This window comes from Haloferax sp. Atlit-109R (assembly GCF_003665865.1).
Taxonomy (GTDB): Archaea; Halobacteriota; Halobacteria; order Halobacteriales; family Haloferacaceae; genus Haloferax; species Haloferax volcanii.
The window spans coordinates 54905-112575 of sequence record NZ_QPLO01000004.1 but is presented as its reverse complement, the minus strand read 5'-3'; the positions used below and the strand labels follow the sequence as shown (position 1 = coordinate 112575).

The window sequence follows — 57671 nt, the reverse complement described above, 5'->3', positions numbered from 1 at the left end:
ATTCTCGATACCGAACAGGGCGAGGAAGTTATTCTCCACCGGCAGTGTTGGACGTGTGGGTGGAGCGAGGACCGCCACATCGAGGTGGCCGCAATCGAGACGGAGCACGGCGACCCAGAAATCGTCGATCGTCAGCAACGGCTAAGCGAACTCGTGGGGTTGCTTGAGGGAACTGAGGATACTGAGACACTCGAATCGGTCCTCCAGTACGTCCGTCAGCAACAGTCTGAGGGCGGTTCGGTACCACCGTCACTGGAGTAGGACCCGTGACGGAGACCACAAAATGTCCGGACGCAACACCGACAGCTCCTGTCCAACCACCGGAGTGACTGAGGCTTTATATGACACAGGCACGTGGCTCATGATGATGAGAACCGTTGAGTCAGCAGACATCGACGATTCCCTTCCGCTCGAGACACTTCGAGCGATTTTTCAGGAGCATTCGGTGCAGTGTGCACTCCTCTTCGGTTCCCACGCCACGGAAACGACACATCCAACGAGTGATATCGATATCGCAGTGGAACTTGAGACGGTCGACCGTGAGGACCCCGCGTACAACGATGCGTTTTTCGGCCTCAGTGCGGATCTGAGCGACGCACTCGGAACGGACGACGTAGACCTCGTCGACATCCACACACTCTCACCACGCGTTGCTACGTCAGTCTTCGAAGAGAGAGTTCTGCTTGTCGGCGATGTGGCCCATGCCGAGGACCGCCAGCGGCGAGTGACTGACACATCATCGACCGACAAATCTCCACGTGAGCGCTTCGACAGTGCACTCGCAAAGATTGATGACCATCTCGGTGGTTCTGCCGTCACAGCAACCGATGGGCATGACGATGAGCGATGACTGACGACGTGTTCCCAGCAGACCGCCTTAATCGTATTCTCGTTGCTGTTGAGACAATTGACGAGAGTCTTGGGACACTCGCTCGCAAGCAACAGCTCACTCGAGAGGAGTACAAACACGACCCGGATACGCAAGATATCGTCGAACGTCGGTTCGTGAAAATGACAGAGGCAGCGATCGATATTGGTGAAGAGATTCTTCAAGCGCTCCGGCCCCTCGTCCACGAGCACTACGATTTCGAGGAGGCTGGGGTAGGGCTCGGTGAGTTGGACATCGGCAACGGCACTGACGAAACGTGAGCCGGCTCCACATCGCCGACACCGGCCTGTTCGTCGCGATGGGCCAGCCCTCGAACAGCCGCTACCAGGCTGTTCGGCAATTCGCCCGCCGAAACGACATCACCTTCGTCCTGCCGGAACGGGTGTACGAGGAGCTGACCGTCGACGACCCCGACATTGAAGCCCTGCCTGTCGACGACGCAATCGACGAGGGGTGGGCGACGGTTGCGGCGCCACTCGAGTTCTCCGAGCCGATCGTCAGGGAGTCCGTTGACCTCGACCGCGTGCCGGACGGCTACGAAGCGATGGATGAGCGAGAGGCAGTGAAGACTATAGTGCAAGTCGATCTACAACACCCTGTTAAGCGATAACAATGAGTTCATGGCCAGAAGACGAACTGACCGAGATTGCTGAGTCCGATGACCTGCACGTTGCACCGTTCCGTGAGGACGGCGAAACCTACGGCACACCGACGCGGATCTGGAGCGTCGCTGTAGATGGCAATCTCTATGTGCGCGCCTACAACGGTCAGGATTCGAGTTGGTACCAGGCTGCCGTTCGGGAAAACGCTGGGCTAATCGAGGTGGCCGGCATGACGAAGGACGTCTCGTTTGAGTCGGTAACAGACGAGGCGCTGAACGACCGTATTGACGAATCCTACCGCGCGAAGTACCAGGGAAGCCAGTACCTCGACTCGATGATCAGCGAGCGTGCCCGGTCCTCGACGATCCGAGTCCTCCCGAGAGATATCTTCGATCGGCTGAAAGCCGGTGAGCCGGTCCCGATGGACGACCCAGGGTATCAGAAGATCTCCGAGGAAGTAAATAGAACAATAGGCTTGAAGAGGAAGCTGAATACAGCGACAGACGTAGACGAGATACGGCACTATGTAGGAGAGATAATTGGCGAAGAAGTCGACGAGAGCACGACGATTTTCCCGCCGTTTCACATCAACGTTGGAAAGCATACCAGCGTGGGACGCAACGTTTTCATCAATCACGCCTGCTCATTTCTGGACCTGGGAGGCATCACCATCGAAGATGAGGTCATGATCAGTTCGATGGTAACGATTACGTCCGAAGGTCACCCGGTGGATGTGGATCGTCGAAAGACGCTGGTGCCGGGGGAGGTCGTTGTCGAACGCAACGCGTGGATCGGTGCCGGTGCGACGATACTGCCCGACGTAACGATCGGTGAAAATTCGGTCGTAGCCGCCGGTGCCGTAGTAACGAAAGACGTGCCTGCCAACACCGTCGTCGCGGGAGTGCCGGCAGAAGTCGTTCGGGAACTGTAGAAGGAACCTGATAGTGATTTCGTGAAGAAGGGGAGCATGAGTTCAAATACCATAACGAGGGAAGCCATTCACAAGAGAGGACGGACCACTACTCTGATTTTGAGGAACACGACCACTTGGCGAATTAGCCCACGTTCCTGATGACGAGCTTTATCCACGGGGGAACGCTGGACGAGCAGAGCGAAAGGAAGAGCTCGGATCGTATCCTGATCGAGTGAGATCGACGCGAAGCGAATGTTCCTCGTACAGTACGTCGATTCCTGCGAACCGTACCAAGTGTCGGTTCTGCCTCACAAACCATCTCGGTGGAACCCGCGACGATAGTCGCACTCCGAATACAGAGGGGACGCGACTCCACGTCGTCCATCTGCTCGTCGAAACGTCGGCGACGTCAAGGCCGTCGCGTCGGGCCGTTTCAGTCGTCTTCGTCGGCTGTCGTCTCGGTCTCTAAGTCGGCTGAAACGGGGGACAGACCGTGGGCGAGTGCCTCGCCCGACGCCGTCTCAAAGAGGTGGACGTTCCCCCGGTCTATCACGACTTCGACGTCCGTGTCTTCTCGAATCGTCGAGTCGGGGTCAACACTCATCAGCAGCTGGTCATCGGCTCTCGACTGGTCCATCGATGTGCGGCGTTCACCCAACAGCATGTACGCGAATATCTCGTCGCCCATCGGTTCGAGAATATCGACACGCGTGGAGATGAGCGAAGAGGGGTCTTCCACTTCGACGCGCGTTCCGCCGGGATAGATATCTTCGGGACGAATCCCGACAGTCACCTCGTCGCCCACGTCCACAGCCTCGACAGACGCCGGATCGAACGCGAGCGAGAAGTACGCCGTCGAAAGTGAGTTTTCTGTGACCGTCGCCTCGGCGAAGTTCATCGACGGCGAGCCGATGAAGCCCGCGACGAACAGGTTCGCCGGCTCGTTGTAACAGACGAGCGGCGGGTCGATCTGCTGGAGTTGTCCGGAGTCGAGGACGGCGATACGGTCCGAAAGCGTCATCGCTTCCTCTTGGTCGTGGGTGACGTAGATGATGGTCGTGTCCAGTTCCTTGTGGAGGCGCTGGAGTTCGGTCCGCATGTGGACCTTGAGCTTCGCGTCGAGGTTCGCGAGCGGCTCGTCCATGAGAAAGACATCGGGCTCACGGACGATGGCGCGGGCGATGGCGACGCGCTGTCGCTGCCCGCCGGACATCTCGTCGGGCATGCGTTCGAGCATTCCCTGCAACTGGACGATTTCGGCGGCGCGTTCGACGCGGCGCTCGATTTCCTCCTTGTCGTAGTTGCGGAGGCGGAGCCCGAAGGAGATGTTGTCGTACACGTCCATGTGGGGAAACAGCGCGATGTTCTGGAACACCATCGCCACCCCACGGTCCTTCGGTGGGAGGTTCGTTACCTTGCGGTCGCCGATGTGGATTTCGCCCTCACTCGGCTTCGTAAGTCCAGCGATGCTTTCCATCGTCGTCGACTTCCCACAACCCGACGGGCCGACAAAGCAGATGAATTCGCCGTGGTCGATGTCGAGGTTCATGTCATCGACCGCCGTTACGTCGTCGTAGTGCTTGCTTACGTGTTCGAGTCGTAGTCGTGCCATTGTTATTCTTTAAGTGCTCCTGCGGTTAGTCCGCTGACAATGCGTTCCTGTGCGATGATGACGAGGGCGACGACCGGGATGACCCCGACAACACTCGCTGCGGCCATGAGGTTGTACTGCGTCGTGTACTGGGTCTGGTAGCTGAGAATCCCGCCGACGATTGGCGACCACTTGGACGCTTCGGGCGAAGTCGCCATAATCGAGCTGAAAAAGTACTCGTTGTAGACGCTGATGAACGTGAGGACGCCCGCGGTCGCCACGCCGGGTGCTGAAAGCGGCACGATGACGCGGAATAGCGCGCCCAGTCGGGTCGTTCCCTCCACCCGTGCCGCGTCCTCCAACCCGTCGGGAATCTGTCCGTAGAAGGTCGTGAGGATGAATATCGACAGCGGCAGGAACAGCGCGCTAAATGGCATGACCATCGACCCCGGGGTGTTCAGCAGTCGGGGCGGTGTGAATAGCGGGATCCCTACGAACGGAATCGTTATCGGAGCGTTCCCGGCGAACGCCTGAAACAGCGGGATGACGAACGCTGCCGGCGGGAAGTAACTGATGGCGAGGATACCGAGCATCAACAGCGCGCGCCCGGGGAACTCAATCCGTCCGAACACGTAACCTGCGAGGCTTGCGACGACGAGGACGATAACCGTCGTCGTGGCAGCTAGCACGAAGCTATTCAGCACGTACAGATGGAACGGAACCTGCTCGAAGACGGTAACGAACGCTGTCGGATTGAATCCCTTCGGAACGGGGAGCGGAAACGTACCGCTGACGCCGAACAGCTCGACAGTTGGGAGGAAACTCCCGGAAAGAAGATTCTCTTGAGGTGTCACCGCGAGGACGAGTAACCAGTAGAATGGGAATACTGTCGTGACCATGAAAAACGCCATCGCGACGTAGAACAACGCTCGGTACACGCGTCGTGGGTTATGGATCGCATTCCGCGCCCACCGTGCGAGCGGCCCGGTGTCGTCTGACGTATCCTCGGTTTCGCTGGACATTATATCGCGTCCTCCCCCTGCCACAGGATGATTCCCATCACGACGACGCCGATGATGGCCGCTGTCACGAACGCGATGGCGGCCGACGTCCCCTCGTGCGTGTTGAACGTCGAGACGACCATACAGGAGAGCGAGGGGACTACGGTGCAGCTCGAGACAGTATCGATGATACCGTACACGCGCATCGCCTGCACCGAGCGGAATAACACCGCAACCCCGATGGTCGGCAGGATGAGCGGGAGCGTGATGTATCTGAACTGCTGCCACTTGCTCGCACCGGCGACGCGGGCCACGTCGTACAGGCTGCGATTGATGCTCTGGAGTCCGGCAAGGATGAGTAGTGCCATGAACGCGGAGGTCTTCCAGATGTCGGCGACGATAATGATGAACGTCGCGCTGACCGTGTCGTTCAGTGTGTTGGTCGGCGCCACTACCCCGAGGTCGGCGAGCATCGGCGTCGCGAACCCGACGTTCGAGTCGAACATTAAGAAGAACATCATCCCCTGGATGACGATTGGGACGGCCCACGGAATGATAATCGCCGCACGGACCCACCGTCGGCCGTAGAAGTCTTGGTCTAAGACGAGCGCTTGCCCCAGTCCGATGAGGGTCTCGAACAATACGCTGGCCACGGCGAAGATGAGGGTGATTACGAGGGCGCTATCGAGGAGACTCGCGGCGTCGAACCCGGTCGGGAGGAACGTCGTCCCGCCGGGGAGGAACCGGTTTTTCTCCCCGGTGAAGAGCGCGACGTAGTTGTCGAGACCGACGAAGCGGACACTAGAGAGGTCGGTCGAGACGGCGTACAGTGACAGCTCGAACGTCCGTAAGAGCGGGTAGATGGCTACGATACCGAGCAGGACGAATACCGGGGTCAACAGCAGGTACGCGTACTGCGTGTCGCTCAGGTTCTCCAGCCACCGCAAGAAGCCGACGACTGGTCCCGCCCGTCGTGACTCACGTGCCGGTTCCGCAGCCGTATCGGCGCTCATACTATCCCTCCGAGAGGTGTGGAACTCATGGTTTGATCTGTTGAGTGTGGAACTCTCAGCTCGTTAGTTGCTACTCTCAGTCTCTTCGAGGCTGGACTGGAGCGTTGCCATCGCCTCGGACGAAGCCACCTCTTGTCCGACCGCGCGATTAGCCTGCTCCGCGATCTTGCTCGATTGGTTGTTCCAGACCGACGTAACTGGTCGAGCCATCGTGTTCTCACCGGCGACGCGGAGCGTGTCCATGTAGTCGCCGGCCGGTTCGAGCTCCGCAGCCGTCTCGGAGTTAAACAGGCTCGCCCGCGGCGGTAGCCACCCCTCGATCTCCAGAAGGAACAGCTGGAACTCCTCGCGCATCGACGCTTGGATGACCTGTGTGACAGCGTCGAGCTTCTGGCTGTTCGGGTTGACAGTGATGTGCCAGCCACCGAGTGCGGAGGTGGACCCACCGGTTCCGGGGAACTGCGCCTCGCTTTCGGGGACGCCATAGGGAAGCGGCATCGTCCCGAGGTCGTCACCGAACTCCGACGCTGCTTGATTAATCGCGTACGGCCAGTTTCGGTGGAACACGGCATTCCCGTCGACGAACGGTGCGAGCGAACTGTCTTCGATCCACCCGAGGATGTTCGTCGGCGTAAAGCCGCCGCCGTAGTCGCTGAATTGCCCGTCGAAGCTCTCGTCGTGGACGAACTTTCGCATCATGTTTAACGAGTTGACGACCGGGTCCGAGTCGACGGTGACGGGTCGTTCGCCGACGGGGCCGAATAGGTTCTCGCGACCACCGAAGTAGGCGCCGCCCCACGAAGACAGCACCTCGTTGAAAGTACAACACGCGGTGCCAACGTAGATATCCCACTGGGTAGTAAAGCCGTAATCGACGCCCGAGACATCCTGTGTCTCGGCGGCGATGTTCGACCACCGCTTCCACGTCATCGGCTCGGTGGCCCAGTTCTCTTCGGTCGGATTGTAACCCGCCTCTTCGACGAGGTCTTTCCGGTACAACATCGTCGGGTAGTCGGGGTACAGCGGAACACCGAACAGATCCCCGCTGGCGGGGTCGATGGCCGTCTCGGTGAACCCGCCGAAGTACTCGCTTTCGATGGTCGAAAGCGCACTCTCGGGGAGCACCTCCGAGAGGTTAGCGAGTTGTCCTCGCTGGATGAAGATGTTCACCCAGCCGTTGTCCATCATGAACATATCCGGCGTCGTCTCCTGAGAGCTCAAGAGCCGGTTGTACGTCGCCCGACGCTTCCCGCTGTCCGGCTGGCCCGGCTGAAACTCGACGCGGATGTCGTCCGACAGCCCTCCTTTCTCGTGTAGCGCCGTGCGGAGCTGGTCCGCGTGGTCCTGTGCGACAGTCGCGTCAAAGCCCCAGACGACGGTTGTTCCGCCGCTTTCAGACTCACCGACCTGTGCACCGGTGTCGGAGCCGTTGCCAAACATACTCGCACAGCCGGAGAGGCCCGCTGTGGCCCCCGTCGCACCAGCAGCGGTGATAAACCGCCGTCGTGAGACGCTCTTCGTCGTCTTGCTCGTCTCTGGGTTCGTTGTCATCGTCCGAATTGTTCATCAAAATAGGGCCACTTATACTTTAGGGATTAGCTTTGAGATATCACAAGAACTTTATCTGAACTCTGTGGCCAGTAGGTGTATGGGACTCCGACGGTCACTCGACGATTACAAGCAGAACGAAGACGCGACCGACGTATTTCCGGGCGAACGGCGCACGCGGCGAGGCAGATTCAGCGGGTCGGACCAACGCCTCGTTCACGTTTCACCAGCCGGGTCGCTCCGAGACTACTCGTACCCACTTTCGGGACTCGGCGGCATCGTGTCCTCTCGATTCGGCATCTGTGTCGGCGACGCCGTCGAGTGGTTCGATGCGCTCGACACGGGGAGCCAGACGTACCGAGCGGGTCGCTCGCTCGTCGAGACGACGCACCGTCTCGACGGATTCGACGTGGTACAACGCGACGTTACTGACGGCCTCGCCCACACGACGGCGTTTGAGCTTGGCGACGGTGCACCCGAAGATATCGAACTGGCCGGGTTCGTCGAGATCAGCCCGGAGGGGCGAGATGGGCGCGTTGGGCAGCTCGTCCACGACGACGCCGTTGAGGTGTATCACAACCGAGAGCACGACTATCTCGGCACCTCGACTGAGTTCGTGGAGTGTACGCCCCAAGTACTCGAGCGGTTCGACGAGATACTCGCCGCGGAATCGCGGTCGTTTCCGGAGTTCGGTGCGTCCGAAGAGTACGAGGAGAGTCGCCTCACCGGCGGTGTTGGAGTCCGCGTCGCTTTCGAGGATGGTGAGACCAGTCTCGTCACCCTGCTGTCGGACATCGAAACGCAGTCGCGCTCGGATGCGCTCTCTGCGGTCGCGACCCGGACGCGACGACCCAACAGCGATTCAGCCGCACTCCTCGCGACGGCCCGGCAGGACGGACAGTACCCCACGGTCACGGACCGGCTCGTCGCGACTGACCTTTCAGTCCTTGAGTTACTCTCCGCACCGACTGGGGCTCGAATTGCGGGACCGGACTTCGACCCGTTCTACCAGTACTCCGGCGGCTATGGTTACACGTGGTTTCGAGACGACGGAGAAGTTTCGACGTTTCTCTTGGAAGCCGACGAATCACTCGGGTTCGACGCGGCCGAGGCACACCGACAGAGCGCCGAGTTCTACTTGCGGACGCAGTTACCTGACGGCCGGTGGCCCCACCGAGTATGGCCGATGAACGGCCGGCTCGCGCCGGGTTGGGCGAACGGCCACATCGAGGGCACGGAAACGCAGTATCAAGCCGACCAGACTGCGAGCGTCCTCGTTTTCCTCGCCGAGTACCTCTCGGCACACCGACAGTCGCTCCGAAACGTCACCGTCGAGGCCATCGAGAGCGCATTACAGTCGGGAGTCGATGGGCTCGACAGCTCGCTGGAAGACGATTGCTTTCCGACGGTATGCGAAAACGCGTGGGAGAATACGAATGGCCGTTTCACGCACACCGCCGCGAAGTTCGTTCAGGCCTACAGTACGATTGCGGCCGTCACGTGCGATGCAACCACCAGAGAGCGTGCAGCTACGCGGGCAACGCAGGTCTTCGACGCACTCGATATGGCGTGGGTCCCCGACGAGGGTATCTACGCGCTCCGATTAGACGACGGGGACGGTGACTTGGACGACCGAGTCGACAGCACTACCTTCTCACTCGTCGACGCCTATCTCGCCTATCGGGACATCGAGGACATCGGCGACACGCGATTGCGGCGGCTCGAACGCCATCTCCACACCGCGTTCTCCAGGCTCTGGAAAGAGACCGACGACATCTCCGGACTCACGCGATTCGAGGACGATACGTGGCGGCGGCGGGGGCAGGGAAGCGAGAAGGTTTGGACCGTCTCGACTGGCTGGGGCGCGTACGCGGCCGAGAAGTCGATTCGACTCTTCTCGTCGACCGACGAATACGACCCCGAGAAGTGGGCGGACCGATTGTTCGACGAGATTGACCTTGATGGCAGTCTGTGCCTTCCATCGGGGTATCTCCCAGAGCAGTTCTTCGACACCGGCGCGCCAGACAGCGCGACGCCGTTGGGTTGGTCCCACGCTATTCGATTAGCCACGCACGCGTCCCGTGTCACCCGAGGTACTTGCACCGAGTAGGGTTGTTACATTCAAACAGCGGAGTCCGAGGCGGTCATGCGTCGGACAACTCCCTACCTGTACTCTCATCTTTACTAAGATTTATCCCCCGCGTTGGCCGAACACTTGGGTATGGTTGAAGACGAGGTGGTGGACAGCCTCATGAGAATTGGGCTCTCGGACAAGGAGTCGCGAGCATACGTGACAATACTCCGTAACGGGGCGACGACAATCCGAGTCGTCTCTGAAGAGGCTGACATCTCTAAGAGTTACGCGTACGATATCGTCGGAAAACTCGAAGAGCGCAACCTCATCGAAATCGACGATCACGTCCAACCGACGCAGTTGCGAGCGATTCCGCCCGCAGAGGGCATTGACAACCTCGTTTCCCAACTACAGACCGTCGAGTCCCAGTTAGAGGATCTGTTTGACTCCGAGAGCTACGAACAGCAGAAGTTCAGTATCATCAAATCTCGACGGACGATACTCGCTCAGCTCAACAAGCTGATCGATGCCGCTGAATCGGAACTCGTTCTCGCACTTCCCGCATCGGTGCTTCATCGGGTCGAAGACTCGCTCAGAGAGGCGCGGAGTCGGGGAGTATTTTGTATGCTTCTCGTCACGGAGTATGACGGCACGAGTTCGATCGACGATGCGACCGCGAGTATCATTCAGACGTGGAGCGCCCCGGCCCCGGTGACGCTTACTGTTGACCGGAGTGACGGTATCATCGCCTCGGCAGATGCGATACTGAATTCGAACTCCGATGAATATGCCATCTACCACGCTGAGGAGCACATCGTCTCTTCGTTGTTCGACTCGTTTATCGCGAACTACTGGCCGATGGGCGAGCAGGTGCACGTCGGGTCGAAAAGCCAACTGCCGGCGACGTTCACGAGTTTCCGCCACGCGGTGTTCGACGCGACGCTACATCTGATGGACGGAGCTGTCGTCACGGCCGAGATGGATATCCGTCCCACCCAGAGTAACGCGGTGTTCGAGACGACGACTGGGACGATCGTGGCGGTGAAACAGAGTCTCGTTCGGCCCTTCTCGAACGACTTCCCGACCCAGGAGTCGTTCGTCGTTGAGACGCCTGACGACACGTTTACCGTCGGCGGCTCGAAGGCGTTTTTGGAGGATTTCGAGGCCCGGCGCGTCGTCTTTCGTTCGGTCAGCGACGCAAAACAGGGCTAGATTCCTGCTCTTTCTCACCGACTAGTCGGAATAGACGGCCCCGCGTGGGACTCCTCTACGTTCCTCTCGGTTGGGTTGACCCGACCGCCTTCGATGTCACTCGATTAGCGGAACGTCCATTTTGTTCATCCGCGAACGGGGTGCGGACACGTTGATAGTCAAATTCCTTCGTGAGGACGCTGACGACGTCGTCGACACACGCCGACCAATCACGAGCCATAGATGCATACATGATCTCTCAATTTGGAACGTAAGCACCCTACTCAGTCGGTTTACTCGAGCGAGTTCATCCCGCGCTCGCATCAGCACTCGACTGAGACGACACGATTGCTCGGACCGCTCAGTAGTGACTGACGACTTCAACAGAGTCGCACATCTGTACGATTAAGTCTCTCGAACGGACACAGTGGATATGGATTTCTTCAGTACAGAAACCCCAATTATTGGAATGGTCCACTTGCCGCCCCTCCCAGGTTCTCCCGGGTTCGATGGAGATCGAGACGCACTTCGAACCCGACTCCTCGAAGATGCGGCAGCACTCGAGGCGGGTGGTGTCGACGGCATTATGCTCGAAAACTTCGGTGATGCGCCGTTTTATCCAGACCGAGTCCCCCGTCACGTCGTCGCTGACGTCGCAGCACTCGCGAGCACACTTCGCGAGCATGTCACCGTCCCATTTGGCGTGAACATCCTCCGGAACGACGTTCAAAGTGCCCTCGGCATTGCCGCTGCGACCGATGGTGCCTTCGTTCGCGTGAACGTCCATACCGGTGCCCGACTGACTGATCAGGGCGTCATCGAGGGGATGGCACACGAAACGGTCCGGCTGCGTGATCAACTCGACACCGATGTTGCCATTCTTGCAGATATCGACGTGAAACACTCTGCACCACTCGCTGACCGGTCACACGCAGAGGTCGTTGGTGAACTCATCGAACGTGGCGGTGCCGACGGACTCATTGTGAGTGGGACCGGCACGGGCGAGGCAGTCGATACGACGGTTCTCGAAGACGTGGTCACCGCTCGCGATGCACGTGGCCTCGATGCCCCTGTGTTGATCGGCAGCGGAGTCACCCCCGAGACGGCACCTGAACTGCTTTCGGTCGCCGATGGTGCAATCGTTGGAACCGCGCTCAAAGAAGGTGACAAGACGACGAATCCTGTCGACGAAGCAGCAGTCGAACGGCTTGTCGCGTCCGTCCGCTAGAGCTCGCTCACCCTTGGCGGTTCACGTCTCGAGAAACTCGTGAACGTCGGATTCGGATGGGAGATTGCCCCGTGCGCCCAGTTCAGTACAGTTGAGTGCGGCTGTGGCAGCGGCAAAGCGTCCTGCGTCGCGTGCTGGGTAGTCGTTAAGCAGCCACGTATGGATCAGGCCCGCGGTGAAGGTATCACCGGCGCCGGTCGTATCATTCACGTCCACCTCGAAGGCCGGGATGTCGGTGACTGTGTCTCCTTCGAGAAGACGAGCTCCGTCACTTCCCTGAGTAATCGCCGCACGAGAGACGTTCTGCTGCGTAAGCGTGGCAATCGATTCGTCGGCCCCACCATCAAAAAACGAGCGTGCGGCAACCTCACCGACCACGAATAGATCAACAACAGAAAGCAGACGATCAATCGTCCCGGGTGTTGTCCCTCGGCCCTCAAGTTCCGAGAGTGGTCCGGCGAGGTCGAAGACGAGTGTCGAAATCTCACCACGCTTGCGGGCAGTCACCAGTCTCGAGACGACCGCATCAGGTGCATAGGCGCTCGTGAACACTACACTGGCGTTACCTGCATACTCGATATCGTGAGCATCAAGTCGGAGGTTCGGAACGCTCTGGCCACCGGCAACGATCATTCGTTCACCGTCTGGTCCACGGAGAATCAGCGTGTACGACGATTCTTCAGAGCCGGCTTGAAGCCGAGAACAGTCGATCTCGCGTGCGTGGAGGTCAGCTTTGATTTCGGTGGCATCGTCGGCCCCGACGCGGGTGATAACCCCCGTCTTGTTCCCAAACTCTGCAAGCCCAGAAGCGACATTTGCAGCGACGCCGCCCACGTTGGTTGTGTGGTCGCGAGCGAATGCCCCACCGTCAGGTTCCGGGAGATTCGACAGAGAATAGATGTGGTCGAGAACGGCGCTCCCGACCGTCACGACATCAAACGATGACATACGCCTACTCCACGGTGGTGCGTCTTGAACATACAGGGATTGCAGTTTACTGGTCTGTATCGAGTCCGTGGTCTCGCTGTTGCATCCATTCCCGTCGATAGTTATCACCACGAGAATCGATGGCGACTATGTACCTCACAGCCTCGGATATCACCGGATGAGGGTCGAGTAGACACAGGACGCTCCAAGTGCAACGGAGTCGGCGACGAGATCCCTTGTTCAGGTCAAGTGATGGGGTGAGTACGAGCCCTCCCCGATTGTGACTGCAGACAATATGCTCACACTGTTGAAAAAATGAAAGTTGATTATATTTGATTCTGTAACTGTTAATGTTGATGAGAACCAAATGACGGTCCACTCGGAAAAAGCAAAAATGATAAATATCTAACTATAAAACTAATAGATTAGAAATGCGCAGACGAGACTTTCTGTGCGGAATTGTTGCTGCATCTCCCCTAGCCACCGCGGGATGCTCAGCGGTTACTGGGGAAAACGAGAGTGAAAGGACTACTCATCATCATGTAAAATCAAGTACCGTCAGAAATGGGGTTCCGTCCGAGGTCAAACAAACAGTATTCATACTAGACCTTTTCGAGAAGGACGGGAATGTGGAAATGTTGGTGTCTCCCCAGCTAGATCTAAATGGATACGACATACCTGGTACGAAACAAACAACGGTCCATCTGATCATCAACGATTTTGTTGACCAGTGGCAGCAAAGTTGGACTGAGCAGAAGGGTTTGGCAGGTATTCTTACGTTTGAATCGGGGAGTGATAACCCAGTCACAATTACCGCAGAGACAGAGTTCGAGGGCGGTGGTTCAATTCAAACGAGTCGCCACGAAGAAATTCGGTATGCTTCGGGTACCAAGTAGGATAGAAATATCGCTTCTTTGAGATTTAACTACTATCATAATTTGTTGACGGTACTTATGATGAAAGAACTCTTAAGTAAGATTAGAAATGAGGCAGACCAAGAGCTACAGCATCCATTGCCAGGGGTTATTCTCGTCGGACTCGCTGCTGGATTAGGTGTACTCCTCATGGGTAACTTGGCCAAATCGGTTCTGGGTGGTTCGAGTATTATTGCTGATTTTGCAGCGATTCTTGGAGCAGGTTTCTATGCCGCAGTTGCGTACTACGCTCTCGCAAAGATTGGGCTTTGACTGTGCAGGTAAGTCTCTTCAGAGGTACAATAGTTCCCTTGAGAGAGCTTTAACCAACAAAATGGGTTGTTGACATTTGCTGTTGGTTAACACGATCTGAGCGATCATACTATGAGCCACCGACACCCCCAGAACTTCCTCTGACATCATCGATACCCTCAACGACTACTCGCCCGAACCCTTCGACACGTTGCAAGATACGCCGAAAAACTCGCAGAATCCATGACCGAGAAGTACGGCTAGCGGAAACCGAAGGGAGCAACCGGGTCAGAGCACGGCCAGCGGACCGTCCGGACATCGTCCCCTCGAAGGCAACAACACGGTAAAAGAGATCAACGATAATCGCTACTACTGGCAATGGAGAGAAGGCGATAGGGTGCTTTCTAAGTACAAAGGACCGGCCGATTCGGATAACTAGTCCTCGTTTGTCGGTGAGACGGAGAGACGGTGTTTTACTGGAAATAGTGGGGAGGGGGTGTTCCGTCATTCTCGTCAGCTGTCACCCTCCGCGGTCTACCGGTTCGTGTTCTGACCCAGTATACTGGAAACGGTGGTGTCTCCCAAGTGTATAAAGAAACATTTACTGGAAATACTGGAGCCCCGTGGTCTGTCTCATTCGTGAACAACCACTTGGAGTCCTCGCGAATTACTGGAAACGACGGGGTCAATACCGAATAGTGGAACTCTCGCTCCAAGGCGGTTATACTGGAAATAGCGGAAACGGTGGAAGGCGAAGCAATCGATGAGTCAGAACAGTGACGCGCCGGTTCTGTTCAAGGATCAAATACAGCAGAAGGTGTGAGTGGCCTGTCCCAAACTTTGTTTGGACAGGCAGCGGGACTTCCGCAGCCATGGGTGCAAGAGCGACCACAGCCACTCTGCCTAATTAATGTGAACGCCATTCGGCGGAAGTATATAAAAAATATAGTCTTAAAAACATTTTATATTGAAAGGTATTTTATCCTAACAACTTCACGTTAGATTCATGGGTGAGAAGAAAGACCCATCCGGTAGTGGTGTCGCCCGACGAACCTTCATCAGAGCCCTCTCTGCAGGCGCCCTCACTGGAACCTCCGTCATCGGCCTCAGCGGAAACACCCGTGCTACCTCCCAACCCCAACCAGGAGCCTCGCTTGAAGGGAAAACCGTCTTCCAAGGTCCAAACGTCAACCTCCCACTAAACGACACAGCCGCAACCACTTACGAAGCAACCCAAGCCGAAGGCGAAGTTGCAAAGCACAGTTCGTTCGACGTGGGTATCTTCTCCTCCGATACCCCCGTCACCAAGCAAGAACGCCGAGTCTTTGTCGATAGTAACGTCCCCGTCTTTCACGTAGGCGGTGGCGCCGAAGAAGCCGCGGCAAGCGTCCTCTACGACCTTCCCATGAGCCAAGTGACGACTGCAAACATCCATCAGGCGACCCCGAACGTGGATCGCTCTGTTGGGATGGAGTACAATCCCAGCATGCCGAGTTACAACTCGGCAATTCTCCCTGTTGATGGAAAGTCAAAATCGGACGGTTCAACCATCATCCGGAAAGCGCGTCAAGTCCGCCGTGGGCCAGGAGTTACGGGCAAGCTCCGGAAGCAACCAGTCGTGGCATCAGACGGGAAAAGTACTGGGCAGCGACAGTTAAAACAGATCGACAAGGCTCTCGCCCGTAGCTCTGATGTCTCGACCCAAGATGACGTTTCGACTCAGAGCAACGAAAAGGACAACGACGGCGATGGCTGGGAGGACAAAGACTACGACGGGTCGCTTGAGACGATGGGCGACGACTGGATCGACCTCGGCATGGACGATGACGAGCTGGAATTTCAGTGGGTCGTCGCCAGTCACACCACAACAATCGGAACCTCAGTGAAGAAAGTCGTCGGTGGAAAGCTCTCACCGGATGCCGACGAGACTGAGCCCTACGACTACTGGGGATGGCAGGTTCAACTCGACATGGACGCCAACGACGAGGTTTGGGTTGAGTCTCGGAACATGTGGCGTGATTTCCAGATCAACGACCCGAGTTCAGAGGTCGATACTGACATCGAGCGGTACGGTCCCCACCAGACATCGAACACGACCTCGAAGAGTGTCTCTATCGGCTTCGGCGTTGACTCAGAGAAGAGCATCGGTGCAAACGCATCTTGGGGGTGGAGCACTACCTCTAAAGATGTCGACGTCACGCCGAACTACTACGACGGCCGCGACGGAATGGAACACCACTGGGAAATCAAGACCGGTGCGCGAGACGGCGTTATCAATGCCGGACCGGGATACACGGTCCAGGTCGAACCGGGGACGGACTCTGTCGGCTACGACGCAGAGACCGAGTGGGAGTTCCTACACGGTACCGAAGACTTCAGAAAATACACCCAGAGCGCGTATGGTTCCTGGGACACGGCAGACCAGTACTGACCGAACCAACATCTGAATCTGAAAGGGAAACGGACGACAGAACGAGCAGGCCGACACCCACGGCTTCTCTTTTTGACGCGAGAAATCCAACAACGGTCTTATGCTAGCTTCCACAGGGTGCTGTCAGTACCCGTCCCGAAGATTGCGTTGTCAGTAACCGCAAAGTGGACGATATGGTGGTGTGAAACGAGTTGGTCGAAATCGCCTGTTTTGAGGTCAAACGCGCATAATCCAGACGTTACCTGTTCGTCTGAGCTCCCGTCGGTCGTACTAGACTGAGTCGTTGAGGTGATTTGTGTTGAAATATTCGAGGGGAGATTGTCGACTGGCACGAGCAGGGTCTCGTTGACGATCGCTGGGGATTCGACAGCTCGTCCGAATGATGTTTCCCAGGAGATCTTTCCTGAGTCTGTATCCACCGCACGACAGATACTCTGTGATGCGGACCAAAACACGACCATTGAGTCATCTACCGCGACGTCGAGACACTTGCCGATGTTGGCCTCCAGTTGCCAACGCTCGTTGCCGGACTGGAGGTCTCGTTTATGGAGGCCAGCATCCGTGGCGAAGTAGACCGCGCCATCGTCGATTGCGGGGCGGGTCATATACCGTGTATCGTAGCGTTCCTCCCAGCGTTTTGTCCCATCTGATTCATAGCAGACGACCGAGTACGGACCTTCGCTAAACCCGAATGTGACGAGGACTTCCTCGTCAGTTGCCGCAAGGCCTCGAGGAACATCTTGGTCTGGGGGACTCTGATGCCATTGTGTTTCACTGCTGTGTATGTCGATGGCGTAGAGCCTATCGCTACAGAGATAGAGTGTGGACTCGACAGTAGTCGGTGGGACCGGTATGATGTTGCTGGCGAATCTCTGAGCGGGTTTCCCCCAGGATTCTGTTCCGTCGGCTTGATTGAGCGCAACCACGCCTTTAGATGTCTGAACGAAGACGTAATTACAGGTTACAGTCGGGCTCACAGAGATTGTTGAATCGGATTGAGACCGCCAGGTCCAATCGTGTTCGCCTCGGGCGATGACGATTCCAGCATTTCCGGCGGCGAAGACGGTGTCACCGGCGATTACTGGTTCAGTTTTCACCGTTCCGGCTAATTGGTCAGGTTGAGGGATTCGTTGTAATGTTGGCTGATTTGGGAGGGGGGTCTCTTTTATCGTATTCGTGCGGGTATGAGATTGGCCGACTGACGGCCACGAGGCACCTGAGAAGTCACACGAGTCTGTGGGATTGGTCGCGGGTTCAGAGCGGGTTGGGAGGGACGCACACCCAGGGACTGTACTGAGGGCAGCTGCCGATAGTAAGACATCGCGTCTCGTCTTACCCATACTTATTTTATATTGTTGATCTGAAGAAAGTTTTTCGCCGAGTTGCAATCCATGAACGTTCTTCTTGACATCCTCCCGCGCCTGAAGACGCAGGAATCCCACGGCACCGCACCGCTGAGTTGGGATATTAAGGTTCGCGGTTAGCAACCTGTTCTCGTGGGGCGAAACAGCCCTCACTACGTTCGAACAGGTGAACCGCTGGCTGTGCCAACCAGCCATTATCCCTATCACCGCCATCCGTGGCGAGACTCGGGAGTACCTTTTGCCGAATGTTCTCCGCTCCGTTCACGTCCGCGTTCGCAACCGTGTCGCACTTCTCACACACGTACAGGCCACGTTCAACTCGCTGATTGTCATCTGTGTGGCCGCACGCCGAACACTCCTTCGACGTATCGCGTTCCGACACCAACTCCACGTTGATACCTTCCGCTTCCGCCTTGTAGTCGAGTAGCGTCGTGAATCGATCGAACGCCCACCCATGCAAGTCAAGATTGCCGTGGTCGCCCCAATTCCGAGGGTCGCCGTTCTCGTTGTCTTCACGGATGCCGCCAAGGTCGCCAACGACAAGCGTTCTGACGCCTCGTTCGACACACTGTTCCACGATTGCTTTCGAGAGGGAGTGTAAGAAGTGTGTCCGGCGACCAGTCCGCTTCCGGTCAAGACGAGTCGCCTCACGGGACGAGGAATCGTCGCACTTGGCCTTCTTTTTCGTGAAGTAGTATTCGTCCTCTTTGAGTGCGCCACCGGGATACAACACCGACTCGCCACCGAACGAGACGGCGGCAAAGTTGCAAACCCCAAGGTCAACACCGGCCACCCCGTCACCCGGCGGTTCCGGGTCGATAGTGGTGCGACAGACGAATTGCAGTCGCCATCTGTCGCGTTTGTGGACGGCGCGAACCTGTTGAATCTCCCACTCGGTCAGGTCAACATCCGGGCGCGTCTGGTACTCGCACAGGATGAAGTCTGAACGGTGTTCTTTGAGGTTGCGACCTTTTGAGAGGCGAACGCGGTTGAACTGTGCGTCGTGCTTGAAGCCAGCCGCTTTGAACGACACGGTTGAACGTGGGTGGGCGTCTCCGTTTTTGCGGTAGCCGGGCGGTCGGGCACGGTTGTCGCCGTTCCGACGCTTGCCGAACCAGCCGTTGAACGCTTCAGCGAGTTCTTCGAGAACGCGCTGACTGGATTGAGAATGTAAGTCCGTGTAGCGTTCGTGGCCTTTGAGTTCGGCTTTGAGTTCCCCGTCATCGGGAATCTCGCCCGTTTCGTCCCACTGTTCTTGTGCGTAGTAGCGACCGACGTTCCAGAGTTTTGAGGCGGCCCATCCGAGTTGGTCGAGGTCGTCACGAACCTGTCGCTGGTTCGTAATCGTGACCTCGAAGGTTCGGATGGTTCGACTCATTTTCTGGCTTCATAACTAGTTATGAATGCCGTTTTGTTGATAGTGGGGTTGGCGTGGAATATCCGGCTTACCATCGAACGGTGGTTGGTGTAGGGTATTGTCGGATTCATCCTGCGCCTAAAGGCGCAGGTATTCTCCTTGATTCTGTATATAACTAGTCCTCGATTGTCGGTGAGATGGAAAGAGGGTGTTTTACTGGAAATAGTGGTGTGGTGGCTGGCAATCTCGTCTCATCAGCTCGTCGAACACGAGTAGAAGTCGATACTACTCACGGTTGGCCATTAACCAACGAGTGAACAGTATACCCCTCCACGTTGGTTAACTTATCCAGATTGTCTGACGAGTGTCAGACCCCACCATTTCCACTAATACACTTACACGGTGAGGGCTAGCGGCTCTAGTCACCCACTCTCCCCCCACTATTTCCAGTAAAGCTAGTGACGAAGGTCCCCCGAACTCTCGAGTTGCTTTCTTTCACTAGAACAAACCGCAACAGTAACCGCGCTCTAGCTCTCCTACGGACTAGCTCAAACGCTATTAATATAAACTTTTCTCTAGTTTAGAGTTGCTTCTCACTAGGTGGCTCTCTTTCGTGGTGGTTTACTGGAAATAGTGGGGAGGGGGTGTTCCGTCATTCTCGTCAGCTGTTACCCTCCGCAGTCTATCGGTTCGTGTTCTGACCGAGTATACTGGAAACAGTGGGGGGTCTATCGAGTATATAAAGAAACGCTTACTGGAAATACTGGAACCCTGTGGTCTGTCTCAGTCGTGACTCACTACCTGGAGTTACCGCAAATTACTGGAAACGACGGGGCCGATATCGAATAGTGGAACTCACGCCCCATGGCGGTTATACTGGAAATAGCGGAAACGGTGGTCGAAACAGTTATGATTCTAGCCTGAATCAGTCGAGGACAATATGACTCCCCGATTTCAGCCAGACGATACGCTGTACAAACGGCGGAATACACTCAAAGTCGAGTACGTTCCAGACGACATCGTCGGGCGGGACAACGAGATCGAGGAGTACGAAGCGGCCCTGCAGCCGATCATCAACGGTGAGTACCCCGACAACATCTTCATCTACGGCAAGACTGGCGTCGGCAAGACCGCTGTAACGAACTTCCTCCTGAACGAGCTCTTGGATTCGGCGGAACATTTCGAAGTTGACCTCTCTGTCATCTCGCTCAACTGCGACGGTCTCAGCACGAGCTACCAGGCGGCGATTAGTCTGGTGAACAACCTCCGAGAGCCCGAACACCACATCGCCGAAACCGGCCATCCCCAATCCAAGGTCTATCGTCTTCTCTGGGATGAACTCAACAAGCTCTCGGGGACCGTGATCATCGTTCTCGACGAGATCGACCACATCACGGACGACACGTTCCTCTACCAGATCACCCGTGCCGACAACAACGGATACATCGACAACATCCAGCTCGGCCTCATCGGGATCAGTAACGACTCGACGTTCCGAGAGCAGCTCGATGCGAAGGTTCAGTCGTCGCTGTGTGAAACCGAGATTTCGTTCCCCCCGTACGGTACAGAAGAGCTCCAGAAGGTCCTCGAACAGCGGGCAGACATCGCGTTCCACCAGAGCGCGCTCGAAGAGGGCGTGATTCCGCTGTGTGCTGCCCTCGGTCGCCAGGATGGTGGTGACGCCCGACGAGCGATAACCCTTCTTCGGAAGGCGGGTGATCTGGCACGCACCGAGAACGCGGAGTCGGTGACGACTGACCACGTCGAACGCGCCCAGGAGAAACTCGAGGCACAGCAGAGCATGGACATTATGCGCGACCTCACCGAACACGAGCAACTCACACTCTACGCGCTGACCACGCTCGCTGCCGAGGAGTCTACGCCGGCGCGGTCCCGGGTCGTCTACCAGCGCTACAAAGAGCTCTGTGAGTATCGTGGCCGAGACCCCCGTACGGCTCGCCGAATGCGTAGCTTCTTGTCTGACTTCGAGATTCTCAATCTCACGCTCTCGCAGATGGAACACCGTGGTCAGGATGGGGGTACATATCGTGAGCATGAACTCAATCGCGATACCGCGACCGTCGTCGACGCCCTACAGACGATTATTAGCGACTTCGGAGCCCACCGGAGCATTCTCGAGTATCTTCCCGACTCTGGCGAAGAGTTCACTACGATCTGAACCTCCCCACCTAGTTTAGTGGTGTTTAGTGATTCATCCGCTCGTGACCATACTTTGAACTACTGCACGTACTGCAGACAGCGCACGGAGAGTCGGTTATTCACGACTTGCCGGCACGTGTCTGTTCGACTGGTGGTGTTTAGCAAGAGGAGATAACCCACGATGTTGTTCTGATTTTATGTTCACTAGTTGTGGTCATTAGTTGTGTTCACTACTGAAGAAGCGATCGGGCCCCATGAATCGGTCTTGGATGGGGCGTGGACGGGGCAACCGATCTGGGAGTGTCGGGTGTGTGGCTCGGCTCGCTACGGATCCAGTCTCGAGTAGCGCCAGTGCTGAGCGTCGATTAACCAACAACTTGTGAGTAGCGTCGAGGTTCGTTTGGTTAAGACCGCGAACTCCTGCAAGCCCGACGCCAGTCTCGATGGGGCGTCTTTCCGCACCGGCGAGCGGTGAGGCGCTTCCGATGGAGCAAGAGTTCAAGCAAGGCTACCGGATGCATATGCTTTCTGCACAGGTGAGAGATGCAGAGCTTCGCTCTTCATCTCCGTATGGCGTCTAGTCGATTGGTCATGAAGACATAACCCGGATGATAGAGCACTGTCTGTGCAACCTCCGCATTCTGTGCATCATTCACTAAGTGGTGTAAAGACGGTTCGGTAACAGGGATGTACTGGACGCAAGTCTGTTAATCGACCGTAAGAAGTCATCTATGCCCCATTCACAAAAGAACTACATTGGTCTAGGGAGGATTCGAGGGTGATGAAGCGAGCTATTCCGATATTGGTTCTTCTGGTTTTCTTTGCCGGATGTATGTCTGGCGCTGGAGCCCCGACGGGCGAACGGTGTGACATTTCGTTCGAGCAAGTCGCGTCTAGTTCGGTTGTCGAGATCACCCAGGCCGTCGAAAATGATGGAGCATTGGAGGTCTCCTACGAAGCAAATCAGATCGTGAGCACGGTTGAGTTGGTCGCAAGTGGTCAGGTAGTAGAGACGAATCAAACGGTGCCGGAGGGAACTCACGTGATCTCGGTACCTACCGAGCAACTTGAGAACGGAACTGTCACCCTACGCGCTAGCAATCCTGAAAACCAAACTATCGCCGAGTACCGGATAATTTACTGTCGAGGGGATTCCGCTCGTGTCTCACCGGACGGTGTTGACGTCATCATCGAGGACGAATCGCAGTCCGTCGGCGAATAACGACTTGTGGTTCCAAGACAGGGATTGTTCCTGAAAGCCCTCGGCCGCTCGACGCCCCGCGACCACGTGAGACTGCGTCTCGATTGCTCCCGTTCGCTTCGTCGCCGGCGCAGAGCGCCGGCTTCCAGCGGGACCGAAGGTCACACACGGCTCACGAGGACGCCGCTGCGCGCCTCACCCCTGCGGTGCCCTCCGGCTCCGCCTGAGGACTAGCGAGCGCTTCTCTCTCACGTCGCTTGCGGATCCCGGCGAGCATTTCGTTCGTGAAACCGTGTCGCAGTAACCGTTGCCCGGCCCGTTCAAACGGTGTTCCCCTACCGATGTGCAAGTTCTGCACATCCGACGAAACCGTTATGGATCTATGTGCAGAATTTGCACATAGAATGAGCGCGAGTGACAAACCCCGACGGGTCCACTTCCAGTCGCCCGAGTACCTTGTCGACCGACTCGACGCGATTGCGGCACTCTTCGACAAGGACCGGACAGACCTCCTCGTCGAAGCGATCCGCGAGTACATCGAAGACACTGCCGACAGCGAAACGTTCCAAGAACTTGTGGCAACGAAGTACTACGACGACCAGCTTGAGTTCGAGACGGTCAAGCAGTTGGTCGGCGCTGAAACCGCCCAACGGCTCCGCTTGCTCAAGGCAGACCTCGAGGGCGAGCCATTCGATCTCGCTGCGCCCACTGACGTCGACATCTACGGCGACGACGCGACGACGGTCGAGACTGGTGACGGCGACGAGCGATGAGCAGGCTGCGACTGCGGACAGTCGTCGCCGACACGAGTGCGCTGGTCAGTCTCGCCGTCCCACGAGCCGACGCTGCCTACGGCACCGACACGGCTCCGGATCCCCTCCAGTATCTGCTCACCTCGTGTGACGTGTTCGTGCCGCCAGAAGTCGTTGCAGAGCTCCGTGACATCACGCAGTATCAGGACATCCACGCCGCGGCTGCGAACAACGTCCTCGCCGCTCGCACCCACTACACAGTCGAGGATCCGTACGAACGCGACGAGACGCCGGACGCCCGGCCAACGTTCGGCCTCGACGACGGCGAAACCGACGGTATCGTTCTCGCGAACGCCCTCAACGTCGATGGATTTCTCACTGACGAGTTCGGCGGGACGAACTTTCCGCTGATTCACGCCGTGCTGCAGGGCCCGCGGATCGTCCCGACGCCGCGGCTCCTCGTAGATTACGCTCGAAACGGGCATATGAGCCACGAGGAAGCTGGAACGCTGATCACGACGATCAGCCCGCATCGGAGTTGGGAGAACAGCCCCTACGTCACGCAGTTGCTCCAACACCTCGACGCGTAACCGGTCTCCAAATGGGGACGCCGAAGTCCAGCGTCGGCGACGGTTCTTGAAAGCTCTCGGCCGTTCACGGGCGGCGTCGCCGCCCGTTAGCTCGGGAGAGCTTCGCTCTCCCGCTGCTCGGCATCCCGCGACCACGCGAGGCTGCGCCTCGCTTGCACCCGTTCGCTCCTGAAGACTCACTTCGCTCGTCTTCCGGCTCCCGCTCGCTACACTCGCGGGAACTCCGCCCACGAGAACCCCGCTGCACTCCTCGTGCCTGCGCTGCGGTACTTGCGGGGCCGGGAGACGTTCACGGCGCGAAGCGCCGTGTGCTCGGGAGACGTAGTCTCCCGGTGACCGAAGCGGCCGTTTCGACCCGAAACCGGTCGTGTTCCCGTTCGAGGAACGTCGCCGTCAGTTCGGTGAAGTCCTCGTCGTCGTCGACGTACAGGACGACCACCTCGTTCACTAACTCGCTCATATCTACTTCGCCTGAATGTTCGATAAGTAGATACTTAAGAATGGGCGCGGCCGGAGGGGAACGGCTCATCTCAACACCACGCGAGTGACATCCTCCTCGCCTAAAGCAGACCACGAGTGTACCAGACACGCGCTATTCAACAATCTTGAACGGTGCAGCGAGTGCGATACCTGCATCGTGTTCGGAGAAACCCCAGTAGATGAATCAGTACGTGGCTGGTTCGTGTGTTGTACACCGTTGGTACGGGCCTGAAAATTCGTTGGCGCGGAGTCTCATTTCCCACTGGAGTTCTTCACCAGGCGCTAGAATCCGTTGGGACGACGACCACTCGTGTTCTTCGGCTACACCGATGGAACTCCGCCACGTACCGTCCGGTCCTAACTGCTGAATCATATACCTAGATTTTCCGAGTGTGGTGAGTGAGTCAGCGGACTCGTTTGTGAGTCTCGCTATCAGTGTTCCACCAAGTGAAACCGATTGCGGGACCGTCAACGACGCATACCTCAGATAGTTCACTATTGACCGCTTTGTGAACGCGTCTCCGACATCACGATACCCCGGAGCACAGACTTGATCCTCGTTTCCTGTAACAACGCCGAGACACCCAGTGAGGGAAACTGTTCCGACTGAACTACTGAGCAAAAGTAGCCGACGACGTGAGAGTGGAGGGCTCATAGCAGAACCATCCGAACTCATAATTATATATTTTTACCACTACGCTTGCAAATACTCATTGCGTATGACGCGCCGGGGTTCAGCTTCGAAGCAACTGACGACCCCGACCGCTTCGTGGATACCCCCGAAATACGTATTTCCTGAGAGAATTAGCTGCCGTGCCCTCCCACACGCGCCGCCAACTCCTCACAGCCCTCGGTTCGACAGGTGTTGCGCTTGCTGGCTGTCTCTCGCCGTCTCGCCCCTCGGGAGACTTCGGAGACGTCGACGGAACGTGGCCGATGAGCGGTCGAAATCCCGGTCATACTCGACGGGTGGCATCAGGTCCGAGGGCCGAAGACAGTCTGGCAAACCGACCTCAGTCAGGTACGCGCTACTGAAACACCGGCAGTCAACGCCGGACGATTATACGTCCCCGTCGATGCGATTTCCGATACGGCACGCCATCGGTACCGGCTTCACTCGTTGAGCGCAGCGACAGGCGAGGAACGGTGGCAGGTGCCACTTCGCTCGGGGCCGAATGGGCCACCCGCAGTAGCTGGTGACCACATCGTCGTGACGGCTAAACGGGGCTCGAACAGGGTCGTATCGTCGCATTTCGGAAGCGGTACGGCGAGGAGGACTGGCTCGTCGACATCGACGCCCGCCTCACGGCGGCACCCACGATTGATGGTGGAACGGTCTACGTCCCCGATTGGAGCGGCCGGGTCCACGCACTATCGGTATGGGACGGGTCCGTGCAGTGGTCACAACAGGTAGGCGCAGCGGATGGTGGACGAACGTTCACCGAACCGGTTGCCGTTCTCGGCGACACGTTCTACCTCGGTTCGCAGTCGGGGTCTACCGGCAACCGGGGAAGAGCGATGGACCACGACTCTAGGTGGCGTCAGTCGCGCCATCGTGACTCCAGCGGCGGTTTTCATGCCCGAATCGGACGGAACCGTGGTTGCACTTGGGGAGACGTAGGAGGACAGTCTAGTAGACAAGTGACAGTAGCTGAGACCGGGCTACTCAGCGCGGCAGAACAGTGCTGGTTGCGCTTTACCGGTGGCCGAAACTCGTGTCCGTTCCAAACGACGTTCGACGCTGTCTCGTCGGAACCCTTCATCATTCCATTCCAATCGAATAATAAGGTTTAATATTTAATGTCGGATTAGTTATTATATGGCTGTCGTTAGCGTCTCGATGCCGGAAGAACTACTTGAGCGAATCGACCAGTTTTCGGACGACCACGGATATACTGGCCGGAGCGAAGTGCTCCGAGAGGCGGGTCGAAACCTCCTCGGTGAGTTCGAGGACAAGAAACTCGAAGACCGCGAACTGATGGGCGTCGTAACCGTCGTCTTCGATTACGAGACAACGAGCGTCGAAGAGAAGATGATGCGACTTCGCCACGAGTACGAGGACATCGTTGCGTCGAACTTCCACAGCCATGTCGGCGGGCACCACTGTATGGAATTGTTCGTTCTCGAGGGATCGCTCGAAGATATCTCGACGTTCGTCGGGAAGATCAGAGCGACGAAAGACACGCTTACGATCGATTATTCGGTACTTCCGGTCGACGACTTCGGTCCGCTCGCGGATATGAGCTAACTTCGCTTTTCACGTTCGGATATTCCAGACTGACATCTCCGTCCGCTGTAGGCGGAGAAATAGCGACTATAGTCGGCTATCGTGGTTTGCAGCCCGATTCGTGTCTGAGAGTGGAGCCGATTCCAACCTCAGCCCTTCGAGTTTCTCGTGCCGGTGAGGTCCGAGATGAACGGTCAAACGGCCGTACACACCGGACGCGTCTCTCATACTGACTTACTTCTTCGACTCACCGTTCTCGCACTACGGACACCAGCGACTTCTTCAACGTTGACTCGACCATCGGGAACTGATATTAACGAAACATATCTAAATCACAGTTATTATTATACTCTGTTCTAAAGTTAACAACAACGATGGTCGAACTCACGCGACGAAGATTGCTCCAGAAAGCGGGTGTAAGCACGGTCGCTGCGACGGGAATCGCTGGCTGTCTCGGTCAAAGTGGTGGGTCACTCGACTCTGTGACCGTCGCGTACGTCCCGATTTACCCGAACATACAACACTACGTGATGGAACAGGAGGGCTACTACGAGGAGGTTCCGGCGGAGGTCTCAATAGAGCGGTTCAGCTCCGGCCCCAGCGTCGTCAAGGCCTTCGCCAGCGGGGATGTCGACGTCGCGCTTTTCGGTATCACCCCTGCGATGGTTCTCGCCGACAAAGGGACCGACACCGGTATCCTCGCGGCAAATTCGAGAAACGGCTTCAAGGTCATGGGGACGACCGAACTAGCCGAGCTCTACGAACAGGAGGAGACAGCCACGTTCGAGCGCTTCGAGGAAGAACACGGTCGCAAGGTCCGGTTCGGTGCTCCGCCGGATGGGAGCGTCCCTGATATCGTGCTCCGGTACTGGATCCAAGAGGACCTCAACGTCGGTGAGATAGAGTCCGTCATCAACAAATCGAAGGTCCCACCGGCGAAGGCGGTCCAAACGATCCAATCGGGTGATATCGACGCGACTATCATCCAAGAGCCGTTCGCGACGATAATCGGCCAAGAGGACGGCTTCGAGGAACTCGTCTGGTCCGGTAACATCTTGGAGAACCATCCGGTTACGGTGCTGTTTGCGAACCAGCGAGTGATTGACGACAGCGAGGTCGCCCAGTCGCTGGTCGAACAGCACACGGCGGCGACCGAGTTCACGGCAAATTCGCCTGATGTGGCCGCTACCCACGCCGCGTCGGTGATTGGGTCCGGCGTGAGCGAACAACTGGCCACGAAAGCAATGGACTCCCAGGCATCTGCGTTCATCTCGGATCCCCACGCAATCACCGAGCAAACCGCGACGATGGGTGAGTTCGTCGCGAACGTCGGCAACATCGAGACACCGGTCGCGACCGAGGACCTGTTCGCGTTCAGCCCCTACGACGCAATCCAGTAATGAGCCTCCAGACCGACTCCAAATCCAGTGCGACCACGATGCCCCGTTTCGAGGGGGACGCGCAGAGATATCTGCGCGGACTCGGCGGGCTGACCGCGTTCCTCATCGTCTGGTGGATCGGCGCGATGATGACCCAGCCGTCGTATCTGGTTCCGGGGCCGGTCGCGTCGGTGCGCGCGTTCGTGGATCTGTTCGCAACCTCGACTGCGATTGTCGTCCCCGTTTTGGGGTCGGAGATGGTGCTTCCAACGGGGCTCGCACACCTCGCGGGACTCATCGCGCTGGTCGTGAACATCTTCTCGGCGGCGCTCGGACACGGTGCGGTCGGCCTGCTCGGTGCGAACACGCTCGTCAACGCTACTGAGGCTATCGTCGCCTACTACGCGTTTAAGGCGCTGATGGGAATGGACTGGGATGTCTTCCCCGCCAGCGCTAGCGCCGCGACACTCGGCCTGTCGGCAGGAGCGGTCCTGATGGGCGCGATCATCGTCATCAGCGGCGTGAACGGGAGTGCGCTCCCCCGGGGCGACCTGACAATCGCCGTCGCCGGCCTCGTCGGACTCAACCTCGGCGTCGCTGTCATCGAAGGTATCCTGACGGGCTTCGTCGTCCAGTTCCTCGCGTCGGTCCGTCCCGATCTCGTCGGCCTCACCGACCAAGAGACTCGTGAGGAGTCAACCGGGGTGACCGCGTGATGCAGCGCTGGCAACAGTACGGGGGCCTCCTCGGTCTGCTCGCGGTCTGTTTCGCAGCCGGGCTCTGGGGGTTCACTTCGACCGGCGGCGCGCTCCCGTGGGCCAAGCGGTCCGCGAAGGCGCTCCAACGTGGAGTGCAGGAGGGCGGCGGCGCACTCGTCGACTTCGGTCGCGGCATCGTCGTCGCCGGGCCGATTCGGAAGGGCGGGATGATGCTCGAATTCGGGGGACTCGTCGCCCTGTTGTTCGTCCTCGGCATCGGACTGTACGTCTACGTCGACCGCTACGGCGGCTTCGGCGAAGAGGGACGCTCGGCACAGTAACTCGTGACGACGCTCTCGAACCACGTTCCCGACCCGCGGCTCATCACGGCGTTCGCCGAGCGGCGGGATGGGCCGCTCCACCGCGTCAATCCGTGGACCAAGGTGGGAATCGTCGGCGCACTCGTCCTCGCGGTCACTGTGTTCGACCACGTTGTACTCCTCGCTGGACTGTACGGCGTGGTCCTCGCCGTCTACGGGTTAGCGGGGCTTCCGTACCGCCGCCTAGCGGGCTGGTACACGCTTCCGCTCCTGTTTATCGTCTCGGTCGCCGGCCCGTTGGCGTTCCTCGAGCCGGGCACGCCGATTGGCGGTGCGCTCTCGACGCCGGTCGGTGAACTCTCAGTCACGTGGTCGGGTCTCGTACTCCTCTGTGAACTCAGTTTCCGGTCACTGACAGTCGTGACGTTCACGCTGGCGGCGTCGATGACGACGAAGTACACCGCGGTTGCGTACATGCTCGGACGCTTGCTCCCCCGACCAATTGACCAGGTCGCGCTCCTCACCTATCGGTTTACGTTCGTCATGGTCGAGACGCTCGAAGACCTAGTGAAAGCCGTACTCACCCGGGGCGCGAATCTCTCGGAGTTCTGGTCGAACAGGCGACTGTACGCGAGAATCCTTGGGATGACGATGCTGTCGGCCATCGAGCAGTCCGAACGGCTCGTCAAATCGATGGAAGCCCGCGGCTACGACGGCGACATCACGCTGTACGGCGACGTCTCGCGGCCGCCCCTTCGCGAGCTACTTGTCGTGGTCGGTTCGTACGCGGTTGTCGTCGGGTATGCGGCTGTCTCGGTCACCGGGGTGGGACTGTGACTCACGCTGAGACGCCACTTGTCGACCTCCGGTGTGAGGCGCATACGTATCCGGACGGAACCGTCGGCATGCACGACGTCGAGTTCAGCGTCTTCCCCGGCGAGATCGTCGCGCTCGTCGGCGGCAACGGCGCGGGGAAATCGACGCTCCTCGAACACCTGAACGCCACGCTCGTCCCCGACGATGGCGAACTGGTCGTCGGCGGCACACCAATCAGCGAAGACAACAAAGCACGCGCGCGAAAGGAAGTCGGCTTCGTCTTTCAGGACGCCGATACGCAACTCGTCGCACCCACGGTCCTCGATGACGTGATGTTCGGCCTCCAAAACTACGGCGTCCCCACTGACGAAGCGAAACAGCGCGCTCGCGAGGCGCTCGAAACGGTCGAGGCGGGTCACCTCGAAGACCGGATTCCGCACTACTTGAGCGGCGGCGAGAAACGCCTCGTCGGTCTCGCTGGCGTGCTCGTCCTCGAACCGAGCGTCGTCGTGCTGGACGAACCGCTCGCGGGCCTGGATCCGGAGCGGTCGCGACTGGTCGCCGAGCGGGTCCAGAAGATTCACGCGGATGGCATCAGCGTCGTCCTCTCGACGCACGACCTCGACTTTGCCGCCGAGGTCGCCGACCGCGTCTGCGTGATGACCGACGGCAACGTCGTTGGGGGCGGAACCCCGAGCGAAGTATTCTACGACGACGCGCTGTTGGCGGAAGCGAACCTGCACCCGCCGAGTGCGGTTCGCGTGGCCCGCGATGCGGGGCTGGCGTCGGCGCAGCCAGTAACGGAAGCGGAGCTCGTGTCTCTTCTGACGGAAGTTGACAACTTGGACGCTACACGGACTCCCGCTCCTGATGGCCGCGGGCGCGACTGAGCGCCTTCGTCGGCTCTTACCGAGTCGTACTCTTCGGCCTACCGCGTTGGTCCCGACGAACTCGACTGTTTGTCGCGCCGTCGGAACTGCTACGGCACTGAATATATTATTATATAGAATTACTTTACTAGCACTTCATATGTCTGAATAGCAGATTAATATTTGATGCGCACGAGCTTCAACGTCTCCGACGACCTCCTTTCCAACTTTGACGTGACGTGGCAAGCAGAGGGATTGGATTCGCGTTCGCGCGGCGTCCGCGAAGCGATGCAGGAGTACATCGAGCGACACACCAGGTTGGAAGACGTCGAAGGCGAGGTGGTCGTTATCATCGCCTTCGACTACGAACACGAAGCGGTTATCGAGGACATCCACAATGTACAACACCAATATCAGGATGTCATTACGGCCACGAACCATATTCACGAAGGAGAGTGGTGTCTTGAGACACTTTTCTGTCGAGGGATTGCAGGACGTGTCCGCGAACTCACGTATCGATTGCGCGATTTCGACGCGGTGAATCGGGTCAAACTGCTGCATCTCGCCAAACGCTGAGCGTCGCTCACGATCGGGGCGGGTGGTTGTGGTGTTCTTCGCCGAGCGACGTGAGCGAGTAATCCACGGCCCGCACATCCGATACCACTCGAACGGAGTTCACGAACTCAGCGAGGGCCTCCGGACTCCCTTCCAAGACGAACAGTTCCATACAGTATCGGTTCCCGAGGTGTGCGTGGGTGGTCGCGGTGACGGCGGAGCCGTTGTCGTGTCGTATCTCTGCGAGGTGCTGTTGAACCGTGGAGTGACGACATTCGAAGGCGACGATCACCGTTCCTACGTACGGCCCCCCGTCGCGCGCTCCTCCATCAAATTCTTCGAGCAACATCCGCGCTCCTTCGCGCACGACCTCGCTCCGACCGCTGTACTCGTGTTCGTCGGCGAACTCGCTGATGCGGTTGAGCAACGCCTCCGGCATAGAGATACTAACGACGCTCATATACTAAATAGGACTCAATTATTATTAATTTCTGTTATGATATTCGCAGTCAGAGAGTAATAATTAGTATTTTAGTATAGCATCTTCATAATCCACGCATGTCGGTCAACAACGACCCGATTCCGGTGACGATTCTGAGCGGCAGTCTCGGCGCTGGAAAGACGACGACGTTGAACCATCTCCTCGGTAGCGAACGGGACCTGAACGCCGCAGTTCTCGTCAACGACATGGGAGAGGTGAACATAGACGCCGAGTTCGTCGAACGTGAGTCGGCACTCACCCAGAACGACGAAGAGATCATCGAGCTATCGAACGGCTGTATCTGCTGTCGGCTCCGCGGAGACATGCTCGATGAGGTGGGACGCTTAGCCGCAGAGCGAGACTTCGACTACCTCCTCGTCGAGTCGTCCGGAATCAGCGAGCCGATTCCGGTCGCCCAGACGTTCGCTCGCGGCTTCGAAGACGCGGAGTTCGACCCCACAGGAGTCTACGAACTCGATACGATGGTGAGCGTCGTCGATGCACACAGCTTCTGGCAGGGCTTCGATTCGGGGCAGGCGCTCACGGACGACACGGTCGACCCGGAGGACAACCGCGTTCCCGAAGAAGCGCTCATGGACCAAATCGAGTTCTGTGACGTGCTTCTCCTGAACAAGTGCGACCTTGTTCCCGAAGACGAACTGGAGACGATAGAGGCTGTTCTGAAAACCCTCCAGCCGTGGGCGAAGCTCATCCGAACGGAACACGGCGCCGTCGCCCCCGAGGAAATCTTGAACACGGGGCGGTTCGACTTCAACCGCGCCAGCCAGTCCGCCGGGTGGAAGCGCGAACTACAGGAGGGCCACTATCACGATGCCGCCGCCGAGGAACACGGCGTCACCTCGTTCGTTTTCGACGCGGACCGACCGTTCCACCCCGACCGAGTCGCCGAACTCTTCGCCGACCTCCCCGACGGTGTCGTCCGCGCGAAGGGCTTTTTCTGGTCGGCGGGTCGCGAAGACATCGCTATGGGCCTCGACAAGGCGGGCCAGTCTGTCCGTGCCGGCCCGAAAGGAACGTGGATCGCCACGCTCCCGAAGGCCCAACAGCAGCGGTATTTCGCCGCCCGGCCGGGTATCAAGGCGGACTGGGACGACAAATGGGGTGACCGCGGGGTCCAACTCGTGTTCATCGGTCGGGAGTTCGATCAGGAATCACTGGTCGAACGGCTGAACGACTGTCTCCTCACGGACGCCGAAATGGACGAGGATTGGGGCACGTACCCGGACCCGTTCGGGTCTGACGAGCAGCGTGAACTGGCGTTGGCCGACGACTGATGAGCCTCGACGACCAACCCCCAGTCACGATTCTGAGCGGCGGGCTCGGTACCGGTAAGACGACCCTGCTCAACCACCTCCTCACCGTCGGTGGTGAGCAGTACGATATTGCTGTCCTCGTCAACGACGTCGGCGAGGTGAACGTCGACGCCGACCTCATCGAGAACGGTTCCGACCTCTCGATGGACGACGGCGGCGTCACGGAGCTCTCGAACGGGTGCATCTGCTGTGGGCTCCAAGACGAACTGGATCAAGAGCTCCGGCGGCTCGCTTTCGACGAGGAGTTCGATTACCTCGTCATCGAAGCCTCGGGAATCAGCGACCCGGTCCCAATTGCGCGGCGATTCGTCTCTCCCGCGCGGGCTTCTGCGCTGTATGACCTCGACACGACCGTTACCGTGGTTGACGCCCACCAGTTCCACCGGGCGTTCGTCCTCGGGGAGCCGCTCACGTCGAGCGATGACGACACCCGACCGCTTTCGGAGCTGCTCGCCGAGCAGGTCGAGTTCTGTGACGTGCTCGTCCTCAACAAGTGTGATCTCGTGTCCGACGAGGAACGTGCGGAGGTCGAACGCGTTATCCGAACACTCCACCCTGATGTAGACATCGTCCGGGCGACCGAAAGCGCTGTGGACCCGGACCGAATCCTCGGAACGGAACAGTTCGACAAGGATGAGGCGAGTAACTCTGCCCGGTGGAAACAGGATATCTCAACCGACCACGAGGACGATGCAGACGCTGAGCCGCACGAGCACGACGATAACGGGACGGACACAGACCATGGGCACGGCGAGGACCACGACCATGAGCACGGCGAGGACCACGACCATGGTGACGACCACGACCACGACCACCTCCACCCACCAGAGGAGTTCGGCGTCGATTCGTTCGTCTACGAGCGACACCGACCGTTCCATCCCGAGCGGTTCCACGAATGGCTCCGCTCGTTCCCCGATTCCGTCGTCCGGGCGAAAGGCCATATGTGGGTTGCCGGACGCGACCGCTACGCCCTCAACCTGAGCCAAGCGGGCGCACAGATCCACGTCGAGGTCAACGGACGATGGGCGGCTACGCTCTCCGAATCTCGGCAGGAGTCGTACCGCGAGTCGCATCCGGGGCTCCAGTGGGACGACCAGTGGGGTGACCGCGAAGTGAAGCTCGTCTTCATCGGTGCCGGAATGGACTCGATCGGTATCGCCGACGAACTCGACGACTGTCTCCTCACCGACGAGGAGATGGACGCAGACTGGAGCGCCTTCGAGAACCGCTTCCCGGGCCAGCGGTCGTATTCGAAGCCTCCGACCGAACAGCGGCTCGTCCTCGGAGGGGAGCAATGAACGGTGCCAGTCGTGAACTCCCACCGATAGAGTCGCGACGGACGACCGACGACGACGGCCACGACTGTATCGACCCGCTCGGCGTCGCCATCGTGACGGTGTCGTCGTCTCGGGGGACTGACGTGGAAAAGGACCTCTCAGACCCTAGTGGCGACGCCATCGCCAGTATCCTTGCCGAAGCGGGTCACGTCATCACGGCGCGTCGGACGGTCCCGGACGACTACGTCCGAATCAAGACGACCGTGGGCGAGTTTCTGGAGCGACCCGACGTCGATATCCTCATTACCACGGGCGGAACGGGGGTCACCGTCGACGACGTCACACCGGACGCAGTCGGCGACCTCTTCGACCGCGAACTGCCGGGATTCGGCGAGGCGTTCCGGTGGCTCTCGTGGGGGGAGGTTCGAACGCGCATCGTCTCAACCCGTGCGACCGCGGGTATCGCCCGCGACGTGCCCGTGTTCGTACTGCCCGGAAGTGAAAACGCCGTTCGGCTCGCAACCACCGAAATAATCTTCACGGAAGCGCCGCACCTCGCCGGACTCGCGACCCGACACACAACCGATGAGAGCTGAGTGACGTAGCGCTCCCATCCGTCACCCACTGAGAAGGGATGTTAGATGACCCTCTACGGTATCGGGCTCGGACCGAGGCGGGGCCGACCTACTCGCGGTTCGAGGGGAGTGGCCGCTCGAATCGGTTGACGTCGTCTACTCTCCCGGTCGGCTCTCGTGTCGCAGCTCAATACCTCCCAAGGCCAAAGCTGAGCGCCCTCGAACTCCAGAGGACGACCGACCTTGACGAGTTTCACGTAGAGCGGGGAGACCAGTACACGCTGGCGACGCGGAACGCTGCGTGGGGGAAGGCACCGGAGTCGGGCGTTCCTCTCCTGTGACTCTTGGCGCCACTCTTGTCTCTCGATAACCCTCTCTCGTTGACACGCCTAGAAAACAACTAAAGTTTAGAAAGAACTATTTGACTTGTATAGCGTTCGTAACACGTGCCCGAGAGACGCTCGAAACAGCAGTCGGTCGTGGCTTCACAGCGGGTGTTCTGGGACGCTTCCTCCGTGGCCAATTATGAAAAATCTATACTAGTTTGGCAAGAGTTATTATATCTACACAATAGGTTGTTATTCATGCTCGGTCGACGTTCGAGACGAAAGTCGCATACTGACCTCGCAGTCGGGGCTACAGGAGTCGTTACAGGATGTCGTAGTGGAGAAGGGACACCGCTCACGGTTGCGTCTCCCGACATCCTCACAGGGTTGGAACTGCACAACGGCGTTATCCCCTGCCCCACGGCAGCCGACTGGATGACGCGGGGTGGTCGCTCGTGAACCTCACGGAACAGACGTGGGCCGACGTGGAGGGGTCCAACGCTGACGTCTGCCTCCTCCCCGTCGGGAGCATCGAACAGCACGGCCCGCACGCCCCGCTCGGAACCGACGTGCTTGTCGCAGATGCAATCGCTGACGTCGCTGCCGACCGCGCCGAAGCGTGGAAACTCCCCCCAGTACACATCGGTGTCGCGCCGTATCACCGCCGTTTCCCGGGGACGCTTCACGTCCCTCCGGACGTGCTTCGGGAGTACGTGTTCCATCTGTTGGAATGTGTGGACGCGTGGGGCGTCGAAACTGTCCTGATAGTCAACGGACACGGTGGGAACAGAGAGCTGCTCAAGCACGTTTGCCGACGCCTCTCGGACGAGACCACGCTCGATGCACAGTACTGGGAGTGGATGATGGCTGTCGACGTGGACGTACAGCACGCGGGAGAGATCGAGACGAGTGTGCTGCAACACTTGGTTCCCGAACACGTCGGCGCGCCACAGCCGGGCGACGCCGATAGCTGGGGTGAGTGGGTCCACGGCGCGCAAGTCGCAACGTACACCGACGAGTTCAGCGAGAACGGCGTCGTCGGAGACCCGACGGCCGCGACCGCCGAAACCGGCCGGGACGTGTTCGAGACGGCCGTCGGTGAGCTACTGGAACTCATCGCATGGCTCGGAGAGCGAAACGCGGCTTCGACCGGCCGGCAGAGAGGTGAGGACCACGAAGAATGCTAACGCTACGAAACCGCAGACTCAGTCGACGAGACGCATTGAAGGGAGCGACGGCGGGCCTCATCGGACTCGCGGGTTGCAGCGGCACCTCACAGGACGGTGAGCGGACCTCCTCCTCGGAGCAGATGGAACGGGAGACGACGTTCCGCGTCGGGACGCCGTGGAATCCAGATTCCCTCGACCCGCTCGTCAAGGGGTGGATGTTCCGAAAGCTGAACGTCATCGAACCGCTCGTCATCGCGGACTACAACGCGTCAGTCAAACCGGGATTAGCCTCTGGGTGGTCCACGAGCGACGACAATTTGACGTGGAAGTTCACCCTCAGGGAGGGCGTTTCGTTCCACGACGGAACGCCGCTGACCGTCGATGCGGTCGTCGCCTCCCTCCGGCGGAGCTTCAACTCGGATTCGTTGGCGAGCCTTCCGGTTGAGTCTGTCTCCGGTAGCGGCGAGCGCGTCGTCGAAATCGAAACGAGCACCCCGTTCGCGCCGCTTCCAGCACATCTCACCCGCGGCCCGACCAGCATCATCGCGGAGAGTTCGTACGACGACGACGGCAACGTCACCGCGCCGGTCGGAACGGGACCGTTCCAGTTCGACTCGTGGAAGCCGGGCGAGCGAATCACCACCGTGTCGAACCCATCGTACCGCGGTCAGACGCCGGCCATCGACACGCTCGTCTACGAGAGTGTGCCGGACGACCAGACGCGACTCCTGAAGCTCGAAAACGCCGAACTCGACATGGCTCGAGCCCTCCCCGGGTCGGCTATTTCGACCCTGAACGACCGATCTAACGTGGAGCCGGTCACCTACGCGGTTCCTCGGTCTCGCTACCTCGTGTACGACACGACGTCGCCGCCGTTCGACGACCGAAACGTCCGCCGAGCGGTCATGCACGCGGTCGACCGGGAGAAAATCGTCGACAGCGTGCTGAACGGCCTCGGTCCGGCTGCTACCGGTCCCTTCCCGTCGGGGGTCACGAACTGGGCCCACGCCGACCTCGAACCGTATCCGTACGACCCACAGACCGCGAGGCAGTTACTCACCGACGCGGGATGGGAACCGAGCGAGGACGCGCGAGAGCGGGATGGTGAGCCGTTGGAAATTGACCTCTGGACGTACGACGCACGGGCGCTGCCCATCGTCTCCGAGGCCGTCCAAGCCCAGTTGTCGCAAGTCGGCTTCGACGTCAGCCTCCAAGTGATGGACTACGGAACCATCGAGGAGCGCGCCAACAGCGAGGCGTTCGACCTCGTCATGTGGTCGAACTCGCTTCTGTGGTATCCAGACCCGGACCGGCTCACGGACTTCGTTCACTCCGAAAACGCGACGATGTTCAGCGGCTACGCGAACGACCGCGTCGACGAACTGCTCGCGGAAGCGAGGCAGGTCACCGATGCCGAGGAACGAAAGCGCCGCTACGACGAAGTGCAGTCGATCATCCAGCGCGACGTTCCCATCGGCTGGTTGACCTACGTTACGAACGTGGTCGGGATGGACGCTGACGTTACGGGATACAAGCCGCTGCCGACGGAGACATGCTATCACCTGGAAAACCTCGATTTCGGCGGGGATGAGAACGCCAGTCAGACTGAGACGGCGAATGCGCAGCACCGCTCGCCCGACGCTCTGTTTCGGAACCGTCACCGCTCGAAGAAATGAGATACCTGCTGAAGCGACTCGTGACGACGGTTCTGGTTCTCGTCGGCGTGTCCATTCTCACGTTTAGCATGACCGCCCTCACGCCGGGAGACCCAGCCGTCGCCGCGCTTGTCGAACAGACGGGACACCAACCATCCGAGGAGACAGTGGTCGCGTTCCGAGAACAACACGGCCTGAACGAACCGTTCCCAGTCAGGTACGCTGACTGGGCGATCGACGCACTGAGTGGCGACCTCGGGCAGTCGTACAGCTCTGAGCAGACAGTGGCGTCGATGATCGGACAGCGCCTCCCCAACACGATAGAACTCGCCGCCGCGTCGATGGTCATCGCGATCGCGATCGCAGTACCCGCCGGCGTGGCGAGCGCGGTTAATCCGGGTGGCCGAGTCGACTACGCGGCCCAGTTCGGCGCACTCGTCGGCGTCTCCATGCCGAACTTCTGGCTCGGCTATCTGCTCATCATCGTCGCGGCCCTCTGGCTTGACCTGTTCCCGGTCGCGGGCTCCGGCGGTCTCGACCACCTCGTCCTTCCGGCGGTAACGCTCGGGTCGGGTATGTCCGCGGTCATCGCCCGGTTGGTCCGAACGACGATGCTGGACGTTCTCGACGCACCCTACATCCGGACCGCCCGCTCGAAGGGACTGCGCGAGCGGATCGTCGTCTACAAACACGCCTTGCGGAACGCGCTCGTCCCCGTCGTGACGATAGCCGGGCTACAACTCAGCTACGTCCTGAACGGGGCGGTCGTCGTCGAAGCCGTGTTCCAGCGACCGGGGCTGGGAACGCTGCTCGTCGACGCGATTTTCGCACGCGATTACCCGGTGATTCAGGGAGTGACCCTTCTCGTGGGCGTCATCTTCGTTCTGACCAACTTAGCGGTCGACCTGACCTACCGGTATCTCGACCCGCGAATCGACCGCAGGGGTGAGCCGGCGTGAGCGAGGACGCCGCGAACAGCGCGCCCCACCGACCGGTCGGCGCTCGCTGGCGACGGTGGTACGAGGCCCTGACGACGACACGGCTCACGAAGCTCGGTGCCGGTCTCGTGTGTGCTCTGTTCGTGCTCGCGGTGTTCGGCCCGGCCGTCTCGCCGTACGACCCGGCCGCACAGGCGCTCGCACACAGGCTGGAAGCCCCGTCGCTCGCGCACCCGCTCGGAACCGACCAACTCGGACGCGACGTGCTCACCCGGCTGCTCCACGGGGCCCGTCTCTCGCTGGGTATCGCCATCGCCGTGACGGCCGTGCGGCTCTCTCTCGGTACCGCGGTCGGACTCGTCGCCGGATACGTCGGTGGCTGGGTCGACGAGGCGTTGATGCGACTCGTCGACACGCTGTTGGCGTTCCCGGGTATCGTCCTCGCGCTCGTGATCGCCGGTATTCTCGGACCGAGCCTCACGAACGTGATGGTCGCACTCGCGGTCGTCGGCTGGGCTTCCTACGCCCGACTGGTCAGGAGCAGCGTCCTGTCGGTTCGAGACCGAGAGTTCGTGACCGCGTCGCGGCTTCTCGGCCGCTCGCGCGCTCACGTGCTCGGCCGACACCTGATTCCGAACGTCGTCGCACCGGTGGTCGTGCTGGCGACGCTCGATGTCGGCGGCGTCATCTTGGGAACGGCGGGTCTCTCCTTTCTCGGGCTGGGCGCGCAGCCGCCGACGCCCGAGTGGGGGACGATGCTCGCGTCGGGCCGGAACTATCTGCGGACCGCGTGGTGGCTGGTAAACGCCCCCGGCGTCCTGATCATGCTCACCGTCTTCGGGTTCAACCTCCTCGGTGACGGACTCAGAGACGCGCTCTCGCCGACGCAGTCGGCTCAAATCGAGCAATTATGATGAACGAACTCCTCCGCGTCGAGGACCTGCACACGCACTTCGACTCAGACCAGGGTACAGTCCACGCCGTCGACGGGGCCTCCTTCGGCGTGGACCGCGGCGAAATCGTCGGCCTCGTCGGCGAGAGCGGGTGCGGCAAATCGGTCACCGCCCGGTCGATCATCCGGTTGGAAGACCCGGGGCGAATCGTCTCGGGGCGGATCAGCTTCGACGGGCGGGACCTGACCCACGCCGATGAGGCGACGCTTCGTCGCGTTCGCGGTGAAGACATCTCCATCGTGTTCCAGGACCCCCACGAGACGCTGAACCCGGTGTTCCCCATCGGCGACCAGATTGCCGAGTCGGTCCGAATCCACGACGGCGGTTCGTCACAGGGGCTCCTCGACTTTCTGGGTGTCCCGCCGTTCCGAAACCGCACCGCGTGGAACCGGGCCGAGGACCGCGCCGTCGAGTTGATGGAACAGGTCGCGATTCCGGACCCGAACGGGAGCGCAGCCGAGTATCCCCACGAGTTCTCCGGGGGGATGCGCCAGCGTGCGATGCTTGCCGTGGCATTGGCCAGCGACCCAGACCTGCTCATCGCCGATGAGCCGACGACGGCGCTGGACACGACGACGCAGGCGGGGATACTGCGACAGATACGGACACTCCGTGACCAGCGAGACATGGGCGTCCTCCTGATCTCCCATGACATCGGCGTCGTCGCCCAGACCTGCGACAGGGTTGTGGTCATGTACGGCGGGCAGGTGATGGAATCCGGGCCGGTCGACGAGGTGTTGACCGCGCCGAAACATCCCTACACCCGCGCACTCCTCGAGTGCTCACCGCGGAACCTCGGCCGCGACGAGCGAGTCAGCACGCTCGAAGGAAGCCCGCCCGACGCCGTCGGCGGTCACGACGGGTGTCCGTTCGCGGATCGCTGTCGCCTCGCAACCTCCGATTGTCGCAGCGGAGACATCCCGGTCGTCGAAAGCGACCCTGGCCACCGCGTGGCCTGCATCGAGACGCCCACGGACTCTCGCGGGACGCCGACCGTTGCTGCCAGCGGACAGCCTCGGAACGTAGTCGCTCCCGACGGTGGTGACGAGAAGTGAGAGCGTCTCCTGCGAACGACGGCGGAAACGACGAGACGCGCCACGCGCCAGTCGCGGAGCTACGAAACGTCGAAAAGGAGTTCGAAACGAGTCGCTCGGTCCTCGACCGGCTGTTGGGCGATGCGAGGTCCGCGAAAGCCGTCTGTGGCGCCTCCCTCTCCATCAACCGCGGAGAAACCGTCGGGGTCGTCGGCGAAAGCGGGTGCGGGAAGTCGACGCTCGCGAAGCTCGTCACCGGGGAGCTGACGCCCGACGGAGGATCCGTGCTGCTCGATGGGGACACCGTTGGTGGCTACCCCACCCGAACCGGCGGGCAGCTTCGACGCATCGGCGTGGTGTTTCAGAACGTCCGCGAGAGCTTCGACTCCCGGTGGTCGGTCGGGCGGTCTATCGCCGAGTCGTTCGGGCACGAACAGCAACCCGACGAGCGGGTCGACCGCATCGACGACCTGCTGGAGCAAGTGAACCTCGACCCGCAGGTCGGGTCGCGGTATCCGAGCGAGCTCTCGGGTGGCCAGCTTCAGCGCGTCGGTATCGCTCGCGCGCTCGCCCACGACCCTGAACTCGTGGTACTCGACGAGCCAGTTTCGGGACTCGACGTAGCCACGCAGGCGACCATTCTCGACCTGCTCGCGGAGCTCCAGCGCCGGCACGAGATCGGCTATCTGTTTATCTCTCACGACCTCGGCGTCGTCCGCTATCTCGCTGATCGGCTGGCGGTTATGTACGCCGGAGAAATCGTCGAACGCGGACCGGCACGGGATGTCTTCGAGCGGCCCAGCCACCCCTATACGGAGGCGCTACTGCGTGCAGTCCCGAGCGACGACCCGACTGACCCGCCGCCGGAGCCATTACCCGGGTCTCCACCGGACCCGTCGAACCGACCGACTGGCTGCCCGTTTCACCCTCGGTGTCCACACGCGGATGGACAGTGCGAGCGCCAGCATCCGGAGTTCAAGCGGGTCCGAACTACCCAATCGCGCTGCCACTACGCCGACGAATTAGCCGACGGTACCCGGACGAACAACCACGGAACGGATGGGGAACGGCGACCGCACCGATCCGACTCGTGACTTCCCGCCCGTAATTTGAGAGCGAACGCACCATCTGTTGGTCGATTGGGTCCGGGACCACGGCATATTATTAAAAATGCAAATTTAAATAACAAGAATTATCATATAATGTTCTAAAATTAGTAAATATGCCTCAGTACACACGACGCGGGTTTCTCGAAGCGGGTCTCGGCACCGCCGCGATTGGTTCTATCGCCGGTTGTTCTTCTAATGCTGATCAGACGACGATTGTGATCGGTGGGTCGTATATCCCGGAATCGATCGACCCCGTCACTCACAGTGGTGGACCGCTAGGCCGGATCGGCGTCTACGAATCGCTGTTTCGCGTCACGCGGGACGTGGGGATTGAACCCCAGCTAGCTGACGAGTGGCACGTCTCGCCGGACGGGACAACTTGGACCATCGGCATCAGGGACGGCGTGCAGTTTCACGACGGAACGAGCCTGATGAGCGAGGCCGTCGCGTTCTCGCTCTCTAGAGCGTTCGACGAGGCGAGTCTCCTGTCTCCGCTCCCGGTCGAATCGATTAGCGCGACCGACACGCACGAGGTCGTGATAACCACCGGCGAGCGATTTGCACCGCTACCGTCCTACCTGGCGCATCGGTACGCGACCGTCATTAGTCAGAGTTCGATTTCCGATTCGGACGGCTTCGTGGAACCGGTCGGTACCGGCCCGTACATGTTCGACTCGTGGGAATCGGGCAAATCCATCACCGCTACGAAAAACTCGGACTACTACGGTTCGTCGCCGCAGGTCGACCGAGTGGTGTACGAGGGAATCCGAGACAACCAAACGAAGGTTTCCAGCCTCGATGCAGGTGAGTCGGACATCGTGGTCAATCTTCCCGTTTCCGCGATGGAACGGATATCGCGCGCCGAAGATACGAGAACTCAGACGACTCGCACGCCTCAAAGTCGATTCTTAGCATACAACGTCCGCGAACCGCCCTTTGACGACCTTCGAGTCCGACAGGCGGTTAATCACGCAATCGATACCCAAACGATAGCGAGGACGATTTTGGAGGGTATCGGTGACCCCGCGATTGGCCCGTTTTCTCCCGAATTGACCGGGTGGGCCAACGACGAGCTTGAACCGTACGAATACAGTCCCGATAGAGCCAGATCTCTACTCGCGGAGGCCGGTTGGACCTTGGAAGCCGACGGGGACGAACTCCGCCATCGCGATGGAACGCCGTTCGACGTCGTCCTGCGAACCTACACGCGGCGTCCCGAGCTTCGCATCATTGCGACGGCGATTCAGAACCAACTCAGAGCGGTCGGCATCAACGTCGAAATCAACATAACCGAGTGGAGCGCGCTGAATGAGGATATGCAGGCCGGAGAAACCGATTTCAGTTTGCTATCGTTCAATTTCTTCTGGGTTCCGGACCCAGACCGGGCGATGTCGTTTTACCACTCCGAGGACACACAAATCTACACCGGGTACGAGGATTCAGAAGTAGACGACCTGATCGAACGGGGGCGGCGGACAACGGATGACGACGAACGGAAACGGATCTACGAGAGGGTACAGGAAATCGTTCACGACGATACTCCGCTCGGGATGTTAACTTACAGCGAGACCGTCACGGGGATTCGGAACCGCATCGAGGACTTCACGCTTCATCCCACGATGTACTCTCATGGGGTACAGAACATACGACTTCACTGATAGCCGCGCGACTGCCATCAGCTCCTCCCGTACCTGGTTCGATGGGTGTTCGAAACGGCCGGCGAAATCGCCACGCCGGTCCGGTAAGGTCAGACAGACGCTTAGAACCGTGCGGCGCTCACGGAACGTCACCGGCGATGATGTACTGCTCGTACTCCGGTACTTCCCCCCAGAGCGTCCGCTCCATCAGCGGTTCATGGGTGACGTTTTCGAGTCCCCCTTGTCTCAGTATCTCCGATAGCTCCTCGGGGGGACGGCCGTCGTACAGCGGCAGGTCCTCGTGAATTCGCTCGTAGCCGTCGAACGGCTCGGAGAAATCCCAGTGTCCTTCGATGAGAACGATGCGACCGCCGGGCTCGACGACTCGACGCCACTCCCGCACCGCCCGCGAGGGGTTCGGAAGCGTCCAGATGAGATGCCGCGCCGTCACCAGGTCGTACCCGTCGTCGGGTTCGTCTAGTGATTCGGCGTCTCCGACGCGAAACTCGACAGCGTGGTCTGTCTGTTGACGCTTCTCGCGGGCTTGTTCGAGCATCTCGGTCGAGTAGTCGACTCCGGTGACGTCGTGACCGAGGTCGGCCAACAGCAGCGAGATGACGCCGGTACCGCAGCCGACGTCGAGTATCCGCTCCGACGAGTCGCCCGTCCACGCGCGCAGTACCGACAGCCACGCGTCGCGTTGCTCCTCGCTTTGGAGAGCGTGGTGACTGTCGTTGTCGTACGTATCAGCCCGCTCGTTCCAGTAGGCTTGAACCGCCTGCTTGACATCTTCTGCGGACCGGCCGGACTCTGTCACAACTGGTCACCTCCACGGTCACTCCCGTGACCATGCGGCGCTCGGGCACGGCACGTACGGGCGTCGATAGTCGAATACGTTGCCGTCGAGTTCCGTTCTCTCTCTGCCATTGTTATTAAATCTGGATAGTATATTACTTATAATTTCTCACTTTTTGGGATTCGGTTATCAAAATAATCATCTCGTTTGCCTGAATCCATCCTCGTTTACCGCGACTAGATTATTAACCACGTGGTATATAATCGCAGTATTTATTATACTAATCTCTAATTTTAATAACACATGTCTCAGTACGCGCGACGACGATTCGACGCCGTTGAACCCGTTGCCGCCTCGTTCGGCTCTCTCGCAGGGTGTCCGTCGGATGACGCCGGCCACGGTACTGGGAGCGTAGACGGGCCGGGGGCGCAGGTGTCGTCCTCTGTGTTCGCGGTCGCCGCGAGCGAGGGTGCAGGCGAGACCGCAACCGCGGAGTCGCTACGGAAGCCCTTCGAAGCATGACTGACCGAAGCTCTAGCGACACCGAACCAACGTGGAGCGGCGATGCCGACCCCGGGCCATCCCCGCGACCTCGCAGAGAACTGATGTCACTCGTCGTCGGCTCACCTGAGCGACCAGCTTGTACGCTTTATCCGCCGGATGTGGCGGTTCCGTACCGAACGACGACGTGGATAGCGGCGTACGGCGATTCGTTCGTCAACCTCGGGGACTGGCGATGACGCCGCTAACGACGCTTAAGCCGTCTCCTTCCACGCACGTCGGTGGAGACGGAGGTGAAAGATGACCTACAGTGAGTCGACTGGCGACCACAACTCACTCGACCGCCAGCCGTACGAATATGTAATCATCGGCGGTGGTGTTCACGGGACGTGCGTGGCGAACTACCTCCTCGACGAAGGCCGCTTCGACCACGAAGAACTCTGTCTGGTCGACCCTCACGAACGGTTACTGGCGTCGTTCGCGACGAAAGCACGACAGTGCGGGATGCAAACCCTCCGTTCGACGTTCGTCCACCACATCGACACCGAGCCGTTCTCGCTCGATTCGTTCGCGGAGGGCGCACACCGGGAACACGAACTCGTTCCGACCGAGGACTATCCGAACCGACCGACACTCGACCTGTTTCTCGACCACGCCCGGTACGTCATCGACCGACGCGATATCGACGCTTGCCACCGTCAGTCGACGGTAACGGGTGTCACGAGGTCCCGGACGCGTGGGTTGCTCCGCGTGGATACGTCTCGTGGGTCGCTCGACGCTCGTCGCGTTGTTCTGGCCGTCGGCCTCGGGGGTCAGCCGACAGTCCCTTCGTGGGCGGCGTCGCTCTCCGACGCCGCGCGGCTCGCGCACGTTTGGGACGACGACTTCGACCCGGCGGCGGCCGCGACCTTTGACGGCCGGACGTTCGTCGTCGGCGGCGGTATCACGGCGGCGCAGCTCGCCTGTCACCTGTCGAAACGCACAGATGTGACGCTCCTCTCGCGGCGCGGCTTGGAGGTCGAACTGACCGAGGCGGACCCACAGTGGATCAACTGGCGACACATTGAACAGGAGATTCACTCGCTCCCTCCGGGCTCGGCAGCCCGCTACGACCGGATTCGCGCCGCGCGCCACGATGCGACAATCCCACCGTACGTCGCGCGCCGACTGGCGGACGCCCGCGACTGCGGCGACCTCGACGTTCGGTGCGGCGAGATCGACCACGCGCACGCGGCGGACGGCAGACTGCAGCTCCGATTCGACGACGGCACGACCGCCACGGACGTACAGGTCGTGCTCGCAACCGGGTATGACCCCGCCCCGGAGCACCCGCTCGTGGGAACGCTCGCCGAATCGCTGTCGCTCGAACGCGGGGCGAACGGCTTTCCCGTCCTCAACGACCGGACGCTCGCGTGGCGACGGACTGATGGCGCCGATTCGGCGCTGTACGTCTCGGGCGCGCTCGCGGAGATGAGCGTTGGCCCGTTCGCCCGAAACGTCGTCGGTGGTCGCCGCGCCGCGGAACGCCTTCTCGAACCGTACGACCAAGTGAACTCGGAGGCTACCGCCTCGCTGTCGAAAGGGCGGCCCTGACATGCCGCCGAACGACCTCACGCCCGCATTCTCGCTGCGGGCGCTCGACGAACTCGCGCGACCGAGCCACGCGCTCGAAGACGCCGCGCGGTGGACGACCCACCTCGGAATCGTCTCCTCGAAGCCGTCGTTTATCGAACGGCGGCGCGTCCGCGAGGCGGGGTATGAACAGGAGTTCCTGTCGGGGCCGCGCTCGATTCCGGAGGCACTGGCGAGCGTGCGGGACCACTTCGAGACGACGCGGTACGTGTTCGTCGGCACGGAAGAGACCAGCGAGGTCGTCACCCGAGTCCCCGACTGGACGTACCAGTCGGTCTCGGACGCCGCAGCAGCCGCGGGGTGGCAGCTCGCGACGACCATCGCTGCCGACGAGGCGTGGCCCTACCAGGAATAAACGCGCTTCGAGGGACCTGCGGTCGACTCGCTAAGTCAGTGACTCTCGTGGATGTGGCTGCGGAGCGAATCGGTACTGTCGAACTGCTCGTCGCACTCGGCGCACGTGTTGTGGTGGAGGGCGACGTGCTGGGTCACACCGGCGGCGCTCTGGAACTGTGCATCGCAACTGGAGCAGGTGTACGCCATTCCGTTAATAACTCAACTGGAAGAGAACTAAAATAGTTATTAAAAATAGGCAGGTACTGCTTGCCTTAGCCTAATAACATCGCGTTCGGACTAACTAACGACGACAGATTCGGATGGGAGAGGCGGTCCCCGATCCGTTCCTAGAGCGCTTCTTGTGCCCGTTCTCGAAGCGGGGGTGCGAGGCTCGTGTCGTTCGCGAGTTTGTCGAGCGCGTCTGTCGCTCGACACCGACTAAGCGCGTTCAGGGCCTGGCGACGGTACCGCCCGTCGAGGCCGCTTGTGACCACGACAAGTCGAAGTTGCGCAGTCGCCCGTTCCTCGGCGAGCTCACCGATGGCGTCTTCCCGCGTTCCGCGCGGGACGTTCTTGTCGACGACCGTTTGAAACAGCGAGCGTGGCGAAGACATCGTCAATCGGCGAGGCCGACCTCCTCGGCGCTCTCGGCGGACTGTGCGTCCCCGTCCGCAGCCTCTTCGGCGTCTTCGGGACGTTCGAACGTCGGGAAGCGGTCCTCGAAAGCGCTCCAGTCGGCGTCCATCTCCTCGTCGGTCAACGTGGCCGCCTCGAGGTCCGCGCGGAGGTCGTCGTGGTCGATGTCGGTGCCGATGAGGACAAGTTGCGAGCCCCGGTCGCCGTACTCGGGATGCCAGCTTTCCTCCAGTTCGGGGTACGCCTCGAAGTACTGCGCCTGTTCGTCCGCCGGGAGTGTCGCGAGCCACTGCCCTGCAGGCGTGAGTCGAATCGACTGGCCCGCGACGTCGATACCCAGCGCGATGTCCTCGCGACCCGCCAGCCAGAAGTGTCCCTTCGAGCGGACGACGTTCGTCGGCAGTTCGTTCAGCAGGTCGGCGAACCGCTCCGGGTGGAACGGCCGACGGGACTCGAAGACGAACGAGGTGACTCCGTGTTCTTCCTCCGCGGAGGCGTGGGGTTCTTCGAGCTCTTGCATCCACCCGGCGGACTGGCTCGCCGCCTCGAAGTCGAATCGACCCGTGTCGAGGATTGCGTCTGGGTCGACCGCACCGTGTTCGGTTCGGAGGATTTCGGCGCGCGGCTGTAGCACCTCGACGACTGCCTCGATCTCGTCGAGCGCCGCTTCGTCGACGAGGTCGCATTTGTTCAACAGCAGGACGTCGCAGAATTCGATCTGCTCGACGAGGAGGCTCCCGAGGTCCTTCTCGGTGTCGCCGTCCATGAGCGACTCCGCCGAGCCGAACGTGGTCCAAAACTGGTGGGCGTCGACGACGGTGACCGTCGTGTCGAGTTCGTAGTAGTCCATCGGCTCGATGCCGGTCTCCTCGTAGAACTCCGTGGGGTCGAGGTCCGACTGGTCGAATCCCATCGTGAGCGTCTGTGCGACGGGGAGCGGTTCGGCGACACCGGTCGATTCGATGACGAGGTAATCGAACTCGCGAGCCTGCGCGAGCTTCGCGAGCGCGTCGAGCAGGTCGCCCCGAAGCTCACAACAGATACAGCCGTTCGACAACTCGATTAACTCCTCGTCGTCCTCCGAGATGTCGGAGTGTTCGGCGACGCGCTCGGCGTCGACGTTCACCTCGCCCATGTCGTTGACGAGGACCGCGATATCGAGGTCCGTTTGCGTGTTTAGGAGGTTGTTCAACACGGTCGCTTTCCCCGCGCCGAGGTTGCCGCTCAGCACAGTGACGGGAATCGTCTCTCGACTCATCTGTTATTAACTCTAGACCATATCTTATTTATAATTGGCTATCTAGACTATTTTGTTGTTAATCGAGCCCCCAACGACCCCCCAAACGGACGAGTCGCTCGACGCCGTTATCGTCGGCGCAGGTGCCGCTGGCGTCGGTATTGGCGTCGTTCTCGAAGCCCTCGCCCTCGACTCCTACGCGATTCTGGAGCGAGACGACGTCGGCGCGTCGTTTCGACAGTGGCCCGAGGAGATGCAGTTCATCACCCCCTCGTTTCCCAGCAACAGCTTCGGCTGTCGAGACCTGAACGCCGTCACGACGGACACGTCGCCCGCGTTCGCGCTCGACCGCGAACACCCGACCGGCGAGGAGTACGCGCAGTACCTCCGCGGAGTCGTCGAGTTTCATGACCTTCCCGTCCGGACCGGCGTAGCTGTCGAATCCCTCCAACGCCACGACGATGGGTTCGTTCTGGACACGTCCGCTGGTACCGTCCGGAGTCGCTTCGTCATCTGGGCGGCCAGACAGTTCGGCCGCCCGAACGACGAGCCGTTCCCCGGTGCGGGTCACTGCGTCCACAACTCCCAGGTCGACTCGTGGCACGCGTTCGCCGACGAGTGCGTAGACGACCCAGTCGCGGTCGTTGGCGGGTACGAAAGCGGAATCGACGCGGCGCTCACGCTCGCCGAACTGGGCCACGAGGTACTCGTCCTCGACGAGGAGGGTCCGTGGCAGTATCGCAGCCCAGACCCGAGCGAAGTCCTATCCCCGTACACCAGCCAACGCCTCCACGAGGCGCTCGAACGGGACCGACCGATCACTCTCAACGACGGCATCCGCGTCGAACGCGTCGACAGAGACGACGGCTCGTTCGAGGTCGTCTCTACGAGCGGTGAAACGTTCACAACGCGGAACCGACCCGTGCTCGCGACGGGGTTCCAGTCCGGTCTCGGCCCGGCGGACGACTATTTCGAGTTCGAGAACGGCCACCCGAGACTGACCGAGCGAGACGAGTCGACGGCGACGCCGGGACTGTTCCTCGTCGGCCCCCACGTTGCACACAACGGACAACAGTTCTGCTTCATCTACAAGTTCCGACAGCGGTTCGCGGTCGTCGCCGACGAAGTCGCTGCAAGACTCGGTATCGACCGCGCTCCCCTCGACGAGTACCGTGAGAAGAACATGTTCCTCGAGGACGCGTCCTGCTGCGAACCAGACATGTGCGACTGCTAACCGTGACACGACACTCATCACAGCCCGACAGCCGAAGCGAGCGCTCGAACGACGCGCGAGACGACGACCGACACGTGTGTCGGATGACCGGCCGCGAACAGGGCCTCGTCAGTAAGTACGACATCTGGCTCTGTCGGCAGTCGTTCCGTGAACTCGCGCCGAAGATTGGGTTCAAAAAGTATGACTGACACACGCCCTCGGTCGAACAGTCACTCCGCGACGGGGCGCGACGAGACGGGAAACGACCGGCGAGAGACCGTCGTCGTCGTCGGCAAAGAGAGCGTCGGCAAGTCGGAGCTCGTTGCCGGCTTCACCGGAACGACGCCGACGACCGGTAACTTCCGCGGAACGACCGTCAACGTCGAGCGATACGAGTCGGACGAGTTCGTCTTCGTCGACACGCCCGGAATTTTGCTCGGGACTGACACCGAGACCACCCGAACAGCGATCAGCGCCGTCGAAGACACCGAGACGGTGCTCCTCGTCGTTCGCGCAACGAACATCGACGACGACCTCGAGGACCTGCTGCCACTGGTGCAGGGAACAGTCGGCGCGATTGCCGTGACGTTCTGGGACAAAGTCGAGAACCAGACCGAAGCCCACGACGAACTGGACGCGCTCGCCGACGACCTCGGGGTGCCACTCGCTCCAGTGGACGCGCGAAACGTTTCTCGCGTCGCGACCGACGGCGGCGGGGCGGCGGTCGACGGACGCGAGCGGACGGAACTCGTCAGCGCGCTCCGCGATGCCGACGAGTTCCCGGGGCGGGTCACCCGGCAAACTGGAATTCATCTCGACCCACCGGAGACGATCATTGAGCATCCACTTCTCGGCCCGTTCGTCAGTATTGCCTTGCTTCTGTTGCCCGCCGCGGCTGCAGTCCACTTCGCGAACGCTGCTGCTGCCGAACTCTCCCCCCAAGTGAGTACACTGTTGGAGCCCGCGGTTCGGTGGACGAACGAGCTCCCGGGACCGCTGTCGGCAGTTCTGGGCGGCGACTACGGCGTGCTCTCGATGGGGCCATTCCTATTCGTCTGGGCCGGTCCGACGATCCTCATCTTCGCGGCGTTCATGGTCGTCTACAAGCAGAGCGGACTCGTCACGCGGATTACTGCGTCGCTCCATCCGCATCTTCGGCGCGTGGGCCTCACCGGTCGGGACCTCGTTCGCGTGGTCATGGGATTCGGCTGTAACGTCCCGGCGGTCACCAGCACACGTGGGTGTTCGGACTGTACACGCCGGACGGCCGTGTCGACGATTGGGTTCGGATCCGCCTGCTCGTATCAGTTTCCGGCGACGCTCGCCGTGTTCGCGGCGGTCAAGATGCCATGGCTCGTCGTTCCGTACCTCGGGATTCTCACGATCACGACACTGGTCTATGCGCGCCTGATCGCACCCGAGCGTGCGCGAACGGCATCGCTGTCTACTGAGAACCGTGCGTTCCTCCAGTGGCCGACCTGGCAGTCAGTGTGGCGCGAGACCAGAACCGTGATTCGGAGTTTCTTCGTGAAGGCCCTCCCCGTCTTCGCCGGAATCGTCCTCGTTGCATCGGTTCTCGACTATTTCGGCGTGCTGGACGTGGCGGGTAAGGCTCTCTCGCCGGTGATGGGACTGTTCAACCTCCCCGGTGAGACGGCGCTCGTCGTCGTGATGGGATCGATCCGCAAGGATGGTCTACTCTTATTACAATCAGACGGGCTCAGCGAAACGTTGTCCGCGATGACTCCCGTGCAGGTACTGACCGCCGTCTACCTAGGGGGGGGTGTTGCTTCCCTGCCTCGTGACGGCGATCACGGTCGCGAAGGAACTCTCCCCGAGATACGCCGGTCGAATGATGCTCCGACAGGCGGCAGCTGCCGTCTGCTTCTCGCTACTCATCGGATGGGGCGGTGCAATCCTCTTCTAGCCGATGACGGGCGAAACCATGACGCTCGCGTTTGAGCTTGCTGCACTCCGGCAGACCCGTGAGCCACAGGCGGTCGTCGTCGATGCGCGACGATGGGCGCAGAACGTCGGTCTCATATCGACGGATTTCGGAGCCGCTCACGCCTTCAGCGCCAAGTACCTCGTCCGTCGAGATTTTCAGGTGATGCCAACTGCATCGGACCTTCGGCACCTCGGTAGCCAATACGATACGGAAAGACACGTCCTGATAGGGACTACTTCCAATCGGCCGGAGTATCTCCCTCCTCAGCACTGGGAGTATCTCAGTCTCGCAGATGCTGCTACTGCTGCTGGCTGGTATCTCGAGAACCCGGAGACTACACTACGAGAGCAATGGACTGCGCGGTTGTACCGTGTCCTCAGGAGACGAGAATGAAAATTGGTATTCTCCAGCGACAATACAATTCAGTATGAACGACGAGCCAGTAGATATCGAACTCGACTTTGGAGATGACGGACTGGTTCCAGCGGTTGCGCAAGACGCACATACTGACGAGGTTCTGATGCTCGCGTACGCTTCACCGGAAGCGGTGGCAGCAACGCAGGAGACGGGACTCGCCCACTACTACTCTCGGAGTCGAGATGAGCTTTGGAAGAAGGGTGGGACAAGCGGACACATCCAACAAGTTCTGGAAATTCGGGTCGATTGTGACAGAGATGCGCTTCTCTATCGCGTTGAGCAAGAGGGCGGGGCCTGTCATACGGGATACCGTTCGTGTTTTTCCCGAACGATCGATGACGAAACAGTTGGAGAGAAAGTCTACGATCCAGATGAGGTCTACGGGTAGGTCAATTCGGTAGCGTGGCTGGCTATTGAGACAAGGGGAGATAGCTCCACGGCCCCTGTCGTGGGAGGCACTCCTATCCCCTGTATGGCCAATATGGCCGAACGTCTCCACGAGAAGAAGCTGATCCGAAAGGACCTGTACAACTTCGCCCGGATCGTGATGTGGCTGCCCCAGTACCAGGACAGCGACCCCGAGATGATTGTCACAGACCTCAAAGACGTCTTCTCGAGGTGGCCTTGGTACGACGAGCAGGAGACCGAGCACCAGGTCCGCTACGAGTTCTCGAACACAATCGCGACACGCCGTTGCCGATGAACTGCGATAATGACGATTTACAACGCTACTACATCGGCTAGGACTAGCGTCCCTACTCGATCTGGGGCAGCCTCCCGTTCCCTGATGAGATGTACGAGCAAGTCGATGAGCAGTCCACCGGCCCCGCAGGGCAGTTCTAAATCATAGATTTTTCTCAGATATTCGAGAGCTGTGTTGCAGACCAAAGACAGTCTCTTCAAACCCCTCGTCGAGCAATTTTCAGCGGCTAAAACAACCAGAATTGGGTGAATTGGGGTATTTCACGATCCGAAGTTCCGAGCCGGAAGACCTCAAGAGACTCAGAACAGGTGAAGCAGCGGCCCTAGTAAATCCTGATACGCACGATATTACCTCCATTACCCCTCCGTCGAGCAATTTTTGAAATCGGCGAGTCATCATCGACCCCGTCGAGGTGTTTTCTACGCCCTCAAATCGACCCGACGGGGTTCTCCTTCGATTTGAGGGCGTCATATCGTCTTGCATATCGCGAGTTTCGTCCAAAGAAAGAGGCGATATGCAGTGTGCGAAGGCCGCCGGCTCTCTCAGGCCGAGAGGCCATCACCGGGGTAGCGGAACTACAGAAGTATCAGAATTAGCGCATAGGTTGACGGGGGCGTTTCGGTGGTGTCTGTTGCCCCCGCGAGGGGGTGACGGGGCGCATCACTCGCCCCCGATAGACGATGGCTTCGGAACCACACAACGAGACACAGGCAGCGGATCACGCAGGAACTACCACCGACAGTGAGGCGCCGTGGGCGGACCTCGAGATGACGGTTCCGACCGACCGGGATCACGCGTCGGTCGTTGCGCTCGTGGAGTGTGCTCTCGTCGAGCTCACGCACGAGGCCGTGGGCGCCGTCTTCATCTCCCGGTAGGTCGGGCGGTCGACGCGGACGCAGTACGTCGCCGCCGCCGACGTCGGCGAGCAGTTCCGGAAGCCGCACTTCGACGACCGGTTGGGCTGGCACGAGACCACCATTTCTCGACGAACCGTTCGCGAGGAACTCATTACCCAGCTTACGCGGTCCCCCTCGACGTCGGTGGAGCGGTCAGATGAGAGAGCAGCCAACGAGCCAGACGCCTTCGTCGTGAATCCAGTTCGAGAGCTCCAGACACCGTAGCGGCCAGACTTAACCAACATTCTCGGACGAGACCGACACTTGGTCTTTTCAGATGCAATGCGATACCGAGTGCGCCCGCTGGAACGACCAGAATTGTCAGGAGGACTAGCCTATCGTGAGTCTCTCGTTGTGATCTGAAAAGACCAAACAGTGTTGGTTAAAGCTGGGGCTGGACCCACTCCCTTGCCCCCACCCTCCGCCCGACTCCTCGAGTGAGTGCTTCTTGACGGATGGGTGATCCGAAGAGGTACCGGATCTGTACGCCATGAGTTGTTTTCGGCGCCGGAAGGCGTGCAGCGCGTAATAGCGTGCGCTGCGTGACTCACCATGCCTGGTCCCGACCCTCACGACGACACGAGTCGCGACTACGAACAATTCGAGAAGGAACAGCTCGCCCAGGACCGTGACGCCGCCCGGGTTGACACGGCGGACGTCGACGATGCGACGGCCCGGAGTCTCGTTGAAGACCTCATCGACGCGGACGTCGTCACTCCGGTTCCTGAAGACCAAGTTCTGGTTCACGAGCCGAGCGGCACTACCTTCGACTCGGCGACGCAGCTGGCCGTCTTCCACCATGGCTGGACAGCCGGCCGTGACGCCGACGGGGAGGGCGAGTGATGTAGTAGACCCTCGTCGGCTGCACGTTTTGCGACTCTCCGCCCGGTACAGAGACTGGCGAGGCCCACACCTGGGGCCAAGACGAGCGGGTCACCCACCCGATCTGCGTCGACTGTGCGATTCAGACGCGGTCTGATCCTGGCGAGTGCGATCACGTCGCCTGTGACGGCTGTGGACTGGTCGTCGACACGCTCGCAGCGCTCACGCGATTCCGTGTCGAACTCGGGCATCTGGAAGGCCCGTTGCAGCTGTGCACCCGCTGTAGTCCGGGTGGACTCGCGACGTACTGGACGCGCGACCTCGAAGAGCATCTCGTCGCGACGCCGGCGGAGTGACCCAACACTCTTTACTGATTCGCTGTAAACTGTAATTAAGAACAAATCGTGTCACGCACCTCAAACCGCGCCGACGGCGACATCGTCCAGGACTTCCTCTCGGTCGCCGATCTCCTCGAGGAGCCACAGCTCGCCCAGCTGTACGCGTACCTCGCCCGGGAGAGGGAAGCGACCGTCCAGGACGTAATGGACGACCTCGAATTCGCACAGGGAACCGCTTACAGCTACGTCAACCGGCTCGTCGACGCCGGCGTCGTCGACGTCACCGACGACGAACAGCCTCGCCGGTACGCTGCTCGGGAGATCGAACTGACCGTGACGACGACCGCGGGCGACCGCGAGTACACGATCACGCCGGCGCTCATCGACGCCGTCGGCCGCCGCAAGACGGACGCCGACATCGGCACCTACATCGACCGCCACGGCGTCGCCGGCCTCGCGACCGCGCTCACCTACGCCGTCGCTCGGGAGCGTGGGGAAGTAACCCACCGCCTGATGGCCGAGGATCTGGACATCTCGCCGCTAGCTGCGGAGATGATTCTCCAGGCGCTCCGGCCTGTCGTCCACGAACACTACGACATCGAGGAGGCAGGAGCGGGACTCGACGAGTTGGACATCGACGGCGACAGCGCTGACGACGCGTGAGCCGGCTCCACATCGCTGACACCGGCCTGTTCGTCGCGATGGGGCAACCGTCGAACAGTCGGTACCAGGCCGTCCGGGGGTTCGCTCGCCGGAACGACATCGCCTTCGTCCTGCCCGAACGAGTGTACGAGGAGCTGACCGTCGACGATCCGGACGTTGAGGACGTGCCAGTTGACACCGCGATCGACGAGGGCTGGGCGACGGTCGCGCCGCCGCTGGAGTTTTCAGAGCCGGTCGTCTCGCGGGTGATGGACGGCGTCCAGCGGTACATCGCGAACGCCGACGACCGCCCTGCCGACGAGGTCGAGCGTGCCGACGCCGCCCTCGCCGCCTTAGCTGCCCAGCATCTCAGTGCGGGGGCGGCAACCGAGGTGTATATCTACACGACCGACATCGCCGCCGGCGAGGGGGCTGAAACCGTACTCGGGAGTGAGGGGTACGGGGACTCGGTGACGTTCGTGAACGGGTTCCGGTTCATCGAGGACCTGGTTTCGAGTCGTAGCTGAGGGATAGGGACGGAAGGAGACGCATCTTACGAGGATTTGTGGTCGCTCAGCATCTCCTCCTTATTCGATTCCAAGTACCATCGCTACAAGGGCGACCAAAAATAGACCAGCGACAACCGTCGCTTCGAACCACGAAAACGCAGAAGATGCAGCTAACCCCGCTTGAAGGTCACTTGCAGCACCAACGAGTGCGCCGCCGATGAGCAGGAGCACAAAGAGGCCAACAATGAGGCGACCATCGATCTGACCACGTTGGCTGGATGCTGCAGCATCGGCTTCTTTCCATGTACGTAGTGATTCTCCAGTCAACCGCCAATAGACGACGTGTTCAGTAACAATCGTCGCGAGCTGTGTTCCACCTCCGACGAACCACGCTGCACCCCCACCTGCAGCGATTCCGTATCCCCACACGAGGAGCATCTCTGCGAAGGGATCAACCGGCGTTGCAGCGAGTGCCGTGCTCAAGCTCGTGAAGATGATGGCGAAACCGGTGAGGAGAATGTACATTCCCAATCGGCGCGTCATCGCAAATTGATCTCGGATTTGGTCGAAGGTGTGAACAAGGCGGTCGATTTCAGGCGGAACTACGTCTCGCCGTTCATCTGGATGCAGATCCCAAACGAGAACGCTGCCGATTTTCTGTGACTGGACTCGATTCTCGAGTTCGAGCTCGTCTAATCGGTTCTCGACGCCCTGTCGAGACATATCTACTGCATCGGCGATATCCTGCGTTCCCATCGCGATACGGTCGTTCTCACGGAGGACGTTCAGGATCTGCTCATCTGGAACCTCCTTTCGGTCATTGGTCGAGACGAGGTCGACGAGGAGCGAGCGTAGTGTCATACAACCTCCGAGATGATGGCACCAGCTGCAACTGCAGCGGCCGTTACGAGAACAACGATACCGACGAGGACGTAGACGATTCCCCAGAAGCTGAGATCGATCAGCCCCGTCGTCCCCAGCGCGCTTCCGAACAGGAGGAAAATGAATCCCCCGCACACAAGCGCGATAGCGCCCTCGGCGGCATCAAGCAGGTCACTCATCTGGACATCACCCGGTTATGATTCGAGTACGTTAATCGCATCGTTCAGTAACACGTACATTTCGGGGGTACAAAGGTCATATCGACCGTTTTTGTGATTTTACGGTCTGGATTGGACTGGGGATAGACGAAGTGGCATTTTGCCCCTGCAAACA

Annotated in this window: 53 protein-coding genes and 9 pseudogenes (1 of these 62 cut by a window edge); 47 read left to right on the top strand and 15 right to left on the bottom strand. The window is 59.8% G+C overall.

Annotation, left to right across the window (positions count from 1 at the left end; all coding sequences use genetic code 11):
* The 5 genes and pseudogenes from DVK03_RS18375 to DVK03_RS18355 all read left to right on the top strand — a co-directional run.
* On the top strand, window positions 1-261 hold the 3' portion of the coding sequence (locus DVK03_RS18375) for a hypothetical protein (RefSeq protein ID WP_115803462.1). 84 nt of this gene lie to the left of the window's left edge; the window shows 261 of its 345 coding nt (coding positions 85-345); its start codon lies off the left edge, out of view; its stop codon occupies window positions 259-261.
* A gap of 106 nt (window positions 262-367) precedes the next feature.
* Entirely contained in the window at window positions 368-850 is a 483-nt protein-coding gene (locus DVK03_RS18370; RefSeq protein ID WP_199506002.1) for a nucleotidyltransferase family protein, read from the top strand.
* Window positions 847-1149, top strand: a complete 303-nt coding sequence (locus DVK03_RS18365) for a HepT-like ribonuclease domain-containing protein (protein ID WP_004061453.1) — start codon at window positions 847-849, stop codon at window positions 1147-1149. The genes DVK03_RS18370 and DVK03_RS18365 overlap by 4 nt, the downstream gene beginning before the upstream one ends.
* Window positions 1146-1403 (top strand): annotated as a pseudogene (locus DVK03_RS18360) (hypothetical protein); the annotation flags it as partial. The gene DVK03_RS18365 and the pseudogene DVK03_RS18360, both read left to right, overlap by 4 nt.
* A gap of 98 nt (window positions 1404-1501) precedes the next feature.
* Window positions 1502-2422 (top strand): DUF2255 family protein, encoded by a 921-nt coding sequence (locus DVK03_RS18355; RefSeq protein ID WP_115803460.1) that lies wholly within the window; start codon window positions 1502-1504, stop codon window positions 2420-2422.
* Window positions 2423-2837: 415 nt separating this feature from the next.
* On the opposite strand, the gene DVK03_RS18345 is transcribed toward DVK03_RS18355, so the two are convergent.
* The 4 genes from DVK03_RS18345 to DVK03_RS18330 all read right to left on the bottom strand — a co-directional run bounded on the left by DVK03_RS18345 (window position 2838) and on the right by DVK03_RS18330 (window position 7560).
* Window positions 2838-4016, bottom strand: a complete 1179-nt coding sequence (locus DVK03_RS18345) for an ABC transporter ATP-binding protein (RefSeq protein WP_115803459.1) — start codon at window positions 4014-4016, stop codon at window positions 2838-2840.
* Window positions 4017-4018: 2 nt separating this feature from the next.
* Window positions 4019-5017 carry a carbohydrate ABC transporter permease gene (locus DVK03_RS18340; RefSeq protein ID WP_115803458.1) on the bottom strand — a complete coding sequence of 333 codons (999 nt, stop codon included), beginning with the start codon at window positions 5015-5017 and terminating at the stop codon, window positions 4019-4021.
* Window positions 5017-6009, bottom strand: a complete 993-nt coding sequence (locus DVK03_RS18335; protein WP_115803457.1) for a carbohydrate ABC transporter permease — start codon at window positions 6007-6009, stop codon at window positions 5017-5019. The genes DVK03_RS18340 and DVK03_RS18335 overlap by 1 nt, the downstream gene beginning before the upstream one ends.
* A gap of 63 nt (window positions 6010-6072) precedes the next feature.
* Window positions 6073-7560, bottom strand: coding sequence for an extracellular solute-binding protein (locus DVK03_RS18330; RefSeq protein WP_115803456.1), 1488 nt, complete (start codon window positions 7558-7560; stop codon window positions 6073-6075).
* 97 nt (window positions 7561-7657) lie between these two features.
* On the opposite strand from DVK03_RS18330, the gene DVK03_RS18325 reads away from it, so the two are divergent.
* The 3 genes from DVK03_RS18325 to DVK03_RS18315 all read left to right on the top strand — a co-directional run bounded on the left by DVK03_RS18325 (window position 7658) and on the right by DVK03_RS18315 (window position 12050).
* Complete coding sequence (locus DVK03_RS18325; protein ID WP_004062247.1) at window positions 7658-9667, top strand: glycoside hydrolase family 15 protein; 2010 nt, start codon at window positions 7658-7660, stop codon at window positions 9665-9667.
* Between the two features lie 111 nt (window positions 9668-9778).
* The gene (locus DVK03_RS18320; protein WP_115803455.1) at window positions 9779-10843 is read left to right on the top strand and encodes a TrmB family transcriptional regulator; all 1065 of its coding nucleotides are present in this window, start codon (window positions 9779-9781) and stop codon (window positions 10841-10843) included.
* 412 nt (window positions 10844-11255) lie between these two features.
* On the top strand, window positions 11256-12050 hold the full coding sequence (locus DVK03_RS18315) for a BtpA/SgcQ family protein (protein WP_115803454.1): 795 nt from the start codon (window positions 11256-11258) through the stop codon (window positions 12048-12050).
* A 21-nt stretch (window positions 12051-12071) separates the two neighbouring features.
* Here the strand turns inward: DVK03_RS18315 and DVK03_RS18310 are convergent, their stop codons facing one another.
* Window positions 12072-12998, bottom strand: coding sequence for a carbohydrate kinase family protein (locus DVK03_RS18310; protein ID WP_115803453.1), 927 nt, complete (start codon window positions 12996-12998; stop codon window positions 12072-12074).
* A gap of 932 nt (window positions 12999-13930) precedes the next feature.
* Between DVK03_RS18310 and DVK03_RS18300 the strand changes: the two genes are divergently transcribed.
* Both DVK03_RS18300 and DVK03_RS20335 read left to right on the top strand, forming a co-directional pair.
* Window positions 13931-14164, top strand: coding sequence for a hypothetical protein (locus tag DVK03_RS18300; protein ID WP_233506121.1), 234 nt, complete (start codon window positions 13931-13933; stop codon window positions 14162-14164).
* 74 nt (window positions 14165-14238) lie between these two features.
* Window positions 14239-14582 (top strand): annotated as a pseudogene (locus DVK03_RS20335) (hypothetical protein).
* Between the two features lie 329 nt (window positions 14583-14911).
* Here the strand turns inward: DVK03_RS20335 and DVK03_RS18290 are convergent.
* A pseudogene (locus tag DVK03_RS18290) lies at window positions 14912-15070 on the bottom strand (IS1595 family transposase); the annotation flags it as partial.
* Window positions 15071-15149: 79 nt separating this feature from the next.
* On the opposite strand from DVK03_RS18290, the gene DVK03_RS18285 reads away from it, so the two are divergent.
* Complete coding sequence (locus DVK03_RS18285) at window positions 15150-16574, top strand: hypothetical protein (protein ID WP_147301755.1); 1425 nt, start codon at window positions 15150-15152, stop codon at window positions 16572-16574.
* 98 nt (window positions 16575-16672) lie between these two features.
* Here DVK03_RS18285 and DVK03_RS19765 read toward each other — a convergent pair whose 3' ends face one another.
* Together DVK03_RS19765 and DVK03_RS18275 are read right to left on the bottom strand one after the other, a co-directional pair.
* Entirely contained in the window at window positions 16673-17671 is a 999-nt protein-coding gene (locus DVK03_RS19765) for a PQQ-binding-like beta-propeller repeat protein (protein ID WP_158543175.1), read from the bottom strand.
* Between the two features lie 370 nt (window positions 17672-18041).
* Window positions 18042-19316, bottom strand: a complete 1275-nt coding sequence (locus tag DVK03_RS18275) for an RNA-guided endonuclease TnpB family protein (protein WP_115803450.1) — start codon at window positions 19314-19316, stop codon at window positions 18042-18044.
* Window positions 19317-20235: 919 nt separating this feature from the next.
* Between DVK03_RS18275 and DVK03_RS18270 the strand changes: the two genes are divergently transcribed.
* The 4 genes from DVK03_RS18270 to DVK03_RS18260 all read left to right on the top strand — a co-directional run bounded on the left by DVK03_RS18270 (window position 20236) and on the right by DVK03_RS18260 (window position 23998).
* Entirely contained in the window at window positions 20236-21474 is a 1239-nt protein-coding gene (locus DVK03_RS18270; RefSeq protein ID WP_115803449.1) for an orc1/cdc6 family replication initiation protein, read from the top strand.
* Between the two features lie 762 nt (window positions 21475-22236).
* Window positions 22237-22677 carry a hypothetical protein gene (locus tag DVK03_RS20170; RefSeq protein WP_199506016.1) on the top strand — a complete coding sequence of 147 codons (441 nt, stop codon included), beginning with the start codon at window positions 22237-22239 and terminating at the stop codon, window positions 22675-22677.
* A 383-nt stretch (window positions 22678-23060) separates the two neighbouring features.
* Complete coding sequence (locus DVK03_RS18265; RefSeq protein WP_115803448.1) at window positions 23061-23429, top strand: hypothetical protein; 369 nt, start codon at window positions 23061-23063, stop codon at window positions 23427-23429.
* Window positions 23426-23998, top strand: coding sequence for a hypothetical protein (locus DVK03_RS18260; RefSeq protein WP_115803447.1), 573 nt, complete (start codon window positions 23426-23428; stop codon window positions 23996-23998). Before DVK03_RS18265 ends, DVK03_RS18260 begins: the two co-directional genes overlap by 4 nt.
* A 334-nt stretch (window positions 23999-24332) precedes the next feature.
* Here DVK03_RS18260 and DVK03_RS18255 read toward each other — a convergent pair.
* Window positions 24333-24458: pseudogene (locus tag DVK03_RS18255) on the bottom strand (HTR-like protein); the annotation flags it as partial.
* A 969-nt stretch (window positions 24459-25427) separates the two neighbouring features.
* On the opposite strand from DVK03_RS18255, the pseudogene DVK03_RS20330 reads away from it, so the two are divergent.
* The 9 genes and pseudogenes from DVK03_RS20330 to DVK03_RS18210 form a co-directional block, all read left to right on the top strand.
* Window positions 25428-25661 (top strand): annotated as a pseudogene (locus tag DVK03_RS20330) (hypothetical protein); the annotation flags it as partial.
* Window positions 25662-25720: 59 nt separating this feature from the next.
* Entirely contained in the window at window positions 25721-26272 is a 552-nt protein-coding gene (locus tag DVK03_RS20325) for a PQQ-binding-like beta-propeller repeat protein (RefSeq protein ID WP_342764787.1), read from the top strand.
* A 25-nt stretch (window positions 26273-26297) separates the two neighbouring features.
* Window positions 26298-26726, top strand: a complete 429-nt coding sequence (locus tag DVK03_RS18240) for a CopG family ribbon-helix-helix protein (protein ID WP_115803446.1) — start codon at window positions 26298-26300, stop codon at window positions 26724-26726.
* Between the two features lie 353 nt (window positions 26727-27079).
* Window positions 27080-28105, top strand: coding sequence for an ABC transporter substrate-binding protein (locus DVK03_RS18235; protein WP_199506001.1), 1026 nt, complete (start codon window positions 27080-27082; stop codon window positions 28103-28105).
* Window positions 28105-28800: an energy-coupling factor ABC transporter permease gene (locus DVK03_RS18230; protein ID WP_115803444.1), complete on the top strand. Its 696-nt coding sequence runs from the start codon at window positions 28105-28107 to the stop codon at window positions 28798-28800. The genes DVK03_RS18235 and DVK03_RS18230 overlap by 1 nt, the downstream gene beginning before the upstream one ends.
* A complete protein-coding gene (locus DVK03_RS18225) occupies window positions 28800-29123 on the top strand; it encodes a hypothetical protein (RefSeq protein WP_058567855.1) in 324 nt (107 codons plus the stop codon). The genes DVK03_RS18230 and DVK03_RS18225 overlap by 1 nt, the downstream gene beginning before the upstream one ends.
* A 3-nt stretch (window positions 29124-29126) precedes the next feature.
* On the top strand, window positions 29127-29939 hold the full coding sequence (locus tag DVK03_RS18220; protein WP_115803443.1) for an energy-coupling factor transporter transmembrane protein EcfT: 813 nt from the start codon (window positions 29127-29129) through the stop codon (window positions 29937-29939).
* A gap of 68 nt (window positions 29940-30007) precedes the next feature.
* Window positions 30008-30808 carry an energy-coupling factor ABC transporter ATP-binding protein gene (locus DVK03_RS18215; RefSeq protein ID WP_199506000.1) on the top strand — a complete coding sequence of 267 codons (801 nt, stop codon included), beginning with the start codon at window positions 30008-30010 and terminating at the stop codon, window positions 30806-30808.
* Window positions 30809-30973: 165 nt separating this feature from the next.
* On the top strand, window positions 30974-31363 hold the full coding sequence (locus tag DVK03_RS18210; RefSeq protein ID WP_058567858.1) for a CopG family ribbon-helix-helix protein: 390 nt from the start codon (window positions 30974-30976) through the stop codon (window positions 31361-31363).
* A gap of 7 nt (window positions 31364-31370) precedes the next feature.
* On the opposite strand, the gene DVK03_RS18205 is transcribed toward DVK03_RS18210, so the two are convergent.
* On the bottom strand, window positions 31371-31781 hold the full coding sequence (locus DVK03_RS18205) for a CopG family ribbon-helix-helix protein (RefSeq protein ID WP_115803441.1): 411 nt from the start codon (window positions 31779-31781) through the stop codon (window positions 31371-31373).
* Window positions 31782-31900: 119 nt separating this feature from the next.
* Between DVK03_RS18205 and DVK03_RS18200 the strand changes: the two genes are divergently transcribed.
* The 10 genes from DVK03_RS18200 to DVK03_RS18150 all read left to right on the top strand — a co-directional run bounded on the left by DVK03_RS18200 (window position 31901) and on the right by DVK03_RS18150 (window position 43851).
* Entirely contained in the window at window positions 31901-33118 is a 1218-nt protein-coding gene (locus DVK03_RS18200) for a GTP-binding protein (RefSeq protein ID WP_115803440.1), read from the top strand.
* The gene (locus tag DVK03_RS18195) at window positions 33118-34455 is read left to right on the top strand and encodes a GTP-binding protein (protein ID WP_115803439.1); all 1338 of its coding nucleotides are present in this window, start codon (window positions 33118-33120) and stop codon (window positions 34453-34455) included. The genes DVK03_RS18200 and DVK03_RS18195 overlap by 1 nt, the downstream gene beginning before the upstream one ends.
* Complete coding sequence (locus tag DVK03_RS18190) at window positions 34452-35030, top strand: molybdenum cofactor biosynthesis protein B (RefSeq protein ID WP_115803438.1); 579 nt, start codon at window positions 34452-34454, stop codon at window positions 35028-35030. The genes DVK03_RS18195 and DVK03_RS18190 overlap by 4 nt, the downstream gene beginning before the upstream one ends.
* A gap of 760 nt (window positions 35031-35790) precedes the next feature.
* The gene (locus DVK03_RS18180) at window positions 35791-36522 is read left to right on the top strand and encodes a creatininase family protein (protein WP_115803437.1); all 732 of its coding nucleotides are present in this window, start codon (window positions 35791-35793) and stop codon (window positions 36520-36522) included.
* Window positions 36523-36557: 35 nt separating this feature from the next.
* Window positions 36558-38180 (top strand): ABC transporter substrate-binding protein, encoded by a 1623-nt coding sequence (locus tag DVK03_RS18175; RefSeq protein ID WP_115803436.1) that lies wholly within the window; start codon window positions 36558-36560, stop codon window positions 38178-38180.
* Entirely contained in the window at window positions 38177-39118 is a 942-nt protein-coding gene (gene nikB, locus DVK03_RS18170) for a nickel ABC transporter permease (RefSeq protein ID WP_115803435.1), read from the top strand. The genes DVK03_RS18175 and nikB overlap by 4 nt, the downstream gene beginning before the upstream one ends.
* On the top strand, window positions 39115-40011 hold the full coding sequence (nikC, locus tag DVK03_RS18165; RefSeq protein ID WP_115862177.1) for a nickel transporter permease: 897 nt from the start codon (window positions 39115-39117) through the stop codon (window positions 40009-40011). The genes nikB and nikC overlap by 4 nt, the downstream gene beginning before the upstream one ends.
* The gene (locus tag DVK03_RS18160) at window positions 40008-41105 is read left to right on the top strand and encodes an ABC transporter ATP-binding protein (protein WP_115803434.1); all 1098 of its coding nucleotides are present in this window, start codon (window positions 40008-40010) and stop codon (window positions 41103-41105) included. Before nikC ends, DVK03_RS18160 begins: the two co-directional genes overlap by 4 nt.
* Window positions 41102-42178 (top strand): ABC transporter ATP-binding protein, encoded by a 1077-nt coding sequence (locus DVK03_RS18155; RefSeq protein WP_115803433.1) that lies wholly within the window; start codon window positions 41102-41104, stop codon window positions 42176-42178. The genes DVK03_RS18160 and DVK03_RS18155 overlap by 4 nt, the downstream gene beginning before the upstream one ends.
* Before the next feature lie 128 nt (window positions 42179-42306).
* Window positions 42307-43851 (top strand): ABC transporter substrate-binding protein, encoded by a 1545-nt coding sequence (locus DVK03_RS18150; protein WP_233506123.1) that lies wholly within the window; start codon window positions 42307-42309, stop codon window positions 43849-43851.
* A 118-nt stretch (window positions 43852-43969) separates the two neighbouring features.
* Here the strand turns inward: DVK03_RS18150 and DVK03_RS18145 are convergent, their stop codons facing one another.
* Entirely contained in the window at window positions 43970-44647 is a 678-nt protein-coding gene (locus tag DVK03_RS18145) for a class I SAM-dependent methyltransferase (RefSeq protein ID WP_115803432.1), read from the bottom strand.
* 282 nt (window positions 44648-44929) lie between these two features.
* Between DVK03_RS18145 and DVK03_RS18140 the strand changes: the two genes are divergently transcribed.
* The 3 genes from DVK03_RS18140 (at window position 44930) to DVK03_RS18125 (ending at window position 47114) form a co-directional block, all read left to right on the top strand.
* Window positions 44930-45148, top strand: coding sequence for a hypothetical protein (locus DVK03_RS18140; RefSeq protein WP_115803431.1), 219 nt, complete (start codon window positions 44930-44932; stop codon window positions 45146-45148).
* 279 nt (window positions 45149-45427) lie between these two features.
* Window positions 45428-46720: an FAD/NAD(P)-binding protein gene (locus DVK03_RS18130; RefSeq protein ID WP_115803429.1), complete on the top strand. Its 1293-nt coding sequence runs from the start codon at window positions 45428-45430 to the stop codon at window positions 46718-46720.
* Window position 46721: 1 nt separating this feature from the next.
* Window positions 46722-47114, top strand: coding sequence for a hypothetical protein (locus tag DVK03_RS18125; protein ID WP_115803428.1), 393 nt, complete (start codon window positions 46722-46724; stop codon window positions 47112-47114).
* Between the two features lie 35 nt (window positions 47115-47149).
* Here the strand turns inward: DVK03_RS18125 and DVK03_RS19855 are convergent, their stop codons facing one another.
* Both DVK03_RS19855 and DVK03_RS18115 read right to left on the bottom strand, forming a co-directional pair.
* Window positions 47150-47302 carry a C2H2-type zinc finger protein gene (locus DVK03_RS19855; protein WP_158250849.1) on the bottom strand — a complete coding sequence of 51 codons (153 nt, stop codon included), beginning with the start codon at window positions 47300-47302 and terminating at the stop codon, window positions 47150-47152.
* Window positions 47303-47711: 409 nt separating this feature from the next.
* Window positions 47712-48989: a GTP-binding protein gene (locus DVK03_RS18115; RefSeq protein WP_115803427.1), complete on the bottom strand. Its 1278-nt coding sequence runs from the start codon at window positions 48987-48989 to the stop codon at window positions 47712-47714.
* Between the two features lie 61 nt (window positions 48990-49050).
* Between DVK03_RS18115 and DVK03_RS18110 the strand changes: the two genes are divergently transcribed.
* The 10 genes and pseudogenes from DVK03_RS18110 (at window position 49051) to DVK03_RS18060 (ending at window position 56474) form a co-directional block, all read left to right on the top strand.
* A complete protein-coding gene (locus tag DVK03_RS18110) occupies window positions 49051-50202 on the top strand; it encodes an NAD(P)/FAD-dependent oxidoreductase (RefSeq protein WP_115803693.1) in 1152 nt (383 codons plus the stop codon).
* Window positions 50203-50204: 2 nt separating this feature from the next.
* Complete coding sequence (locus DVK03_RS18105; RefSeq protein ID WP_058567877.1) at window positions 50205-50390, top strand: 30S ribosomal protein S14; 186 nt, start codon at window positions 50205-50207, stop codon at window positions 50388-50390.
* Window positions 50383-52108 (top strand): annotated as a pseudogene (locus tag DVK03_RS18100) (nucleoside recognition domain-containing protein). The gene DVK03_RS18105 and the pseudogene DVK03_RS18100 overlap by 8 nt, the downstream one beginning before the upstream one ends.
* A gap of 448 nt (window positions 52109-52556) precedes the next feature.
* A complete protein-coding gene (gene hisI / locus DVK03_RS18090; protein WP_115803425.1) occupies window positions 52557-52934 on the top strand; it encodes a phosphoribosyl-AMP cyclohydrolase in 378 nt (125 codons plus the stop codon).
* A gap of 75 nt (window positions 52935-53009) precedes the next feature.
* Window positions 53010-53389, top strand: a pseudogene (locus tag DVK03_RS18085) (primase-associated protein); the annotation flags it as partial.
* Window positions 53390-53929: 540 nt separating this feature from the next.
* Window positions 53930-54370 (top strand): annotated as a pseudogene (locus DVK03_RS20315) (hypothetical protein).
* A 327-nt stretch (window positions 54371-54697) separates the two neighbouring features.
* On the top strand, window positions 54698-54988 hold the full coding sequence (locus DVK03_RS18075) for a hypothetical protein (protein WP_115803424.1): 291 nt from the start codon (window positions 54698-54700) through the stop codon (window positions 54986-54988).
* Window positions 54989-54996: 8 nt separating this feature from the next.
* Window positions 54997-55323, top strand: a pseudogene (locus tag DVK03_RS20310) (hypothetical protein); the annotation flags it as partial.
* 48 nt (window positions 55324-55371) lie between these two features.
* Window positions 55372-55968, top strand: a complete 597-nt coding sequence (locus DVK03_RS18065) for a helix-turn-helix domain-containing protein (RefSeq protein ID WP_115803423.1) — start codon at window positions 55372-55374, stop codon at window positions 55966-55968.
* A complete protein-coding gene (locus DVK03_RS18060; RefSeq protein WP_115803422.1) occupies window positions 55965-56474 on the top strand; it encodes a hypothetical protein in 510 nt (169 codons plus the stop codon). The genes DVK03_RS18065 and DVK03_RS18060 overlap by 4 nt, the downstream gene beginning before the upstream one ends.
* A gap of 60 nt (window positions 56475-56534) precedes the next feature.
* Here the strand turns inward: DVK03_RS18060 and DVK03_RS18055 are convergent, their stop codons facing one another.
* Complete coding sequence (locus tag DVK03_RS18055; RefSeq protein ID WP_115803421.1) at window positions 56535-57317, bottom strand: winged helix-turn-helix domain-containing protein; 783 nt, start codon at window positions 57315-57317, stop codon at window positions 56535-56537.
* Window positions 57314-57517 (bottom strand): hypothetical protein, encoded by a 204-nt coding sequence (locus tag DVK03_RS18050; protein ID WP_008605631.1) that lies wholly within the window; start codon window positions 57515-57517, stop codon window positions 57314-57316. The genes DVK03_RS18055 and DVK03_RS18050 overlap by 4 nt, the downstream gene beginning before the upstream one ends.
* Window positions 57518-57671 lie beyond the last annotated feature (154 nt).

Coding starts and splice junctions, on each gene's coding strand:
- DVK03_RS18270 (WP_115803449.1), top strand. CDS start 20,236: ATGACTCCCCGATTTCAGCCAGACGATACGCTGTACAAACGGCGGAAT.
- DVK03_RS18115 (WP_115803427.1), bottom strand. CDS start 48,989: ATGAGTCGAGAGACGATTCCCGTCACTGTGCTGAGCGGCAACCTCGGC.
- DVK03_RS18335 (WP_115803457.1), bottom strand. CDS start 6,009: ATGAGCGCCGATACGGCTGCGGAACCGGCACGTGAGTCACGACGGGCG.
- DVK03_RS18050 (WP_008605631.1), bottom strand. CDS start 57,517: ATGAGTGACCTGCTTGATGCCGCCGAGGGCGCTATCGCGCTTGTGTGC.
- DVK03_RS20170 (WP_199506016.1), top strand. CDS start 22,237: ATGAAGCGAGCTATTCCGATATTGGTTCTTCTGGTTTTCTTTGCCGGA.
- DVK03_RS18055 (WP_115803421.1), bottom strand. CDS start 57,317: ATGACACTACGCTCGCTCCTCGTCGACCTCGTCTCGACCAATGACCGA.
- DVK03_RS18365 (WP_004061453.1), top strand. CDS start 847: ATGACTGACGACGTGTTCCCAGCAGACCGCCTTAATCGTATTCTCGTT.
- DVK03_RS18125 (WP_115803428.1), top strand. CDS start 46,722: ATGCCGCCGAACGACCTCACGCCCGCATTCTCGCTGCGGGCGCTCGAC.
- DVK03_RS18240 (WP_115803446.1), top strand. CDS start 26,298: ATGGCTGTCGTTAGCGTCTCGATGCCGGAAGAACTACTTGAGCGAATC.
- DVK03_RS19855 (WP_158250849.1), bottom strand. CDS start 47,302: ATGGCGTACACCTGCTCCAGTTGCGATGCACAGTTCCAGAGCGCCGCC.
- DVK03_RS18195 (WP_115803439.1), top strand. CDS start 33,118: ATGAGCCTCGACGACCAACCCCCAGTCACGATTCTGAGCGGCGGGCTC.
- DVK03_RS18310 (WP_115803453.1), bottom strand. CDS start 12,998: ATGTCATCGTTTGATGTCGTGACGGTCGGGAGCGCCGTTCTCGACCAC.
- DVK03_RS18265 (WP_115803448.1), top strand. CDS start 23,061: ATGAGCGCGAGTGACAAACCCCGACGGGTCCACTTCCAGTCGCCCGAG.
- DVK03_RS18330 (WP_115803456.1), bottom strand. CDS start 7,560: ATGACAACGAACCCAGAGACGAGCAAGACGACGAAGAGCGTCTCACGA.
- DVK03_RS18160 (WP_115803434.1), top strand. CDS start 40,008: ATGATGAACGAACTCCTCCGCGTCGAGGACCTGCACACGCACTTCGAC.
- DVK03_RS18345 (WP_115803459.1), bottom strand. CDS start 4,016: ATGGCACGACTACGACTCGAACACGTAAGCAAGCACTACGACGACGTA.
- DVK03_RS18340 (WP_115803458.1), bottom strand. CDS start 5,017: ATGTCCAGCGAAACCGAGGATACGTCAGACGACACCGGGCCGCTCGCA.
- DVK03_RS18235 (WP_199506001.1), top strand. CDS start 27,080: ATGGTCGAACTCACGCGACGAAGATTGCTCCAGAAAGCGGGTGTAAGC.
- DVK03_RS18225 (WP_058567855.1), top strand. CDS start 28,800: ATGCAGCGCTGGCAACAGTACGGGGGCCTCCTCGGTCTGCTCGCGGTC.
- DVK03_RS18075 (WP_115803424.1), top strand. CDS start 54,698: ATGCCTGGTCCCGACCCTCACGACGACACGAGTCGCGACTACGAACAA.
- DVK03_RS18285 (WP_147301755.1), top strand. CDS start 15,150: ATGGGTGAGAAGAAAGACCCATCCGGTAGTGGTGTCGCCCGACGAACC.
- DVK03_RS18325 (WP_004062247.1), top strand. CDS start 7,658: ATGGGACTCCGACGGTCACTCGACGATTACAAGCAGAACGAAGACGCG.
- nikB (WP_115803435.1), top strand. CDS start 38,177: ATGAGATACCTGCTGAAGCGACTCGTGACGACGGTTCTGGTTCTCGTC.
- DVK03_RS18300 (WP_233506121.1), top strand. CDS start 13,931: ATGATGAAAGAACTCTTAAGTAAGATTAGAAATGAGGCAGACCAAGAG.
- DVK03_RS18315 (WP_115803454.1), top strand. CDS start 11,256: ATGGATTTCTTCAGTACAGAAACCCCAATTATTGGAATGGTCCACTTG.
- DVK03_RS18150 (WP_233506123.1), top strand. CDS start 42,307: ATGCCTCAGTACACACGACGCGGGTTTCTCGAAGCGGGTCTCGGCACC.
- hisI (WP_115803425.1), top strand. CDS start 52,557: ATGAACGACGAGCCAGTAGATATCGAACTCGACTTTGGAGATGACGGA.
- DVK03_RS18210 (WP_058567858.1), top strand. CDS start 30,974: ATGCGCACGAGCTTCAACGTCTCCGACGACCTCCTTTCCAACTTTGAC.
- DVK03_RS18140 (WP_115803431.1), top strand. CDS start 44,930: ATGTCTCAGTACGCGCGACGACGATTCGACGCCGTTGAACCCGTTGCC.
- DVK03_RS18230 (WP_115803444.1), top strand. CDS start 28,105: ATGAGCCTCCAGACCGACTCCAAATCCAGTGCGACCACGATGCCCCGT.
- DVK03_RS18215 (WP_199506000.1), top strand. CDS start 30,008: ATGCACGACGTCGAGTTCAGCGTCTTCCCCGGCGAGATCGTCGCGCTC.
- DVK03_RS18260 (WP_115803447.1), top strand. CDS start 23,426: ATGAGCAGGCTGCGACTGCGGACAGTCGTCGCCGACACGAGTGCGCTG.
- DVK03_RS18275 (WP_115803450.1), bottom strand. CDS start 19,316: ATGAGTCGAACCATCCGAACCTTCGAGGTCACGATTACGAACCAGCGA.
- DVK03_RS18130 (WP_115803429.1), top strand. CDS start 45,428: ATGACCTACAGTGAGTCGACTGGCGACCACAACTCACTCGACCGCCAG.
- DVK03_RS18200 (WP_115803440.1), top strand. CDS start 31,901: ATGTCGGTCAACAACGACCCGATTCCGGTGACGATTCTGAGCGGCAGT.
- DVK03_RS18320 (WP_115803455.1), top strand. CDS start 9,779: ATGGTTGAAGACGAGGTGGTGGACAGCCTCATGAGAATTGGGCTCTCG.
- DVK03_RS18205 (WP_115803441.1), bottom strand. CDS start 31,781: ATGCCGGAGGCGTTGCTCAACCGCATCAGCGAGTTCGCCGACGAACAC.
- DVK03_RS18370 (WP_199506002.1), top strand. CDS start 368: ATGAGAACCGTTGAGTCAGCAGACATCGACGATTCCCTTCCGCTCGAG.
- DVK03_RS18190 (WP_115803438.1), top strand. CDS start 34,452: ATGAACGGTGCCAGTCGTGAACTCCCACCGATAGAGTCGCGACGGACG.
- DVK03_RS18355 (WP_115803460.1), top strand. CDS start 1,502: ATGAGTTCATGGCCAGAAGACGAACTGACCGAGATTGCTGAGTCCGAT.